Annotated in this window: 56 protein-coding genes and 1 tRNA gene (1 of these 57 running past the window's edge); 20 read left to right on the forward strand and 37 right to left on the reverse strand. The window is 51.6% G+C overall.

Annotated elements, in window-relative coordinates; translation table 11 throughout:
* Window positions 1-325 (forward strand): hypothetical protein (locus BMY16_RS15590; protein WP_411267783.1); only part of this gene is annotated, 325 nt, incomplete at its 5' end.
* Window positions 322-426, forward strand: a complete 105-nt coding sequence (locus tag BMY16_RS15595; protein ID WP_411267755.1) for a smalltalk protein — start codon at window positions 322-324, stop codon at window positions 424-426. The genes BMY16_RS15590 and BMY16_RS15595, both read left to right, overlap by 4 nt.
* Window positions 427-466: 40 nt before the next feature.
* On the opposite strand, the gene BMY16_RS13720 is transcribed toward BMY16_RS15595, so the two are convergent.
* The 9 genes from BMY16_RS13720 to ilvC all read right to left on the reverse strand — a co-directional run bounded on the left by BMY16_RS13720 (window position 467) and on the right by ilvC (window position 8,923).
* Complete coding sequence (locus BMY16_RS13720) at window positions 467-1,513, reverse strand: hypothetical protein (RefSeq protein WP_139207237.1); 1,047 nt, start codon at window positions 1,511-1,513, stop codon at window positions 467-469.
* A 108-nt stretch (window positions 1,514-1,621) separates the two neighbouring features.
* A complete protein-coding gene (locus BMY16_RS13725) occupies window positions 1,622-2,350 on the reverse strand; it encodes a hypothetical protein (protein ID WP_091843565.1) in 729 nt (242 codons plus the stop codon).
* A gap of 113 nt (window positions 2,351-2,463) precedes the next feature.
* Window positions 2,464-3,213 (reverse strand): hypothetical protein, encoded by a 750-nt coding sequence (locus BMY16_RS13730; RefSeq protein ID WP_091843568.1) that lies wholly within the window; start codon window positions 3,211-3,213, stop codon window positions 2,464-2,466.
* Entirely contained in the window at window positions 3,214-4,434 is a 1,221-nt protein-coding gene (locus BMY16_RS13735; RefSeq protein WP_091843571.1) for a beta-ketoacyl-[acyl-carrier-protein] synthase family protein, read from the reverse strand.
* Between the two features lie 50 nt (window positions 4,435-4,484).
* A complete protein-coding gene (fabG, locus tag BMY16_RS13740) occupies window positions 4,485-5,216 on the reverse strand; it encodes a flexirubin biosynthesis SDR family reductase FlxB (RefSeq protein WP_091843576.1) in 732 nt (243 codons plus the stop codon).
* 27 nt (window positions 5,217-5,243) lie between these two features.
* Entirely contained in the window at window positions 5,244-5,870 is a 627-nt protein-coding gene (locus tag BMY16_RS13745; RefSeq protein WP_091843579.1) for a UpxY family transcription antiterminator, read from the reverse strand.
* A gap of 26 nt (window positions 5,871-5,896) precedes the next feature.
* Window positions 5,897-7,348 carry an amidophosphoribosyltransferase gene (locus tag BMY16_RS13750; RefSeq protein WP_091843582.1) on the reverse strand — a complete coding sequence of 484 codons (1,452 nt, stop codon included), beginning with the start codon at window positions 7,346-7,348 and terminating at the stop codon, window positions 5,897-5,899.
* 3 nt (window positions 7,349-7,351) lie between these two features.
* A complete protein-coding gene (locus tag BMY16_RS13755) occupies window positions 7,352-7,816 on the reverse strand; it encodes a MaoC family dehydratase (protein ID WP_091843584.1) in 465 nt (154 codons plus the stop codon).
* A 57-nt stretch (window positions 7,817-7,873) separates the two neighbouring features.
* Entirely contained in the window at window positions 7,874-8,923 is a 1,050-nt protein-coding gene (gene ilvC / locus BMY16_RS13760; protein WP_091843587.1) for a ketol-acid reductoisomerase, read from the reverse strand.
* A 240-nt stretch (window positions 8,924-9,163) separates the two neighbouring features.
* Here ilvC and BMY16_RS13765 point away from each other — a divergent pair, with 240 nt between their 5' ends.
* From BMY16_RS13765 to BMY16_RS13780, 4 genes are read left to right on the forward strand one after another with little or no spacing between them, the layout of a single operon-like run.
* The gene (locus tag BMY16_RS13765; protein ID WP_091843590.1) at window positions 9,164-10,339 is read left to right on the forward strand and encodes a DUF4421 family protein; all 1,176 of its coding nucleotides are present in this window, start codon (window positions 9,164-9,166) and stop codon (window positions 10,337-10,339) included.
* A gap of 21 nt (window positions 10,340-10,360) precedes the next feature.
* Complete coding sequence (locus BMY16_RS13770) at window positions 10,361-11,071, forward strand: hypothetical protein (RefSeq protein ID WP_139207239.1); 711 nt, start codon at window positions 10,361-10,363, stop codon at window positions 11,069-11,071.
* Window positions 11,072-11,073: 2 nt separating this feature from the next.
* A complete protein-coding gene (locus BMY16_RS13775; RefSeq protein ID WP_091843596.1) occupies window positions 11,074-12,114 on the forward strand; it encodes a metallophosphoesterase family protein in 1,041 nt (346 codons plus the stop codon).
* 24 nt (window positions 12,115-12,138) lie between these two features.
* Window positions 12,139-12,867 (forward strand): DUF4468 domain-containing protein, encoded by a 729-nt coding sequence (locus tag BMY16_RS13780; protein ID WP_317614787.1) that lies wholly within the window; start codon window positions 12,139-12,141, stop codon window positions 12,865-12,867.
* Window positions 12,868-12,870: 3 nt separating this feature from the next.
* On the opposite strand, the gene rsxA is transcribed toward BMY16_RS13780, so the two are convergent.
* The 7 genes from rsxA to BMY16_RS13815 are packed head-to-tail and all read right to left on the reverse strand — an operon-like array spanning window position 12,871 to window position 18,446.
* Window positions 12,871-13,473, reverse strand: a complete 603-nt coding sequence (gene rsxA, locus BMY16_RS13785) for an electron transport complex subunit RsxA (RefSeq protein WP_091843598.1) — start codon at window positions 13,471-13,473, stop codon at window positions 12,871-12,873.
* A 36-nt stretch (window positions 13,474-13,509) separates the two neighbouring features.
* A complete protein-coding gene (rsxE, locus tag BMY16_RS13790) occupies window positions 13,510-14,094 on the reverse strand; it encodes an electron transport complex subunit RsxE (RefSeq protein WP_091843601.1) in 585 nt (194 codons plus the stop codon).
* A gap of 3 nt (window positions 14,095-14,097) precedes the next feature.
* Window positions 14,098-14,721, reverse strand: a complete 624-nt coding sequence (locus tag BMY16_RS13795) for an RnfABCDGE type electron transport complex subunit G (RefSeq protein WP_091843604.1) — start codon at window positions 14,719-14,721, stop codon at window positions 14,098-14,100.
* Complete coding sequence (locus BMY16_RS13800; RefSeq protein WP_091843607.1) at window positions 14,718-15,710, reverse strand: RnfABCDGE type electron transport complex subunit D; 993 nt, start codon at window positions 15,708-15,710, stop codon at window positions 14,718-14,720. The genes BMY16_RS13795 and BMY16_RS13800 overlap by 4 nt, the downstream gene beginning before the upstream one ends.
* A 23-nt stretch (window positions 15,711-15,733) precedes the next feature.
* Window positions 15,734-17,101, reverse strand: coding sequence for an electron transport complex subunit RsxC (gene rsxC / locus BMY16_RS13805; RefSeq protein ID WP_091843772.1), 1,368 nt, complete (start codon window positions 17,099-17,101; stop codon window positions 15,734-15,736).
* Between the two features lie 17 nt (window positions 17,102-17,118).
* A complete protein-coding gene (locus BMY16_RS13810; protein ID WP_091843609.1) occupies window positions 17,119-18,006 on the reverse strand; it encodes a Fe-S cluster domain-containing protein in 888 nt (295 codons plus the stop codon).
* A gap of 23 nt (window positions 18,007-18,029) precedes the next feature.
* A complete protein-coding gene (locus BMY16_RS13815; protein WP_091843612.1) occupies window positions 18,030-18,446 on the reverse strand; it encodes a SoxR reducing system RseC family protein in 417 nt (138 codons plus the stop codon).
* A 128-nt stretch (window positions 18,447-18,574) separates the two neighbouring features.
* Between BMY16_RS13815 and BMY16_RS13820 the strand changes: the two genes are divergently transcribed.
* A complete protein-coding gene (locus tag BMY16_RS13820; protein ID WP_091843614.1) occupies window positions 18,575-19,015 on the forward strand; it encodes a hypothetical protein in 441 nt (146 codons plus the stop codon).
* A 5-nt stretch (window positions 19,016-19,020) separates the two neighbouring features.
* Here the strand turns inward: BMY16_RS13820 and BMY16_RS13825 are convergent, their stop codons facing one another.
* The 7 genes from BMY16_RS13825 to BMY16_RS13855 form a co-directional block, all read right to left on the reverse strand.
* A complete protein-coding gene (locus tag BMY16_RS13825) occupies window positions 19,021-19,683 on the reverse strand; it encodes a hypothetical protein (RefSeq protein WP_139207240.1) in 663 nt (220 codons plus the stop codon).
* Window positions 19,684-19,688: 5 nt separating this feature from the next.
* On the reverse strand, window positions 19,689-21,173 hold the full coding sequence (locus BMY16_RS13830) for a glycoside hydrolase family 10-like protein (RefSeq protein ID WP_244513074.1): 1,485 nt from the start codon (window positions 21,171-21,173) through the stop codon (window positions 19,689-19,691).
* 67 nt (window positions 21,174-21,240) lie between these two features.
* Window positions 21,241-23,928 (reverse strand): methionine synthase, encoded by a 2,688-nt coding sequence (gene metH / locus BMY16_RS13835; RefSeq protein ID WP_411267784.1) that lies wholly within the window; start codon window positions 23,926-23,928, stop codon window positions 21,241-21,243.
* A 99-nt stretch (window positions 23,929-24,027) separates the two neighbouring features.
* Complete coding sequence (gene smpB, locus BMY16_RS13840; RefSeq protein WP_091843623.1) at window positions 24,028-24,507, reverse strand: SsrA-binding protein SmpB; 480 nt, start codon at window positions 24,505-24,507, stop codon at window positions 24,028-24,030.
* Window positions 24,508-24,601: 94 nt separating this feature from the next.
* On the reverse strand, window positions 24,602-25,111 hold the full coding sequence (locus tag BMY16_RS13845; RefSeq protein ID WP_091843626.1) for a DMP19 family protein: 510 nt from the start codon (window positions 25,109-25,111) through the stop codon (window positions 24,602-24,604).
* Window positions 25,112-25,115: 4 nt separating this feature from the next.
* Window positions 25,116-25,922: an MBL fold metallo-hydrolase gene (locus BMY16_RS13850; protein ID WP_091843628.1), complete on the reverse strand. Its 807-nt coding sequence runs from the start codon at window positions 25,920-25,922 to the stop codon at window positions 25,116-25,118.
* Window positions 25,923-25,993: 71 nt separating this feature from the next.
* A complete protein-coding gene (locus BMY16_RS13855; RefSeq protein ID WP_091843632.1) occupies window positions 25,994-28,264 on the reverse strand; it encodes a translocation and assembly module lipoprotein TamL in 2,271 nt (756 codons plus the stop codon).
* A 54-nt stretch (window positions 28,265-28,318) separates the two neighbouring features.
* Between BMY16_RS13855 and BMY16_RS13860 the strand changes: the two genes are divergently transcribed.
* Entirely contained in the window at window positions 28,319-29,068 is a 750-nt protein-coding gene (locus BMY16_RS13860; RefSeq protein WP_091843635.1) for a TrmH family RNA methyltransferase, read from the forward strand.
* Here the strand turns inward: BMY16_RS13860 and BMY16_RS15945 are convergent.
* The 3 genes from BMY16_RS15945 to BMY16_RS13875 form a co-directional block, all read right to left on the reverse strand.
* Window positions 29,065-29,352 (reverse strand): Rha family transcriptional regulator, encoded by a 288-nt coding sequence (locus tag BMY16_RS15945; RefSeq protein ID WP_262987333.1) that lies wholly within the window; start codon window positions 29,350-29,352, stop codon window positions 29,065-29,067. The genes BMY16_RS13860 and BMY16_RS15945 overlap by 4 nt on opposite strands.
* A gap of 9 nt (window positions 29,353-29,361) precedes the next feature.
* Window positions 29,362-29,490 (reverse strand): hypothetical protein, encoded by a 129-nt coding sequence (locus BMY16_RS15950; protein ID WP_262987334.1) that lies wholly within the window; start codon window positions 29,488-29,490, stop codon window positions 29,362-29,364.
* 309 nt (window positions 29,491-29,799) lie between these two features.
* Window positions 29,800-30,540, reverse strand: a complete 741-nt coding sequence (locus BMY16_RS13875) for a hypothetical protein (RefSeq protein ID WP_091843636.1) — start codon at window positions 30,538-30,540, stop codon at window positions 29,800-29,802.
* Window positions 30,541-31,546: 1,006 nt separating this feature from the next.
* Between BMY16_RS13875 and BMY16_RS15600 the strand changes: the two genes are divergently transcribed.
* The gene (locus tag BMY16_RS15600) at window positions 31,547-31,720 is read left to right on the forward strand and encodes a hypothetical protein (protein WP_170836122.1); all 174 of its coding nucleotides are present in this window, start codon (window positions 31,547-31,549) and stop codon (window positions 31,718-31,720) included.
* A gap of 23 nt (window positions 31,721-31,743) precedes the next feature.
* Here the strand turns inward: BMY16_RS15600 and BMY16_RS13880 are convergent, their stop codons facing one another.
* On the reverse strand, window positions 31,744-32,637 hold the full coding sequence (locus BMY16_RS13880; protein ID WP_091843638.1) for a helix-turn-helix transcriptional regulator: 894 nt from the start codon (window positions 32,635-32,637) through the stop codon (window positions 31,744-31,746).
* Window positions 32,638-33,045: 408 nt separating this feature from the next.
* On the opposite strand from BMY16_RS13880, the gene BMY16_RS13885 reads away from it, so the two are divergent.
* Both BMY16_RS13885 and BMY16_RS13890 read left to right on the forward strand, forming a co-directional pair.
* Entirely contained in the window at window positions 33,046-34,218 is a 1,173-nt protein-coding gene (locus BMY16_RS13885; RefSeq protein WP_091843641.1) for a glycosyltransferase family 87 protein, read from the forward strand.
* Window positions 34,184-35,119, forward strand: coding sequence for a glycosyltransferase family 2 protein (locus tag BMY16_RS13890; RefSeq protein ID WP_091843644.1), 936 nt, complete (start codon window positions 34,184-34,186; stop codon window positions 35,117-35,119). The genes BMY16_RS13885 and BMY16_RS13890 overlap by 35 nt, the downstream gene beginning before the upstream one ends.
* 11 nt (window positions 35,120-35,130) lie before the next feature.
* Here the strand turns inward: BMY16_RS13890 and BMY16_RS13895 are convergent, their stop codons facing one another.
* Both BMY16_RS13895 and BMY16_RS13900 read right to left on the reverse strand, forming a co-directional pair.
* Complete coding sequence (locus BMY16_RS13895) at window positions 35,131-36,030, reverse strand: glycoside hydrolase family 25 protein (protein ID WP_091843647.1); 900 nt, start codon at window positions 36,028-36,030, stop codon at window positions 35,131-35,133.
* 4 nt (window positions 36,031-36,034) lie between these two features.
* Window positions 36,035-37,672 carry a diphosphate--fructose-6-phosphate 1-phosphotransferase gene (locus BMY16_RS13900; protein ID WP_091843649.1) on the reverse strand — a complete coding sequence of 546 codons (1,638 nt, stop codon included), beginning with the start codon at window positions 37,670-37,672 and terminating at the stop codon, window positions 36,035-36,037.
* A 197-nt stretch (window positions 37,673-37,869) separates the two neighbouring features.
* On the opposite strand from BMY16_RS13900, the gene BMY16_RS13905 reads away from it, so the two are divergent.
* The 7 genes from BMY16_RS13905 (at window position 37,870) to BMY16_RS13935 (ending at window position 44,862) form a co-directional block, all read left to right on the forward strand.
* Window positions 37,870-38,136 carry a hypothetical protein gene (locus tag BMY16_RS13905; protein WP_091843780.1) on the forward strand — a complete coding sequence of 89 codons (267 nt, stop codon included), beginning with the start codon at window positions 37,870-37,872 and terminating at the stop codon, window positions 38,134-38,136.
* A gap of 13 nt (window positions 38,137-38,149) precedes the next feature.
* A complete protein-coding gene (locus tag BMY16_RS13910; protein ID WP_091843651.1) occupies window positions 38,150-38,704 on the forward strand; it encodes a 1-acyl-sn-glycerol-3-phosphate acyltransferase in 555 nt (184 codons plus the stop codon).
* Between the two features lie 2 nt (window positions 38,705-38,706).
* A complete protein-coding gene (locus BMY16_RS13915; protein WP_091843654.1) occupies window positions 38,707-41,643 on the forward strand; it encodes a golvesin C-terminal-like domain-containing protein in 2,937 nt (978 codons plus the stop codon).
* Between the two features lie 14 nt (window positions 41,644-41,657).
* Window positions 41,658-42,002 carry a hypothetical protein gene (locus tag BMY16_RS13920; protein WP_091843656.1) on the forward strand — a complete coding sequence of 115 codons (345 nt, stop codon included), beginning with the start codon at window positions 41,658-41,660 and terminating at the stop codon, window positions 42,000-42,002.
* 3 nt (window positions 42,003-42,005) lie between these two features.
* Complete coding sequence (locus BMY16_RS13925) at window positions 42,006-43,979, forward strand: YgiQ family radical SAM protein (RefSeq protein ID WP_091843658.1); 1,974 nt, start codon at window positions 42,006-42,008, stop codon at window positions 43,977-43,979.
* The gene (locus tag BMY16_RS13930) at window positions 43,903-44,715 is read left to right on the forward strand and encodes a hypothetical protein (protein ID WP_091843661.1); all 813 of its coding nucleotides are present in this window, start codon (window positions 43,903-43,905) and stop codon (window positions 44,713-44,715) included. Before BMY16_RS13925 ends, BMY16_RS13930 begins: the two co-directional genes overlap by 77 nt.
* Window positions 44,716-44,785: 70 nt before the next feature.
* Window positions 44,786-44,862, forward strand: a tRNA-Arg gene (locus BMY16_RS13935).
* Window positions 44,863-44,916: 54 nt separating this feature from the next.
* Here BMY16_RS13935 and BMY16_RS13940 read toward each other — a convergent pair.
* Genes BMY16_RS13940 through ilvD form a run of 4 tightly spaced genes read right to left on the reverse strand, consistent with a single transcriptional unit; the run spans window position 44,917 to window position 49,783 of the window.
* A complete protein-coding gene (locus BMY16_RS13940; protein ID WP_091843664.1) occupies window positions 44,917-45,657 on the reverse strand; it encodes an acyl-[acyl-carrier-protein] thioesterase in 741 nt (246 codons plus the stop codon).
* Window positions 45,650-46,189 (reverse strand): acetolactate synthase small subunit, encoded by a 540-nt coding sequence (gene ilvN / locus BMY16_RS13945; RefSeq protein ID WP_091843666.1) that lies wholly within the window; start codon window positions 46,187-46,189, stop codon window positions 45,650-45,652. Before ilvN ends, BMY16_RS13940 begins: the two co-directional genes overlap by 8 nt.
* A gap of 24 nt (window positions 46,190-46,213) precedes the next feature.
* Window positions 46,214-47,929, reverse strand: coding sequence for a biosynthetic-type acetolactate synthase large subunit (gene ilvB, locus BMY16_RS13950; protein WP_091843668.1), 1,716 nt, complete (start codon window positions 47,927-47,929; stop codon window positions 46,214-46,216).
* A gap of 48 nt (window positions 47,930-47,977) precedes the next feature.
* Entirely contained in the window at window positions 47,978-49,783 is a 1,806-nt protein-coding gene (ilvD, locus tag BMY16_RS13955; RefSeq protein WP_091843671.1) for a dihydroxy-acid dehydratase, read from the reverse strand.
* A gap of 124 nt (window positions 49,784-49,907) precedes the next feature.
* On the opposite strand from ilvD, the gene BMY16_RS13960 reads away from it, so the two are divergent.
* Together BMY16_RS13960 and BMY16_RS13965 are read left to right on the forward strand one after the other, a co-directional pair.
* The gene (locus BMY16_RS13960) at window positions 49,908-52,373 is read left to right on the forward strand and encodes a glycoside hydrolase family 2 TIM barrel-domain containing protein (protein WP_091843674.1); all 2,466 of its coding nucleotides are present in this window, start codon (window positions 49,908-49,910) and stop codon (window positions 52,371-52,373) included.
* A 147-nt stretch (window positions 52,374-52,520) separates the two neighbouring features.
* A complete protein-coding gene (locus tag BMY16_RS13965) occupies window positions 52,521-52,724 on the forward strand; it encodes an HU family DNA-binding protein (RefSeq protein ID WP_244513068.1) in 204 nt (67 codons plus the stop codon).
* Window positions 52,725-52,760: 36 nt separating this feature from the next.
* Here BMY16_RS13965 and BMY16_RS13970 read toward each other — a convergent pair whose 3' ends face one another.
* From BMY16_RS13970 to BMY16_RS13980, 4 genes are all read right to left on the reverse strand, one after another.
* On the reverse strand, window positions 52,761-55,112 hold the full coding sequence (locus BMY16_RS13970) for a C10 family peptidase (RefSeq protein ID WP_170836123.1): 2,352 nt from the start codon (window positions 55,110-55,112) through the stop codon (window positions 52,761-52,763).
* A 16-nt stretch (window positions 55,113-55,128) separates the two neighbouring features.
* Window positions 55,129-56,412, reverse strand: a complete 1,284-nt coding sequence (locus BMY16_RS15360; RefSeq protein WP_139207241.1) for a histidine-type phosphatase — start codon at window positions 56,410-56,412, stop codon at window positions 55,129-55,131.
* Between the two features lie 42 nt (window positions 56,413-56,454).
* The gene (cbiB, locus tag BMY16_RS13975) at window positions 56,455-57,372 is read right to left on the reverse strand and encodes an adenosylcobinamide-phosphate synthase CbiB (RefSeq protein ID WP_244513069.1); all 918 of its coding nucleotides are present in this window, start codon (window positions 57,370-57,372) and stop codon (window positions 56,455-56,457) included.
* A 76-nt stretch (window positions 57,373-57,448) separates the two neighbouring features.
* Window positions 57,449-57,671, reverse strand: partial view of a cobyric acid synthase gene (locus BMY16_RS13980; RefSeq protein ID WP_091843681.1) — the 3' portion only. Its footprint extends 1,343 nt past the window's final position; only the last 223 of its 1,566 coding nucleotides appear in the window; its start codon lies beyond the right edge, outside the window; its stop codon occupies window positions 57,449-57,451.

Here is a 57,671-nt window from a genome sequence, read left to right on the forward strand (position 1 = left end):
CCAGGGTCAGCCTGTGAAGCTGGATGGCTTCGGCACGTTCTCGCCCAGCATCGAGAGCGACGGCAAGAAGGCGCAGGACACGGTGGAGAAGTCGCTGGCAGTGGGAGTAGACAACCTGATTGCGGGTGTACACCTGCGCTTCGTCCCCGAGAACTCGAAGGGCGAGAAGCTCACCAGTCGCGCGCTGAAGGACGAGTGTACCTTTAAGGCCGCCTACGTGGTGGAGTCGAAGAAGAAGATCGTCGACGGCAAGGAGCGCACCTATCAGGAGAAGATTCCCATCGGCTCGTTCGCAGTAGCAACCCATCAGGAAGGAGGTGAATGATGACGAAGAAGGAGACGTTGAAGTGGACGCTGCAGATCATAGCGTCGGTCATCACGGCCGTACTCACGGCACTGGGAGCTACCTCGTGCATGGGTATGTAGACAAAGAGTAATCCCCGCCGATTGGCGGGGATTATTGCGTTTATTCGTAGGCTGAGAATTGCCACTGGGAGAGGTTCGGGAATGCAGCTGTCCAATTCGCCTTGCTGTCACCTGTATGGAATTGGCTTGTGGAAGCATTGGGGCAGTCCTCGAACATATTATCGCACTCATTGTCAGGAGCGCCCACTTTGACATTTGCCTTTACCCAAGCTTCTTTGAGGCTGGTGCAGTCTTCGAACATGCTATAGTAGCAACCTTTTTTCAGCTCTGTGGCTGGCAATCTGGGCGTCGTTTCCAATGATGTGCAATTATCGAACATAGATTGGTAGCAATTATTTTTCAGCTCTGTGGCAGGCAATGCCGGGGGCGTCACCAGTGCTGCGCAGCCGAAGAACATGGCATTATAGCAACTGTTTTCCAGCTTTGTGGCTGGCAATGCCGGGGGCGTCACCAGTGCTGCGCAGCCGAAGAACATGCTACGATAGCAATACTCTTTCAGCGTTGTGGCGGGCAATTCAAGCGTATAAGCAGCATTGGGATGGTTTTTAAGACAAGTGTTGTCTTTGAACAAATAGTAGAAAGTATTCGTACCCTTTGGCAACACTTTATTAGTAGCAAAACCGGTCTTATCGATCAGACTCATGATGTTGCCATAGACGTAGCAATCGGCTGTGCAAGAAATTGTATTATAAGAAGGCGGGTTGTTATTTCCATTATCTTTCCCGTATTGACTATTATCACCACGGAACATCACCTTGTCGCCTATATTGGCCAGAGTAACCTCTACGCCGCTGCCTCCGGTGTTTCCTGAAGTCCAAGTCGCACCGCCATCAGTACTGTATTCGATATCTTTTGCGACATTAGCTTTGTCGGCCTTAAACGTCACTTTGGCACCCGCCATAGCGGCCTCCAGCGTCAGCGGGGTTTTGAGCATGAGTGTGGGATCTGGCTCGGGCGTGGGCGTGGGTGTAACAGGATTAGGAGCAGGGCGGCTCCACTCGCCGAGGATTTCTTCACAAGAGGTAAATACCATCGACCCCGCCAGCATCGCAGCGGCCATCATCAAGGCTTGAATTGATTTCTTCATATTGGCTTACGGTTTTTATTTGTTTTTGAATTGAACCCCGAAAGTTTTTTGTCTAACTCTCGGGGTTCATTTTTTTATTGCTTCTGGCTTTTTGTTGAATGGGGGATTTTAGTCTGCAAGAGCAGGTGCTGCTAATTTTAGTTTATAAGGTAATTCATCGCTGACGGGGTCACTCACATTGGTATCAGTTGAGCCATCGTTATTTTTTAAGGTACCTGCATAAGTTCCCTGCGTGACAAGCACTTTAGTTTCTTTTGCTGTAAACTTACCTTCGACGCTACTAATAGCAGATCTATCAATGACATTTTGCCATGTCTCACCTTCACTATAATAAACATAACTAACTGGAGTAGTAGCGTCATCAGGATCAACTATTTGCGCCTTTTTGGGGCAAGCATTCGTGAGAGCTCCCTGAATTTCATTGACAGTGACCTTACCATCAAAAGTCAGATTCCAACCGAGATCATTAATAATATAGAAAGTGTTCTTTTCGGGATCGAAGAAAATCTGACCTAGAATATTACCATCAGGCATATAATTCAGAACAAGTAGACCATCTTTGTAATTCAAAGCATAATCATTAATATTAATACTACCATCAGCCTGAACCTGATATTTTTCACCAACCTTTTTGAAAGTTACGGAATAGTCGGTTCCACTGAAATTGAACTTAACGTTTAGGGTGCCACCTGTATCAAGAATCTGCTTGAACATAAAGGCTTGTACAGGAACGGGCTTTTTTTCCCAATGGCCGAGGATGTCATCACACGAGGTGAAGGAGAGCGGGAGAACCATCATGATGGCTGCGCCCAGAAGGTTTTTGATTTTAGTTTTCATTTGTTGTAATGTTTTGAACGTTATTAATATGGTTTATGTTGGCAGCAAAGATACGCATTATTCTGGAATCTTCCAAATTTTTAGCAAAAAAAAACAAAAATGGTGGATTGCAGTTAATCGTCGAAGAGTTTGACACCGAGGCGGAGGCCGATGTTCATATCGCGCGTGCGGAGGTTCTTGAAGATGTTGTAGTGGACAATGTCGAGGAAGAGCATGGCGGCATAGCAGCCGTCCTCGCCATAGGTGACACCAGCGGCGAAGGTGGAGCGGAAGCCATTGTTGACCATGTCGAGATCGAAGCCCTCGGGACCCGTATATTTGAAGTTCTTGATATACGACGTCTTGACGGAGAGAATAGGACTGACACCGCCATCGGGCAGATTGTCGACCAGGGGCGTGAGCTCAAACTCGGCCCCGATACGGATGTTCTGCAGCTCATGGCGCTTGTAGCCCGTATCTTCGGGGAACTCTATCTTGTATTGGTTCATGCCGTAGGTGGCATAGAGATAGGCCCCAAAGGGCGACGTAAGCTCGTGCCAGCCGAATTTGAGGCCCACCTCGAAGTCGTTGAAGAGGTCGAAGGCGGTGAGGCCATAGAAGGTGTTGCGCTTCACTCGGACATCCCCCTCAGGACTCTCCATCTTCAGGTCGTGGTAGTTGTAGACTGTAAAATGATAAGAGGTGACACCGTCCATCTTGTTGGCAATGAGGTTGTTGACGAACACCTCGCCAAGGCTGAGGACGGTGTTGGTGTAGAGGCTGGTGCTGCTGGCATGGAGCCCTATCACCCAGGGATTATACTGGGCGGAAGCTGAGAGCGAGCAACCCAGCACCACGGTGAGAAGCAGGCGTCGAACTCCCATTTACACTTTCTTGATGACAAGGGCGGAGTTGGTGCCACCGAAGCCAAAGGAGTTGCTGAGCACGGTGTTGACCTCAGTATCTACTGTCTTGGCTGCGAGGTTCAGGCCCTCGGAGTATTCGTCGGGGTTCTCGAAGTTGATGTTGGGAGCCACGAATCCATTCTGCATCATGATGATGGAGTAGACAGCCTCGCTGGCGCCAGCCATCCAGCACTCATGACCAGTCATCGACTTGGTGGAGCTGATGAGGGCACGCTGACCCTTGAACAGGCGGTTGAGGGCCATGGCCTCGTACATATCGCCCTGATGGGTAGAGGTGGCGTGGGCATTGACATAGTCGATATCCTTTGGCTCGACGCCGGCATCCTGCATGGCGCGCGTCATGGCCACGTAGCTGCCCTGGTCGCTGGGCTCAGAGATGCCTCCGCCATTGCTGGAGAAGCCATAGCCGCAGATCTCGGCGATGATCTTGGCACCACGCGCTACGGCATGGTCGTAGTCTTCGAGCACAAGGGCTGCAGCACCACCGCTGGGGATGAGTCCGTCGCGATCGCGATCGAAGGGGCGTGAGGCCTTCGTGGGCTCGTCCATACGGACGGAGAAGGCGTTGAGCGCATCGAACGACGACATGCTGTATTTGTTGACCTCCTGGGCACCACCGCAGAGGATCACATCCTGCAGACCCTGCTTGATGAGCAGATAACTCAGTCCGATGGAGTGAGAGCCGCTGGCGCAGGCAGAGCTGACGGAGAAGTTGACACCACGCAGGTGGAAGATGGTGTTCATGTTCATGTTGACCGTGGAGTTCATGCCCTGGAAGATGAGTCCTGAGCCAATCATCGCAGAGTCGTGGCGCTCGGCCATGATATGATCGGCCTCAACGACAGCCTTCGCTGAGGAGTCGTTGCCGAAGATGACGCCCACCTCGTTGTCGAGGAGATACTGGTCGTCGATGCCAGCCATCGCAAAAGCGTCCTTGCTGGCCATGAAGGCGTATTCAGCCTCTTCGGAGAGGCCCATGCGGGTACGACGGTCGAGGATGCCCTTGAGCACCGGGCGAGGCACGATGCCTGTGAGACCTGAGCGGAAACCATAGTCGAGACGCTCCTGATCGATGCCGATGCCCGACTTTCCGTTATAAAGTGATTCCTTAACTTCTTCAATACTTGTGCCGATACAAGACCAGATGCCCATACCAGTTACTACTACTCTTCTTTCCATTATTTCAATTTTCAATCTTCAATTTTCAATATTCAATCTTCAATTTTCAATTAGGTATATAGTCCTCCGTTAATAGATATGACTTCTCCTGTGATATACGACGCTGCATCGGAAAGCAGGAATTTTACCAGTGCAGCCACTTCTTCGGGCTTGCCGAAGCGCTTCATGGGAACGAGCTCCTTCAGCTCGTCCTGAGGCAGTTCCTTGGTCATGTCGGTGTCGATAAAGCCTGGGGCAACGGCATTGACGGTGACACTACGGGCAGCCACCTCGAGGGCGAGGGCTTTCGTGGCTCCGATGAGGGCTGCCTTCGCAGCACTGTAGTTGGTCTGCCCCTGCATGCCCTTCAGGCCTGAGAGCGAGGCCATGTTGACGATACGACCACCATGACGGCGCTGCATCATCTTGGGCAGCAGCTTACGGGTGACGTAGAAAAAGCCGTTGAGCGTGGTGTCGAGCACAGCATGCCAATCGGCATCGGGCATCATGAACATCATGTTGTCGCGACGGATGCCGGCATTATTCACTAAGTAGGCGATATAGTCGTCGGGGTGGGCATCCTGCCAACCGTCGAGGGCTGCCTCAGCCTGTTCCTTCTGACTGACATCGAAGCGCATCAGTTCGGCCAGGCCGCCCTGAGCCTCGATCAGTGACTTGACTTCGTTGGCGGCTGTCTCGTTCGACTGGTAATTGATGATGACGGGAATGCCCATCTCTGCAATTTCCAAACAGATGGCTTTGCCTAAGCCTCTGGATCCGCCTGTTACAAGAGCATACTTCATATTGTTACTTTTTACCTTTTTACTTTTTTACCTTTCTACCTTTTCTATAAATGCAGTTGGTATATAAGCCGTGGAGATGAGCCCGATCTTCGAGAGCGACAGCACCACACGCTGCTGACCTGAGACACGCGCTACCCTACCCTCTACGCCTCGGAACAATCCGTCGACGACTCGCACTGCATCACCACTCTTATAGTGGCACTGGGCAGGCTCGACAAAGAGCAGGTGCTCATTGTGGCTCCAAGTGGCACGGATAAAATTGTCCATCTCACGACGGGGAATCACCAGGGGCGGGTTCTTCTGCTCACTGTCGAGCTGGAAGTGATTATAATAATAGGTGAGAAAGGAGAGCTCGGGCGTAGTCTTGACATAGGCGTCGGCCTTCTCCTTGGTGGTGTAGACAAACAGCAGGTTGGGAATCAGCGTCTCCAACACCCGCTTGCGCTTGCCATGCACATATTTCTCCACATACCGCTTGGCGATATAACTATAGGTGCCATCGTCGACGAGATAGTCGAAGGCACGGTCTTCACGCCCGTAGGACGCACGGAAGACGAACCAGAGCTTCTCAGGGTCTGGGGTATAAGCTACCGTCACCCCGGTCTTGGAGCTAGCTGCTTCGGGGAATAATTCGGGAGCGTCGCCTTCCATCATTACCATAGTCTATTATCTCTCTCGCGCTAGAAATCAATCTTCAGCTGACGGTTGTCTTCATTGTCGTGCTCATGGCAGTAGCTGGAGCCATCGAAGCAGTGAGTGCAGACGTGGCATTTCTCCATGCCGATGGACTTGATGAGGTCCTCGAGCTTGGCAAACTTCAGCGTGGTGAGCCCCAGGCGCTTGGCAATCTCATCGACCATGCGCTTATATTCGGGAGAGTCGGTCTGGGCGTATTTCTCCAGATTCTTCTTGTCGTCGCCCTCGAAGTCCTTGATGATACGGCGCGTGATAAGCTCCATATCGCTCTTCGACGAGGTGAAGCCGATAAACGGGCAGCCGTAGACCAGTGGCGGACAAGAGATACGACAGTGAACCTCCTTGGCACCATACTCGAAGAAGGTGCGGACATTGTCCTTGAGCTGGGTGCCACGCACGATAGAGTCGTCGCAGAACACCACGCGCTGATCCTTCAACAGCGAGGGGTTGGGGATGAGCTTCATCTTGGCCACCAGCGCACGACGCTCCTGATTGCCAGGGGTGAACGAGCGGGGCCATGTGGGCGTGTATTTCAGTACGGCACGCTTGTAGGGCACCTTTTTACCTTCGGCATATCCCAAGGCCATTCCGACACCAGAGTCGGGCACGCCACAGACACAGTCGACTTCGGTATCATCCTTCTCACCCATCATCTTACCGTTGGTCTCACGCACATATTCCACGTTAATGCCATTATAGTCGGAGGCGGGGAAACCGTAGTAGACCCACAGGAACGAACAGATCTGCTCGCGCTTGAAGGGCTCCTGCAGCACTTCCATCTTGTCGGCAGTGAGATAGACAATCTCTCCAGGGCCGAGGTCTCTGACGCGGTGGAAGTCGAGGTTGGGGAAACTGGTGGTCTCGCTCGATACAGCGTAGGCCCCCTCTTTCTTTCCTATCACAATAGGTGTACGCCCCAGGAAGTCTCGGGCGGCGATGATACCATTCTCCGTCATGATGAGCATTGAGCACGAGCCTTCAATCTTACGATAGACGAGGTTGATGCCCTCGACGAAGGTGCGCCCCATGTTGATGAGCAGTGCCACGAGTTCCGTCTGGTTGATGGTGTTGGCAGAATACTCACTGAAGTGCATGCGGCGGTCGAGCAGTTCCTGGGCAATCTCGTCCATGTTGTTGATCTTCGCCACAGTGACCACGGTATAACGGCCTAAGTGGGAATTCACGAGAATGGGCTGAGGATCGGTATCACTGATGACGCCGATGCCCTGATTGCCAGAGAACGAGTCGAGCTCATCCTCGAACTTCGAGCGGAAATAGTCGCGCTCCAGGTTATGGATTTTACGGCTGAAGCCTTTTTCTTTGTCAAACATCACCATACCGGCACGCTTGGTGCCGAGGTGAGAGTTGTAGTCTGTGCCGTAGAACAGATCGTTCACACAGCTCTTCGTGCTGATGGTTCCAAAAAAGCCTCCCATGTGTTAGATAAAATAGTACAGGAACGATGCAATACCTTCAAGGGCAGGCTTGCGCTGTCCCTCAATCTCAATCTTAAATTCGATCTCAGCCTTGCAGATACCACGCAGGTTCTGAATGTTGTGCAGCTTCGTTACCAAGCGCACCTTTGAGCCAGTAATCACTGGCTGACCAAAACGCATCTTGTCCATGCCGTAGTTGACGAGCATCTTGATGTTGTTCACCTCGATGATCTGATCCCACAAATAGGGCAACAGCGACAGCGTCAGATAACCATGCGCGATGGTACTCTGATACTGGCTCTCTTTCTTGGCGCGCTCCACATCGACATGAATCCACTGGTGGTCGAGCGTGGCATCGGCAAAGAGGTTAATACGGTCTTGATCTACTTGCAGCCAGTCACTTGCACCGAGTTCCTCACCCAGATGGGCTGCGAATTCATCATACGAATTGATTACTAACTTTCCCATTATGATTGATAAAAATGAATTGCGGGGGTGCGCACACCCCCGCAATTTGACGGTTGATTATAATTCCTGATTCTCAGGGCGCAGCTTGCGTACGGTCTCGCCAGCGCGCCACATCTCCTGGTTGCGCATGGCCTCCAGCTCTTTCTCCAAGCCAGCACGGTAGTCGGGCTTTGAGTTGGCGTCGATGGTGATCTGAGCCTCGTTACCCGTCTGTACAGAGTAGTAGAGCCACTCCATCACAGGCTTGATGGCATCGTGGAAACGGGGAGCCCAGTCGAGGGCACCACGCTGAGCCGTGGTTGAGCAGTTGGCATACATCCAGTCCATACCCTTAGCACCGAAGAGCGGGCCAAGGCTCTGGGTGAGCTCCTCAACGGTCTCGTTGAAAGCCTCAGAGGGAGAGTGTCCATGCTCGCGGAGCACCTCATACTGTGCCAGCAGCAGACCCTGGATGGCACCCATCAGAGAACCGCGCTCACCAGTGAGGTCAGAGGTAGCCTCGCGCTGGAAGGTTGTCTCGAACAAATAGCCGGCACCAATACCGATACCGAAGGCAATCGTCTTATCCTTGGCCTTGCCTGTAGCATCCTGATAGATAGCGTAAGAGCAGTTCAGACCACGGCCTTCGCAGAACATGGTGCGAAGAGAAGTACCAGAACCCTTAGGAGCCACCATGATCACATCGACATCTGCAGGGGGAACCACACCTGTGCGGTCGCTCCAGTTGATGGCGAAACCATGAGAATAGTAAAGGGTCTTGCCCGGCTTCAGATATTTCTTGATGGTGGGCCACTGCTGGATCTGACCAGCGTCGGAGAGCAGCATGCAGAGGATGGTGCCCTTCTCGGCAGCCTCTTCAATAGAGAACAGCGTCTCGCCAGGTACCCAACCATCGGCAACGGCCTTGTCGTAGGTCTTACCGGGGCGCTGACCAACGATCACATTAAAACCATTGTCGCGCAGGTTGCAGGCCTGTCCAGGACCCTGTACACCATAACCGATGACGGCGATAACCTCATCCTTCAATACTTCACGTGCTTTCTCGAGTGAGAACTCCTTGCTGGTGACTACTGTCTCAACAACGCCACCAAAATTCATTTGTGCCATATGAGCTAAAAATTAAATGTTAGACATATCCCTTGCGTACTATGCCAGCCCTACCCGAGAACCGGACGTCTTGATGTTTACCACCGCCTTCTTTTAAGTGCGCTCCCACCCTACTCTGAGGATGCGACGAGGGGTTAACTTTAAAAAATCGGTGCAAAGGTACTACTTTTTTTGGAATTTATTTGGTATTTTTGTTTTTTTTCATAACTTTGCACTGAAATAACCAATATATAAGGTTGTATGGATAAGAAACTATTAGCTATTTTGGCTATCATCATAATGATGCCATGGAGGCTCCATGCAGAAACAGACAATTTCGGATCACAAGTGGTCTCGCTGGTTAAGAAAGCAGGGACTTTCCTCGATTCATTGTCGGTGAAGGGCTTGGACCGCAGATACATCGACGCCCCCAAGAAGCCATGGCAGGTAATCCTGAGAGGCAACATCAACCAGTCGGACTTGAAGCTGAGCACATCGACCAATGAGGCTGAAGAGGTGATGCCCTTTTTTGTGGGAGACTTGACCTGGGAGCCCCGCATCAAGACCAATCCGGCTACCTATCTCGGTTTCTGGGCAGGCTACAGGGGCTACGGCTTTGGCTACTCCTGGAATGTGGGAGGCGACAAGGGCCGCATCCTGACCTTCGGTGCTACGGGAGGCAGCTATGGTGTGAACCTGCGCATACACTGGTTTGACAATGACGAACCTGAGGTGTATATGAAAGGAACAGGTCTGGACGAGGTGACTGAGGACGGGGAAGCGATATTTGCGCCCATCGAATATAACGGTAAGGTAGAAATTGGCAGTCCCATCAAGACGAGGGCACTTTTCCTCGACGGCTATTACCTCTTTAATAAAAGATGTTCGTATGCAGCAGCTTACGACCAGAGCGTTTTCCAAAAGCGCTCATCGGGTTCGCTGATGGCTGGAGCGATGTATTTCCACTCTTCCACAGAGTATGACAACGACCTTAACGCCGACCTGATCATGCTGATGAGCGATATCGGCGTGTTCAAGACGGACCAGATCAGTGCGGGTGTGGGGTATATCTACAACTGGGTGCCTGTGAAGGGGCTGCTGATCAGTGCGATGGCCATACCCATGGTGACCTTCTACAATCACCACAAGATGCGGTATTTTAACTCGACCCTCAAGGAAGTCATGCAAAAAGAAGGTTGGGAGGATGCCATGGATATGGATGATGCCAACTATAAGATCTGGCTTACTGAAGAAGAAACCCATAATTCGAACATCAGGCTGAATGTCGACGCAAGACTGTCGATCACCTATGAGTGGAGCGAACGTCTGTTTTTCAATGCCTTCGGACAATTCAGCAATTTCAATTATAAGACCGACTATATGAAAGGACGGTTGAATGAATGGTATATTAACGCATCGTTAGGACTCAGGCTATAATCCAAAATTACAACAAACGATATGAAAAGATTAACACTTTTTACTGCTATGATGCTCTTTGTCGGCATCTGTCAGGCGCAAATCTCATTTACAGGCCTGCACAAATACGACGGGGAACACAAAAATGAAATCTCTGGTTATGTGATGGGAGGCCATAACGTGGTGGTTGGCGCTTTCGGCGGACTGGAGGCTTCGTACAAACGCCACTTCACCGACCGCTGGCATGCTGGTGCTGATGTCCAGGTTCAGTTTGGCAAACAGCTCTATTCTGCAGACGTGCAGGGTGGCTACCGTCTGCCTGTCAAGTGGATGGACTTCTATTTCGACGGCAAGCTGTTGTATAACCGTTACCAACGTTGGGGAGCCAACGAGGTCATTGCCAATCTCGCCGTCACGTGGGAGACTCCTTACATCTATCTGCGTGTAGGAGAGTCGTATATCCACTACAATATCCTGGACTTCGGCTATACGGAGCCGCTGACGCTGACCTTCGGCTTCGGCCTCAATATCCGTCCACGCACGAACCCCTGGAACATAGGACTCTTCTTCCGTAACTACGACGACTTCTATTATGAGAACTGGAATATCAACTGGGGTTTGAACTTCTATACACCATTAGTGAAGGACATACAGTTGTTTGGCGAGCTCAACATCCGCCCTGCAGGCAGTATGAGCCAGCTGGCCAGTAAATATGAGACATCAGGAAAGTTAGGAATTAAATACGTTTGGTAATTATGAAAAAGCTACAATATACACTGCTGGCAGTCGTTGCTGCCATCTTGTTCACATCATGCGAAAAAGTAAGTCCCATCGGCGTGCTCGTAGCAGGTACGGGTGTGGAGGACCGTGTGAAGATGTCGAACATTTATTTCAAGCAGCATAAGATGGAATATAAGGATCTGACTGCTCCTAAGGATGCTGATGAATACACCTTCCTTGTGGGATCTGACAGCCATGTGACTGACGACCCTGGGCGCATGGACGAGATGTTCTCAATCGGTATTGAGGGGAAAGACCTGCTCTATGCCCACCTGGGCGACATCGCAGATACGAAGGCCGAGTACTACATCAACCTCGACAACAGTATCCAGAGAGCTAAGGAGATGTATGCCAATAAGTTCTTCATAAAAGAGGAAGTCGAGGACGAAGGTATAAAGTACACTATGTATACGGACACCTTGAACAATCAGGTCTATTTTGACACAGAAGACGTTCCACTGCCTTTCTTCCCTGTGGTGGGTAACCACGACATCACCCACAATGGATGGGCACTTTGGTCAAGCCTGTTCCATTCATCATTCTACGATGTATATGTTCTGGCCGACATCACCTCGGATTATACACACATATACGATCACTTCATCTTCCTGGATACAGCCAGCGGAACACTTGGCAGGGAACAGGTGGAGTTGATTGAAGAAGGTGTACTCGACGATAAGTATAATGAGGAAATAGGCATGAAGACCCGCCACACGTTCATCTTCAGCCATACGAACATTTTCCGTCCACGTGCCGTGGAGTTCGCCTCGACGTTTGCCCGTGAGGAGATGTTCTTCCTGCTGGATAAGTTTGCTGAGTGGAATGCATCGATGGTATTCCTCGGACATGTCCATAAGTGGGATTATGAGAAAGTGAGCGGTGTGGAATACCTGACGCTCGACTCCATGTGCGAAGCGAACAACCCGAATCCGGGTGACTATCTGGTGCGTGTACATTGTAAGAAAGACGGCACCATCACTTGGGAGCGTGTACGCATGAACTATACCAAGAAATAGAAGTAATCATAAAGAATAAAGGTAATGAGAATCATGAAATGTTTCGTGCTGGCAGGACTGATGGTCCTGGGCACGAGTGCTCAGGCACAAGTAATGAAAAGTGCAGACTTGGAGAAATATGCCAAAGAGAAATATGGTGACAGGTGGCTGGATGCTGCCATGAACCTGGGCAGCACACTGACACTCGACAAGAATGAATCGCTGACATACCAGCAAGTGTTTGAGGCTCCTGGCAAAACCAAACAGCAGCTCTATGTGGCCATGAACTACTGGGCTACGGCCACCTTCCAGGATAAACAGGCCATCACACTGAACGACAAAGAGGCTGGTTGTATCATCATCTCATCGACGATTCGAAACATCGCCGAACACCAGGGTACCTTTAACAGTTATTCAATTAATATCACCCCGATTATCCGTATCGACATCAAGGATGGAAAGGTGCGCGTCACCTATACCGTACAGAACTATGACGTGCTGACTGATATCAGCGGCGGATGGCTCAGTACTACCGATGACAGCAAAAAGACCTATGGTGACTCAAAGCGCAAGCAGGACGATGTGACCAATGCCAACCTCTACGACGAGCAGTGGGAGATTGCCAAGCACTACCCCTTCGTGGCAAAAGATGCCCAGAAACGAACTTGCGCCAAGGCCCTCGTCATGACCCACGCCTACTCCAATGCCGTACTCGACAAGGTGGAGGAAGCCGTTAAGAACGGCATCGTGGGCAATGACGACGACGATTGGTGATCATTAGTCGAGGCCGAAGAGAAGCTTCAGACCTCCATCGACACCCGAAAATCCCATAAAGGCAAGGCTCAACAAGCCAGCAGAGAGCATGACAATTGCCATACCCTGCATGCCTTTGGGGATTTTTACTAATTCCAACTGCTCTCGCATACCTGCAAAGACCGTCAGGGCCAAGCCGAAGCCTATAGCAGTAGAGAAGGCATAGATGACAGACTGTAAGAGGTCATAGTCCTTCTGGATGCAGAGGATGGCCACACCAAGCACGGCGCAGTTGGTCGTAATCAATGGCAGGAAGATTCCTAAAGCCTGATAGAGTGCAGGCGACACCTTCTTCAACACAATCTCCACCATCTGCACCAGTGAGGCGATGACGAGGATGAAAGCGATAGTCTGCAGATACTGCAGGCCAAAGGCATCGAGCACATATTTCTGTACACACCAGGTGACGATGGTGGCCAGTGTCAGCACAAAGGCCACAGCAGCCGACATACCCAACGAGGTGTCTATCTTCTTCGATACGCCAAGAAACGGACAGATGCCGAGGAACTGTGACAACACGATGTTGTTCACGAAGATGGCGCTAATGAAAATCAGTATATATTCCATGTTATTTATTGAACATTGATCATTGAACATTGAACATTATGAGTTCCTCACTTTGTTCACGATGGCGATGAGGAAGCCGAGGGTGATAAAGGCACCCGGAGGCAGTACAAAGAGCAGGATATTGGTAGACTCTGGCAACAGGGTGAATCCGAAGATAGATCCAGACCCCAACAGTTCTCGGCAGATGCCCAGCAGCGTCAGTCCTAAGGTAAAGCCCAAGCCGATGCCAATACCATCGAACAGAGAAGCGACGGGGGAATTCTTGGCAGCGAAAGCCTCAGCACGACCCAGGATGATACAGTTTACCACAATCAGCGGAATAAACAGTCCCAAGGCTGCGTCGATATCAGGCAGGAAGGCCTTGATGACCAGCTGGAGCATCGTCACAAAGGCAGCAATCACGACGATAAACACAGGGATGCGCACCTTATCGGGGGTCACCGACTTCAGGCACGAGATAACCACATTGGTGCAGATGAGCACAGCCATCGTGGCAAGTCCCATCGACATACCGTTGATGGCAGAGGTGGTAGTGGCCAGCGTAGGACACATACCCAGCATCAGGACGAACGTGGGGTTCTCCTTGATGATACCGTTTTTAATAATCTGTATTGCGTTCATACGTTAATCCTCCTTTTCTTGTTTGGTGGCACCCGTCTGTGCATCGACGGGTGTTGCCTTGTAAGCATTATATGCATTATTCACTGCGAGAAGGAAAGCACGGCTGGTGATGGTCGAGGCCGTGATGGCATCCACCTGTCCACCGTCTTTCGATACAGTAAGGGGTTCAGCAGGCGACTTTCCGATGATGTCACCCTTCTCTCCCTTCTGGAACCATTTGTCGGCCTTGGCACCGAGGCCTGGTGTCTCGGCATGTGCCAACAAAGTATAACCCAAAACCTTACCTTCAGGATCGAACCCCACAAGTATTTTAAGATCACCACCGAAGCCCATTGTAGTAGACTCAACAGCGGCACCAAGATCTTTACCTTCCTTGTCTTTAGCTTGGTAAATAATATAAGTTAATTCTTTCCCGCTATAATTCTGCTTAACAGTATCTTTCTTTGAAACTATTAAATCGGGATTGCCTATTACAGCAATAATACCATCAGATATTTTCTTCTCGTCCTGAGCCTTGATAGGTCCCTCCGTCAGGTGGTTCACGTAAGCGAGGATAGCCCCCATGATGACTGCTACTCCTGTGAGTACCAGCACCATATTAGTTAAAGATGATTCTAATTTCTTCATTTTGCTACCTCCCCGAATCGTTTTGGTTTAACGTAATTGTTGATGAGCGGCGTAAACGCATTCATGATGAGAATGGCAAACGACATACCCTCCGGATAAGCACCCCAGTTACGGATGACCACCGTCAGGAAGCCAATGGCCACACCATAGATAATCTGTCCCTTAGGTGTCATTGGCGAGGTTACATAATCTGTCGCCATGAAGATGGCACCCAGCATCAGTCCACCGGAGAGGATCACTGAAATAGGATCGGCATAGGCTGGATTGGACAGATGCAGCAGGCCTGCAAAGACGAAGACAGTACCGATAATGCTGACGGGGATATGCCAGGTGATGATCTTCTTCCACAGCATATAGGCCAGACCTAACAGCAGGGCCAAGGCACAGATCTCACCCATTGCACCAGCACCATCGGGATGGTTTCCGAGGAAGAGACTCAGTGAATCAGGTAACTGATCAAGCACCGAAGCATCACCACTCTTAATGGCCCACTTCATGATAGAAAGCGGTGTGGCACCCGTCTCGGCATCGAGGTAACTCCCCCACTGCCCTACCTTCGGCCAAGTGGTCATCTGCGCAGGGAAGGCCACAAGCAAAGCAGCACGACCCACAAGTGCAGGATTAAAGAGGTTATTGCCCAGACCTCCAAACGTCATCTTAGCCACACCAATGGCGAAGAGTGCACCGATAAGGATTATCCATACGGGGAGGTTGGAGGGCAGGTTGAACGCCAGGAGCAGACCTGTGAGGATGGCAGAGCCATCGAGCACCGAGTTGCGCTCCTGCTTCAGGATATATTTACTGATAGCCCACTCAAAGAAGACGCAGGCTGCCACACTGGTTGCAGTAACGACGACCGAACCCAGTCCGAAGAAGTAGAACGACACAAGCAGGGCAGGCATCAGGGCGATGATCACACCGTACATGTTGCGCTCTACGGTATCGGTGCCGTGGGCGTGTGGCGATAATGAAACAATTAACTTTCCCATTTTATTTCATTGAACATTGAACATTACTTTTTTGCAGCCCTGCTGCGGATAATACCCATCACAGTGGATTTGCCCTGACGGATGTTGTCGAGCAAAGGACGGTGTGCAGGACAGGTGAACTGGCACGAACCACACTCGATACAGCTCACGATATCCTCGCGTTCCGCACGCTCCCAGTTCTTGACTTCCGAGAGTTTTGCGAGCAGGTAAGGCTCCAGACCCATCGGACAGACACCCACACACTTCGCACAACGGATGCAGGGTTGGGGTTCCTTGCGGCGGGCCTCGTCCTCAGAGATAATCGTCACCGAGTTAGTACCCTTACAGATAGGCACCTCAGTAGAAGTAAGCGCCTTACCCATCATCGGCCCACCTGCCAACAGCTTATGATCGCCCTCGGGCATTCCACCACAGGCATCAATCAGATTCTGCATCGGGGTTCCCATACGAACGAGGAAGTTGCCTGGATTGGCCAGACGCTTACCCGTCACCGTGGTATAACGCTCAAACAACGGCTTGTGCTTCATCACGGCCTCATACACAGCAAAGGCCGTACCCACATTCTGCACAATAGCACCCACATTGACAGGGATGGCAGGAGGAGCAGGCACCTGACGACGGATCACTGCATCGACCAACTGTTTCTCACCACCCTGCGGATAGCGCTGCTTCAGGGGCACCACCTCTACCTGATACTGAGTGCCATTAAACTTCTCGGCACATTTCTGCGTGAGCAGTTCGATAGCAGGCATCTTATTGGTCTCAATACCGATATAACCAGTCGTCACCTTCGCACCCATCATCAACAACTCCAAACCCACGAGGATCTCGTCGGCATGTTCCATCATCAGACGGAAATCGGCTGTGATATAGGGTTCACACTCTACGGCGTTGATAATCACACACTCGGCCTTGGCTGTTGGAGGAGGCGTCAGCTTGATAAAGGTGGGGAAACAGGCACCACCCATACCTACGACACCTGCGTCCTTGATACGGTTGACAATCTCTTCAGGCGTCAGCTCCGGATGATCTTTCACCAACTCCAGCTTATCGGAACGGTCAATGGTCTCTTCCCAAATATCGTCCTCCACGTTAATGATAATGGCAGGCTTGCGATAACCTGTTGCGTCGATGGCACTGTCAACCTTGAACACCGTACCACTGACTGATGAGAAAATGGGGGCAGAAACGAAACCTCCTGCCTCAGCAATCATCGTACCCACCTTCACCTTGTCACCTTTCTTCACAACAGGCTTGGCAGGCGCACCGATATGCTGACTCAGCGGGAAGATAGCCTGCTTGGGCAACTCGGCCACAACAGTTGCTACCTCGTGGGTCAACTTATTCTCCTCTGGGTGAATTCCACCTATTCTAAATGTCCTTATATTCATATTCGTCATCTCCTTTCTTATTTGATGGATGTACTGCTATCAGTATTTGGAGCCTCTTTGGGTTTCGGAGCAGGTGCAGGCGTTGGGAAGTTGACATCGAGGATAGCCTTTTTGGGACATGCGGTAACACACTTCCGACACAGACGGCACTTCTGGAAGTCGATGTAGGCAAGATTGTTCTCAACGGTAATAGCACCGAAGTTACATTCCTTCTCACACTTGCCACAACCGATACAGCTGACAGTACAAGCCTTCATGGCCACAGGACCTTTATCCTTGTTGACACATGATACATACACTCTCCTACCCTTCGGACCTTTCTTGCGTAGTTCAATGATGTTACGTGGACAAGCCTTCACACAGGCACCGCAAGAAGTACACTTCTCCTCGTCGACCTCGGCAATGCCCGTTTCAGGATTAACGTGGATGGCATCAAACTGACAAGCCTCCACACAGTCACCACAACCCAGGCACCCAAAACCGCAAGCTGTCTCTCCAGCGCCACATGCGTGCATCGCAGCACAGGTACGAAGACCTGCATACTCTGCAATCTTCGGACGATTCTCACATGTACCATTACATCTCACTACGGCCACCATCGGCTCAGAGTTGGCAATGGCCATGCCTAACAAGTCTGCCACCTTTCCCATGGTCTCAGCACCACCAACAGGACAAAAGAGTCCGTCGAGGCTTCCAGCATCGGCACCCTTCACGAGGGCATCTGCCATACCGCTACAACCAGGGAATCCACATCCACCGCAGTTGGCACCTGGCAACACCTCGCCCACCTGTGCAATACGGGGATCCTCATAGACAGCAAACTTCTTGGAGGCGGCAAACAGCACCACGGCTGCTATCAAGCCAATAGCACCCAAGACAATTACTGCAATCAAGATGAAATTCATAACGTATCTGTTTTAATTTGTAATTAGTTTCTTTCCAAAGAAAACGCCAGCTGTTGACGGATGCGGTCTTTACACAGCCAGAGGATGAAGTAGTACGGCACGAGTGAAGCCAGAGCCACGAGCGCAGCAATGCCCTCATTACCAGTCAGTTTCAAAGTCAAAATCAAGGAGAGGATCAAAAGAAGGAAAGGTATTCCAAAACCTAAGAGTAACGCATGGGCTGCTACTTCCTTTGAGGCTGATACCACCACCTCCTGACCTGCCTGATAAGTGGCAGCATCGTCGCAGAACACGTCCACAATCTTCACCTTCTTATCAGAGGCGTTGCAGTGACTGGCCACCTTACAGGCCGCACAAGCCGATGTCTGCAGGATACGCACTTTAACACACCCCTCACTTATCGATTCAACGATTCCTGAATGACTTATTTTAGTATGCACTCTGCAAAGGTACGAAGAAAATGAGAATTCTGTAGCAATAATTAATTTTTTTTTGAAAAAATAATCGTAATCGTTTGCAGTTACGAAGGTTTTTTAGTACTTTTGTGGCGGAAATAAATATAGGAATAATGAAAACCAGCGAACAGACCCTTCAGCAGATTGAGCGCGCCATCCGGAAGATAGCCGCCAAGTTCCCTCCTGAACAGGAGGCTAACACCATGACCGACATCCATTTCCGCGTATCGCAGGAAACGGGTGAAATCAGGGCCTACGATGATAATGACGTGGAACTGGATCGCTGTGTCGTGGAAGAATGGATAAACAATACTGACGAGAACTTCTACGAGCAGATTCCTTCCGTCTTCCGCAAGTGCATCGAGAAGATGAAGAACACCATAGAGAACATGTCAATCCTCAAGCCCTTCTCGCTCGTATTAGAGGACGACGACAAGGAGTCGGTGGCAGAGCTTTATCTCGTGGACGACGAAACCGTCATCATCGATCCCGACCTCATGGAAGGTCTCGACGACGACCTGAACAGTTTCCTCGAAGGTTTGCTGAAAGACTAAACTGATTATTCAACAATCTCACTCTTCTGTAAGACGAACTTACGGGCGGGGTCAAGATAATAGACCTCTTCCGTACGTGTCTTATTGGCCTGCTTAGAGAAATCTATCAGGTGGATTTCGTAGTCGCTGGTAATGGAGAAATACTGAACCAGTTCCTCTGTCTCAATACTGAATTCATCATTCTCATCCTCCAAGGCATACAGGCACAGCTTATCCACAGGCAGATACTCATCGTCGAGCGAATAAATATAGATGGAATAACGGTCCTTCTCATTGGTCTCATCAGCAGCCAACAGGATCATTCTCGCCCCCAAGCTTTCAGGCAGAGCCACAGCCTTTGGGTGATGCCCTTCGAAACTCAGGTACTTCACGATTTCATCTGGTACAGGCTTGAAGTCTGGAAGGTAACGCACATAGTCCTCCGTATAACTGACGGGCAATGGTTGGATTTCCAAACTGTCGAAGAACTGCTTCACAGGATTGTCGGAACTCTGAAGATTGATACCCTGAGCCTCGAGCTTCTCGCGGATCTCAATTGCCTTCACACTGTCGAGCTTATGTTGCAACTCCTCGGGCGACATACTATTCCTATTACCACAGGCAGAGAATAGAGAAGCAATAGCTATGAGCCACGCTCCCAACAGTAATCCTTGATTCCTCCTCATCATAACGCTTACAATTTTATTTTCTTTGCAACAGGTTTACTCTCGTTCTGCAAACGGTTCAGGGCCGTTACTACATAGACCGTCTTCTCCTTGCCATTCTCATAAGGCAGTTTGAAGAACGTCTGCTCGGTGATTGCACAGATCTTCGTAGGATCATTCAAATCCTGCTTCTCGCCCTGTGCGAAGCGATACACCACATATTTCGTAGCCTGGTCGCGCCAGTCCTTACTCTTTGGAGCCGTCCAGAAAAGCACATAACCATCACTCGTCCACACAGGCTTCACCTTACGTACCTTCTTTGGTGCTTTATCACTTATAAACTCCATTGAAGGCTGCAGCGCAGGATAACGCCAATAGTTCTTTCGGAGATTCGTACCATAGTTACCCACATTATCCACAGCAGCCTTGGCATACCACAACACCGTACCCTTCACATAGGGCAGCTGACGATGGAGTGCCATCTTCGCAGCCTGCTGGTGCTGATTGGGGGCTTTGGCATCAGCAAACTTCACCGTACGCTCCACATCCTCACCAATCACCAGTGGACGGGCACCAGCATACTGGTTCCACCACTTGATCAGTGTCTCGTAATCAGCAGCCTTATTACCTATCTCCCAATAAATCTGAGGCACGCAGTAGTCCAACCAGCCATTGTTCACCCACAACAGGATGTCGGCATAGAGGTCGTCATAATTCTGCGTACCATTGGTATTACTGCCAATCTCAGAACTGCGCTTGTTACGATAGATACCGAAGGGAGAGATTCCCACCTTTACCCAGGGCTTAGCCTCGTGGATGGTCTTATAGAACTGCTCCACAAACAGGTTTACATTATAGCGGCGCCAGTCCTTGATATCCTTGATACCATTTGAATTCTGACGGAACTGTTGGGCGTCGGGAATTGTCTGCCCTGCAGCAGGATAAGGATAGAAATAGTCGTCCATGTGAATACCATCCACATCGTAACGAGTCACGATGTCTTTAGCCACCTCACAGATATAGTCGCGGTTTTCTGGGATACCAGGATTCAGAATCAACAGATCGTCATACTCAAAACAGGTCTGTGGTGCACGCTTGGCGATATGACTGGAGGCCAAAGTTTTTGTGGTCTTCGTCCTGGCACGATAAGGATTGATCCAGGCATGCAGTTCCATCCCACGCTTATGGCATTCGTCAATCATCCACTGCAGGGGATCCCAATAGGGCGACGGAGCCTTCCCCTGGACACCTGTAAGGAAACGGCTCCACGGCTCCAACTTACTCTCGTAAAGGGCGTCGCACTCTGGACGTACTTGGAAGATAATCACATTCACACCATCTTTCTGCAACTCATCGAGCTGATAACTCAGTGTCTGCTGCATCTTCACTGTACCCAGACCCTGGAACTGTCCGTTCACACATTGTATCCATGCGCCACGCATCTCACGCTTCTGGCACACTGCTGGCAGAGCCAGCAGCACTGCCATAACCAACATTATAATCTTCTTTATCATCATCATTTTAATTTTCAATCTTCAATTTTCAATCTTCAATCTTCAATTTTCAATCTTCAATCTTCAATTAAAAAAGCTCCAACTTGTTTTTTCTCGCTTCTTCGAGTGAAGATAGCTTTTCCTGCTCCTGATGGTATTCCTCACGCAAATGCTGATATTTCTCAGCCAACTCATGCTCCACCTTCTGCTCATCGTTCATCAGACGGGCAGCAACGAGAGCATTCTGAGAGGCATCCTTCAACCACACCACGGGAGCAGAATATACTGGTGCTATCTTCAGTGCCACATGGAGTTCACTCGTCGTAGCACCACCAATCATGATGGGGATATTCATCCCTGCCCGCTGGAGTTCCTTAGCCACATTCACCATCTCCTCCAGACTCGGTGTTATCAGTCCACTCAGACCAATGATGTCCACCTCTTCCTCCTTTGCCTTACGTACAATCTGCTCGGCAGGCACCATCACACCCATGTCGATAATCTCATAATTGTTACAGGCCATCACCACACCTACAATATTCTTGCCGATGTCGTGTACATCGCCTTTCACCGTGGCCAACAGCACCTTTCCTGCACTCTTGCCACCAGCTGTTTTCTCTGCCTCGATATATGGTTGTAGAATCTCTACGGCCTGTTTCATCGTACGGGCAGTCTTTACCACCTGAGGCAGGAACATCTTGCCTTCGCCAAACAACTGCCCCACAGTGTTCATACCCGCCATCAGCGGACCTTCAATGATGTCTACCGCATGAGGATATACCTCCAAGGCCTCCTTCAAATCGGCTTCCAGATGATCGGCGATGCCTTTCACAAGAGCTTTCTCCAATCGTTCTTCCAAAGGCAGATCCGGGGGACAGGCTACAGTGGTCTTTACCGCATCAGGAGCCTTCCCCCCAGCTTCCCCCGCCTCCATCAATCTGTTGGCGAGTTCTATCAATGCCTCTGCTGCACCCTTCTTACGGTTAAGGATCACATCCTCAATCACATCAAGTTGATCTTGGGGGATATCGGCATAAGTCACCTTCGTTGCAGGATTCACAATACCAAAGTCCATTCCTTTCTGAATGGCGTGATAGAGGAACACGGCATGCATGGCCTCACGGATATAGTTGTTGCCACGGAACGAAAAACTCAGGTTACTCACACCACCACTGATATGAGCACCAGGCAGGTTTTCGTGAATCCATCCTGCCGCACGGATAAAATCAGCGGCATAGGCATCATGCTCTTCCATCCCCGTAGCCACAGCCAACACGTTGGGGTCGAAGATAATATCCAAGGGATTCATCCCCACTTTCTCCGTCAGCAGACGATAGGCCCTCTCGGCAATCGCTATACGACGCTCGTAGCTCGTGGCCTGGCCCTCTTCATCGAAACACATCACCACCACAGCAGCTCCATAGCGCTTTACGTCGCGAGCATGTTCCAGGAACTTCTCCTCACCCTCTTTCAACGAGATCGAGTTCACGATGCTTTTTCCCTGCACACACTTCAAGCCCGCACGAATCACCTCCCAGTCAGAGGAGTCGATCATCACAGGTACCTTAGCGATATCGGGCTCTGCAGCAATCATATTCAGGAAGTTCACCATCTCGGCCTTGGCATCAAGCAGGCCGTCATCCATATTGATATCAATCACGAGGGCACCATCACTCACCTGCTTACGGGCAATGCCGATGGCCTCATCGTAACTTTTTTCCTTTATCAGTCGCAGGAACTTGCGCGAGCCAGCCACGTTACAGCGCTCACCCACGTTCACGAACTGCACCTCGGGCGTTACCTCCAACAGCTCCAGACCAGAGAGCCACATATAACGGGGCTTTTCCACTGGCACATGCGGCTTCTTGTCTTCTACCAACGGCACATAGGCAGCAATGAATGTCTCATCCGTACCACAGCAGCCACCGATAATGTTTACCAATCCCTCATCTACGAGTTCGCCCATCTTCGGCGCCATCGTCTCTGCCGTCTCATCATAGAGACCCATCGAATTGGGCAATCCAGCATTAGGATAGGCACTAATATAATAAGGTGCGCGCTTAGCGAGTTCACGAAGGAAAGGTTTCATCTGCGTGGCACCAAACGAGCAGTTCAGTCCTACGGAGAAGATCTTATAAGTACTGATGCTGGCAAGAAAAGCGTCGAGCGTCTGACCACTCAGCGTACGACCTGCCAGATCGCTCACCGTCACGGAGATCATAATCGGCAGCTCCACCCCTCTTCTTGTCATCACACGAGTAGCGGCATCGATAGCCACCTTTGCGTTCAGCGTGTCGAAAATGGTTTCAATCAACAGGGCGTCCACCCCACCCGCTATCAAGGCATCAGCCTGTTCCTCGTAGGCTGCCAGAAGCTCGTCATACGTCAGGTCACGTTTCGCAGGATCACTCACATCGGGCGACATCGAACAAGTCTTGTTGGTGGGTCCCATCGAACCAGCCACGAATCGCGGTTTCTCTTCCGTAGAGAACTGATCCGCCACCTGTCGCGCAATCCCGGCCCCCTCAAAGGCCATCTCATATGCCTCAGCCTCCAGATGATAGTCGGCCTGCGAGATGCGCTGACTACTGAAAGTGTTGGTGGCAATGATATCTGCCCCTGCCTCCAGATACAGGCGGTGGATATCGGCAATCACATCGGGACGCGTCAGCGAGAGCACGTCGTTGTTACCCTTCATCTGACCCGTAAAATGCGCAAAACGGTCTCCCCGGAAGTCTTCTTCCGTAAGACCGTAAGTCTGTATCTTCGTACCCATCGCTCCATCGAGGATGAGTATCCGTTCCCTGATTATCTCGTTAAGTCCCTTCAATTTTCAATCTTCAATTTTCAATCTTCAATCTTCAATTTTCAATCTTCAATAATGTTTCATCACCCTGTCCATTTCCCTGCGGTCCTCCTTCTCTTTCAGGGTCTGACGCTTGTCATACTCCTTCTTACCCTTGCACAGGGCGATATCCATCTTTGCGCGGCCTTTGTTATCGATAAACACAAGTGTGGGCACAATGGTGTAACCCGTCTGTTTCGTGGCACTCTCCAAGGCGCGTATCTCCTTTTTCGTCAACAGCAGCTTGCGGTCGCGCTTCATCTCGTGGTTGTTGTATGTCCCGTAGAAATAGGGACTCACGCTCATGCCTTTCACCCACAGCTCTCCATTGATGACGGTACAATAGGTATCCACCAGACTGGCTTTACCCAAACGGATAGATTTGATCTCCGTACCCGTCAGCACAATACCTGCCGTGTAGGTCTCAATAAAGAAGTACTCAAATGAGGCCTTCTTGTTCTTGATTTGTATCGGGCTCTTTTTCCTGAGCTGTTCCTCTGTCTTATTCAATTTTCAATTTTCAATTTTGATGTTTCACATCGAGCTCGCTCACGTTCGACATAGCTTAAGCAAGCTTAGCTCTGTTCTCACTTAATCGCGACCTTCAATTTTCAATAATCTTCGCAAAGCGCTCCAGATGGTCATCAATATAGTGCGCGATATCCTCCGTCCACTCCTCCTCGTTCTCTATAAAGAGGTCGTCGAGGTCTTCAAACTCAGGATAACGCTCAAATAATGCCATAAACTCCTCGTCCGAGCAGTCCTTCTCGATCTCCTCGCGGTATTTCAGCCAGAGTGTGTGGGCATCGTAGATCATCTTCGACGGTCCGCGCATCTCCCACTGACGCAAGGCTTTGGCAAAGGGGTTCTTGAAGATAAACGGACCATAGCCGTTGTGTATCAACTGAACGAATCCACCATCCATCAGTTCCTCATGCAGTATCTCCCACGAGAGCAGCGTTATTTGGTCGCTGTTCAACTCTCCCATGTTCTCTGCCTTCAGTTCACCACCGATGGCCTCGTGGATGGCCTTCAGAAACACACCGATAAAGGCATCCATACCCTCCAGGGCTGCCTGCTGCAAATCCGCATCCTTTACAATCACCTCTTTCATTTCTCTAAATACTTAATTCGTACATGCCCGTCGGCATCGTCCTTCTCAGCACCTCCAACTCCATATCCTTGCCGGGAATGATGCCATAGCTGCGAAGAATCGACTCCACCGTCTTACGGGCCAACTCCGGATGGTTGTTCTCTTCACTCAGATGGCAGAGCCACACGTGCTTCAACCTTTCCGTCATATTCTCTGCCAATGCCCGGCCACAAGAATCATTCGACAGGTGACCGCTCTCACTCTGAATACGCTGTTTCAGATAGGCAGGATAAGGTCCGTTAGCCAGCATCTCCACATCGTGATTCGCCTCAATCACCAAATAGTCGGCGTGCGAGATGGCCTCCTTGATGTCGTCGGTGATGCAGCCCACATCGGTGATGATCACAAAGTTCACACCTTCCACATGGATCTCATAGCCCACATTCTCCGAAGCGTCGTGCGGCACCATAAAAGGGCGCACCAGAAACTCGCCTATCTGCACTTCCTCACCCACCGTCAGCATCATCTTCATATCATCGGCCACCTTCCGCGTAATGCAATAGTTATGGTCGATACCCGCATGAACCTTCGGTGTGGCATAGACGGGCAGCGTGTAGTCATGACTAAACGACCCCACCGACTTGATATGGTCGGCATGGTCGTGCGTAATCAGCACATGCTTCACATCACTAAGGCTAATGCCATAGTCCCTACAGTGTTTTTTAAGGGTGCGCAAGCCAATGCCAATATCTATCATCAGAGCGTCTGTGGCGGTACCGAGGTAGTAGCAGTTTCCACTGCTTCCGCTTCCAAACGATATAAATTTCAACATTTCAATTAAATTTTCGTGCAAAGGTACGAATAAGTGAGTAAAAAACCAAAAAAATTTGGATTAATTTTGTATTAGAACGGAAGACCTACAGCGAAGTGAAAAGCCAGATCACGACCAAAGTCGGGATGAATCAACGGATAGTGAGCTTCGTTCTCCGTCTCAAAGGCAGGGTTGATGGCCTTCATACCGAGATCAAAACGCAGGATGAAATAGTCGAAGTTCAGTCGCAATCCCAGTCCGTAGCTCACAGCCAAGTCGTTTATCAGACTATCCAGTGTCAATTGTCCGCCAGGCTGGTCCTTATAGTCCCTCAGGGTCCAGATATTACCCGCATCGGCAAAGAGTGCTCCGCTGAATTTCCAGAAGAGCTTCATCCTGTACTCCAAGTTCAGGTCGAGCTTCATGTCGCCCGTCTGGGTGATGAAGTTAATCTTACCATCCTTGTCCTTATAGCTTCCTGGACCCAGACTTCTCACGCTCCAGCCTCTCACACTGTTGGCACCACCCGAGAAGTAACGCTTCTCAAATGGCAGCACATCGCTGTTGCCGTAAGGATAGGCCACACCCAAACCGAAATGAAACACCAACTGGTCGTTCTTGCCACCCGCCAGCTGTCTGGTAAATTCGAAGTCGGCCTTCACATATTGTGCATAGGCAATGTCAAACACCTTGTATTGTCCCAGGGCATTCCTCTGTCCGCCAAACGATCGGGCACAGACATCCAAAAGGTTTCCGGCCGTTTCCAAGTGCGTCTTCAGCGCCATCTTACCCGTATTGAAACTATAGCCGAACCCCATGCGCATGATAAACAGGTTCTGATAGTTATAGCGCAGGATGGCATTCGAGTTCGTTGTATTGTCCAGATACTCTTTACGGAACGTTTCACTGATCCAAGGCATGAACACGTAGTTCAGGTCTATCAGGTCGAAGTTGTAACTGTGGTGACGGTTCTGGGGTCTCCACTGGTAGTGCCATCCTGCAGAAAGAACGCGGCGATGGAACTCCGGACGGTCTTGCGAGTCGTAGAGTAGCGTCAGTTCACTCGTGGCCGTAATCCTCCGCCTCACGTCGCGACTCAGGAAGGGGAAGATAAACCTCGGGAACGAGAGTCGGCTCTCTAAGCTATATTCGATATAGTCCTGATTGCTATAGCCCTCCAGCCCCTTAATGGCCTCATAGGCGCCACGCAGCTGAACACTGAAGGTCTCAGACCCTCGGAACAGATTACGGTTCTGATACGTCAACGAGGCTGCAGCACCAAAATCACCAGCCGTATTCGTGCCCTCTGGCTGGAAACTGATAGTCGAGGGCTTGTTCGTCTGAACCTGAATCATGGCGTCGAGCAACGTCGTATCAGGAACCTGTTCGAAACTGATGTTCGTGTACCTCACAGCCCCAAGCCTACCGAAGTGGTTGTAGGTATTCTGAAGGTCGCTGGCAGAATAGAGTCCACCCGCCTTCAGGAAAGTATTCTCTTCGAGCACCCGCTGGCGCAGATGGATCACTGAGTCGTCAGCCAAGCCACTGCCGTAGCTCACCTTCCGAATGCCATACTGGCTGTGCAGCGTATCGCGCAGCACTTCATCCCCCACCTGATACGGATGGAGCACCTGTGTCAGCGCCACATGGTGATGCGCTGCGTCCTTCTGCGCATGATAGGTCACATACTCCTTATGGAACCGGAAATAGCCGCGATCCTGAAGATACGACGAGATCTGGGAGCGCTCCGAGGCCATCGTCTCAGCATTAAACTGCATCCCCTCGTGCAACAGCGTCTTCCGGTCTTTCAGCAGCTCCGCAATCACGGAGTCGCGGATGTCCGTCGTATAGGTATTCACCGTATAGGGCTGCCCAGGTCTTAATAGGTAAATGGCGTCAATCTTCTTATGCTTCTTCTTGTCTACATGCAACTCCACCTCCGCATCGAGATACCCCTTGTTCTGCAGGGCCATCTGCAGGTCCTCACAGGTCTGGCGCGCCAAGAGGGTGTCATACACCACTGGCGCCTCACCCATCTGTCTCAGCGTACGATTGATCCACGAGCTGTCCTTGCCCGCCATCGCATACACGCCCAGAGGTATCTTCATCGACGAGAACCAACGCGCATTGCCCTTCTGGCGCACATAATTCTTCAACTGATACGTATTGATATCCTTGTATTTCCCGTCGGCAACCACCTTCACTTTGTCGAGCATCAGCTCATTGTCAGACAGGTCGCGCGTCGCAGAACAACTGGAAAAGAAGATGAAAGCAGTTAGGATGAGGAAAAAGGAGATAGAAGAACTCCTTCTAACTCCATATACAACTTTATTCTTCCTTCTTACTTCTTCTTTTTTCTCCATTTTGCTTGCAAAGGTAATCAATTTTTTGTATTTTTGCACACAAAATACAAAATAATGATTAGTAAGAACCAAATTAAATACGTTCGCCAACTCGAACAGAAGAAGTTCCGCAACCGAGAGGGGCTCTTTGTGGCCGAGGGCACTAAAGTCGTAGGCGACCTCCTGAAGCGTTACCAGCCACATGCCATCTTCGCCACCCCTGCCTGGATAGCCGAGAACTCTCACTTTTCAATTTTCAATCTTCAATCTTCAATAACATCAGTTACTGACGATGAACTCCGTCGCCTCAGCTTCCAGCAGCACCCCCAGCAAGTCCTCGCCCTCTTCCCTATCCCCAATATGGTTCCCTCTAAATTGGGCTCCCTCTCCATCGCCCTCGATGGTGTCCAAGATCCTGGCAACCTGGGCACCATCATCCGCATCGCCGACTGGTTTGGCATCTCCGACATCATCTGTTCCGAAGATACTGTCGATGCTTGGAACCCCAAAGTGGTACAAGCCACGATGGGCAGCATTGCGCGCGTGAACATTATATATACTAATCTTCCTTCCTTTCTCGACTCGCTGCCCACCGACTTTCCCGTCTACGGCACCCTGCTCGATGGTGAGAACATCTACACCCAGCAGCTTACAAAAGAGGGGCTCATCGTCATGGGCAACGAGGGCAATGGCATCTCCGAAGCCGTGCGTCAGCGCGTTAACCGTCGCCTGCTTATCCCCGATTTCCACGATGGTGAGACGGCCGACAGCCTCAACGTAGCCATCGCCACCGCCATCACCTGCTCCGAGTTCCGCCGCCGCTAAACTCTCACGTCTGTATAAACGCTGATGACATCTTCTTTAGTAAACACCTCTGGCAGACGATTGTAGCCATTGTTCGAGATTTTCTCTCGGATTTGCGAGAGCCGAAAATTCGTCCCTCGTTCAGATTCCCAGGCGGGCTCCATTTTTCGGATGGCCTCCATCACATGTTTGTGCATCTTACCAGTCAGCTCCGCAATCTCGATAGAAGTAATCAGACCTGCCTGATTTCTAAACCCCTCGAATTCGAGGGGGTTAAAATTCGGATTATATAGAGTTTCCCACAAACCGAGATACTAAATGGTGTTACGATTACGCATCCAATTGGCAATGACACCAGCAGGGTCAATTTCGTTTTTCTGTTTAGCGATATCTGTAATGCAGATGTAGTCAATACCGTTGACGGTCATTGTTCTGATACTCACATCCTTTACCGTTATTATACTCCTTTTAGCCATAGTTGTTGATTTTGGTAGTTTCTTATGATTATATAGTTTATGCCGTCTTTTCCAAATAGGCAGGTTCTTTTATACGCTCCGTATGGTATTGATGTAACATATAGAAAAGCATAGCCCCACCACACCTACAAAGGGTTCAATATAAATTATTTCTTCTTTCGCCATAATCTTCTTCTTGACATCTTATTGCAATATTCCCATAATGGCATAGAAGGCAATGCTGGATTTGGGAGTTTTTGACTCGTTATCTTTTTATCTGCATGCAAAGTATGCATCCTACATAGATTCCCATTTCTCAATTATTTTTTCTATTGTTTCTTTGTGCATCTTAAGATACTTGCCAGCATCCACCATGATTTCATCAACACCATCCCTCTCTAAGCTATTAACGGGCTCTTGTGGGGCATAGGGTATATCGTTCTTATCGAGGATTTCTTGCAATTCATTAATATAATCCTTTTGACTATCAATGATGCTCTTAAAACTTAGTCCTTTATATATTTTAAGAGGAAATGTGCTTATCATGCTCTCAAGAGCTGTAACATCAACGCTATTTGTCTTCTTTTTCAGTTCTATGTTCTCATTCTTCAATTGGTTTACTTGGGCGCGTAATTCTCGTATTACTTCACGTTCTTTACTTGGCTCGTAATCGCCAATAACCGAATTATCAGTATAACCGTTTTCTATAAGAATCTCTTTTAACCTTATAACCTCTGCTTCTAGATGCTTTGCATATTCGGCCAGCTTACCCCACTTCACCTTATCTTTCCTATAGGCATCGATGATATACTTCATCCTTACCTCGTAAGGGATTTCATCATCACTCAATATATCTTTGGATATCTGGTGCTTACTATCATCCTTTTTTTTCGGACTCCTTGCTTCTATTTCTTCTTGCAAGCGATTTACCTCTTCCCTCAGAATATCCAACTCCTCATCAGTCAGATCATTCACATCACCACCCGTATAGTACTTGAACTCAAACAAGCCACCTAATGCCTTACAATTCACTTTCATAAACCTCTTTTATATTAAATAGAATCTTTCACTAATCGGCAATTACAATTATGATTACACCTTATTTTAGTAATTTGGTTGCAAATATAGTATTAACATGTCCCAAATCGCAGGACACCCTCTATAATTTAACTTTCTTTAATAACCTATGGAAAAGTTCCAAAACTTTGCTGCCATTTTTACTATTAAATAACAACTTCCATCCCAATATGGTCACTCATCAGCTTATCCCATGGGAAAACACAGTCCACGCCCAAGTTCCAAGTTTCAAGTTTCAAATGGACTTTGAAAAATGGTTTTTTCGGGATTTGGGTATGAATCGGAGATTGGAGATGCACGAAAATGAAAGTTGTATTAAGTAGTATTATTAAATATTATAATTTATATTATATATAAATATATAATATAAATTATAATATTCTTAGAGAGGTTTTGGCGATTATTGAAATAGCGTTTTGAAACTTGAAACTTTGAAACTTTGCCAACCTTAAAACACAAATTTTCCTTACATTATTTACAGCCTCCATGCTTACTCCAAAGTTACCACCTATAAACCTGAATTTTGCCCGTCATAAAGTCGGAGTTTGCCCGTCACAAACCAAAGGTTTACTCGTCATAAAGTTCGAGCGTGCTTTAGGGCTCTCAAAACACGTTCTAAACCACGAAAACGGGGCACTCTATGGATGCCCCAGATGTTGGTAAATAATGTTGACTTCACTCGGAAGAAACGTTCGTCGGCGCTGCTTAGCGAAGCCCGATAGATCAGGATCTTCGAGCAACAGGGTCTTGAACTTGAGCCAGGCAGAGCGTGGCTGGATGTAGGGGAAAGTTCATATAAGTTCGTATAAGTATTTTCAGAAGATATTTTTGCTTGCATAGTCGCAAAATATTTCGTACCTTCGCAGTGTGATTCAGAAGAGACGATCGCAGTGCGCAGGCGGGAAGTTCGGAAGGTTGCAGAGAGAACACTAATCACTAATCACTAAACACTAAACACTAAAAAATTATGGCAAGTGAAGTAATTGCATTTCCGGTGAATCTCCGGAAGAACAAGAACCAGTACAACGCCGGTTACGGCCAGTACTATCCCGAGGCCGACACCAAGGAGCCTCTGAGTCTGAAGGGCTTTATCACGGCCGTACTCACAGCACTGGGAGCCACCTCGTGCATGGGTATGTAGACAAGTAGGATGCTGGGGAGGTATCAGTGATATCTCTTCAGCATCTCGTTTAAGAGATGCTCCACTTTCTGTCTGAGTTCCAATGGCTCGAGAACCTCGATGCCATCAGCATGCCGCAAGAGCTCGCCAATAAAGTCTGACGTAGGACGGATATCATAGGAAAAGTCAGTATAGTGTTCCGTTGAGGCCAGTTCGCGCTGCGAATGATGCAGTGGCAGGGTACGCAGATAGTTGGGCATCCATTTATGGGCTCTGACCACGACATGGGCCATGGGAGTCTCATCCGCCAGCACACCGAAGTATTCTGAGAAATAGGTTTGTGGCGAGAAGCCATCAGGCATCTCGAAAGTCTCACTGGTCATCTCGGCCATCGTCATACGGTCAAAGGCGTAGATGCGCATCTGATCCTCATCGTTTCGGGCCAGCAGATACCAACGTTGGTGAAATAGCTTCAAGGCATAAGGACAAACGGTTTTCACATAGCCCTCTTTACCGAACTTCCTGTAACCCAAGCGAATACGACGATCGGTCTTAATGGCCGTAATAATCGTTTCCAGATATTCCAACCCTGCTGGCACATTCTCCAGCACAAAGCGCTCCTTCACCGCAGCACTGTCAGCCAATACCCCATGAACGGTAAGTGTTGAGAAGAGCCACCGTTCGATGCTGTCGTCGTTTACCACCTCCGGATTGCAGATGTAGTACTTATACGACCTTGGCTCGCACTCAATGACGACACCAAACATGCTGAGGATTGCATCACGATGACGATTGAATGACGATCGACTCAACGGATTTCCGTCAGCCACTTCATCCTCCTGCCATTTCCGGCTGATTTCCTCGAGGGTGAGCTTACGGTAAGCCTTGAGCGTATTGATGATCCAGATGTACTGATGGAATATCTGAGCTGGTTTCATAATCCTGTTTCAATTATAACACACTTTCGCTGTTGCAAAGATAATGAATAATCAAGAAGCAGCCAAATATTTGGCAGAAAATTACCCTTTACCTCTTATTATTCGACACGTTCACATAACCTCTCAGCATCTCGCCAAGCGAGACAACCATCATAACCAATAAAAATAATTCTGCCATCATTGTAAGTTTTTAGTTCGACATTCGAGTTATCGGCTACAAAAATAGAACGAGGGTTGTACCAAAAGTCGGGACACCTTCTTGAGATTTAAAAGATTTTAAGATTTTGCCCCAAAAGTTTACAAAAATTAAATTTGTTGCATTGAATTTATAAAAATGTTGCGAGGTTTATATATTATATCAGAAAATAGTCGTATATTTGCAGAAGAATTAAAGGAATTACAAACATTATGATGAAGAAACTAAAAGAATGGCTCTCTGATTTCCGTGTGATTTTCGCTGGATGGCTGATCATGGCGCTGATACCCTGGCTCAGCAGATGGCTGCGTGATGCGTTTGATCTGGACTACTCCATCTTCTACCATTCTTTCTGGCACGCATGGCAGCAGATGCCGCTCTATATCATCTATCCCGAGGACGGCAATTATTTCCTCTACGGGCCACTGTTCACGGTATTGATGGCGCCTCTTGCCGTGTTGCCCTACCAGATGGGGCGACTGTTGTGGATGCTGATCATTACGGTAGTGCCTTTCTGGAGCATCCGGAAGACATGCTTCACGAGATACCAACAGGTATTCATCTTGTGGTTTGTGGCGGCAGAGGCCTATCTCTGTACGCTCGACTCTGAGAGCAACAGCCTGATACTGGCCATCCTCATCTTCTCGTTCTATCTGATCGACAAGGAAGAGGACCGATGGGCGGCCCTACTGATAGCCTTGGGTACGACGACAAAGCTGTTTGGCATCGTGGGCCTGGCCTTCCTCCCCTTCTCACGCCACAAGCTGAAGCTGATAGGCTGGACCGCTGCATGGACAGCGATACTGCTGGTGCTGCCAATGCTAGTGTTTGGCGTGGACTACATCTCTCAGCAGTATCTGGCGTGGTACGACGTGCTGGTGCACAAGAACGAGCTGAACCAGTTTGCTGCAGGGCAAAACGTGTCGCTTCTGGGCATCGTGAGGAAAGTATCGCAGTGTGCCACCTACAGCGATTTGTGGCTGATGATTCCAGGAATGGTGCTCTTTGCACTGCCCTACCTGAGATTCAAGCAATACCAGCATATGGCCTTCCGACAGACCATCCTGGCCTCGGTACTGATGTTCATCATCCTCTTCGCCACCAGTTCGGAGAACTACGGCTATATCATCGCAATGACAGGTGTGGCCATCTGGTATACGGCAGCCCCGTGGAAACGCAGCAAGTGGGACGTGGCGCTGATGGTGCTGGCGTTTATCCTCACCTCGATGTCGTCATCAGACCTTTTCTATAAGCCACTCTGGCGCGAGGTCATCAAGCCCTACTCGCTCAAGGCCCTGCCAGTGACTATTATCTGGCTTAAACTGACATACGAACTCTGTAAGCGTGATTATGAAGACTGTAACGATACTCATCCCGTGCTATAACGAAGAGGCCTCTCTGCCACGACTGGAGGCGGCCCTCAAGGAACTGATGCAAAAGCAGGACGGCTATCTCTGGGAGATATTGCTGGTAAACGACGGCAGCAAGGACCATACGCTGGAGAAGATTAAGGAGATGAACCTGGGCGACCAGCGTTTTGGCTACGTATCCCTGTCGCGCAATTTCGGAAAGGAGGCAGCCATGCTGGCAGGCTTCGACCATGCCCATGGCGACTGCGTAGTGATCATGGATGCCGACCTTCAGCATCCGCCCTCAGCCATCCCCGCCATGCTGAAGGAATGGGAAGCAGGCTATGAGGACGTCTATGCCCGTCGCACCGATCGTGGTCAGGAGCCTTGGCTAAGGAAACAGCTGACGATGGTCTACTACGGTCTGCTGCAGAGAATGTCGGACATAGACATCCTGCAGAACGTAGGCGATTTCCGACTGCTGGACCGAAAATGCATCGATGCCCTCAAGGAGCTCAGGGAGACGCAGCGTTACACGAAGGGCATGTACTGTTGGATCGGATTCCGCAAGAAGGAGATTCTCTTTGAACAGGGTGACAGACTTGAGGGGCAGTCGTCGTTTAACTTCTGGCGATTGCTGAGGTTATCGATAGAGGGCATCACGTCGTATACCACCTCGCCCCTGCGTATTGCCACCATTCTGGGACTGATCTGCTCACTATGTGCGTTCTGCTATATGGTGTATATCCTGTTCAACACGGTATTCTTCGGAGAGATAGTACGCGGTTATCCTACCATCATGGTGGTCATGCTCTTTCTTGGTGGCGCACAACTGCTTTCGCTGGGTGTCATCGGAGAATACCTGGGCCGCATCTTCCACGAGAGTAAGCATAGACCCGTCTATATCGTATCGGAAGAGAAAAGCGCCTCGAACTGAAGCGCTTTTTTCTATTCACTATAGGCTTTCTCTCCAATGGTCTCCTGCGAGCCTATGGTCATCTGCCGGAGGTCGTAGTAGGAGCCGTTGTAAATATTAAAGTCTACACTGCCCTTGATACCTGGCAGACGTCCCACATCGGTGTGCTGCCAGAACTTCCAAGGCCCCTGGTACTCAAGGGAGTCAACGTAGTAATGGGCTATCCAATAGGGATACTGGTTGAAGATGGTATCGTTGAGATAGCGCGTCTTAAATTTAAAATAGGTGTAGATGATGGGCTTTATACGATAATGGTTCTCCACGATGCTAAGCCATTCGAGTACGGACAGTTTGAACTGTTCGTCAGTCTGGTTCTTGGGTTTATGCTCCACATCGAGCACAGGAGGCAGGTCACCATTCTCAAGCTTCACGGTCTTGATGAAATGCCAGGCCTGCTGTTCTGCAGGCGTGTGGACGCTGTAGAAGTGGTAGGCCCCACGTGTAAAGCCGTTCTCACGGGCTTGATAGAAATTGTCACGGAAGTTCTCATCTGTCTGGGTAGCGCCCTCAGTGGCTTTGATCATCACAAAGCGGATGGGGCAATCGTTGATGGAGCCATTGTCCTTGAGCTCTTCCCAGTCGATGCGTCCCTGATGGTGGGATATGTCAATACCGTGGATCTCATAACCTTCGGGATAGCTCACGTCACCATACAAGGCACGCCAGCGGAAGCCGAAGGGTCCGACGAAGAAATAATAGAAGAACCATACATAGCCCGCAACCACCATACCAGCACCGAGCCACCAGCCCCAAGAAGGAACCTTTCGTAAAAGCCGAATCACGACTCCGGGACGCTTCCTGCGCCCGGGGCCGTGATACGTATGAGTGGTTCCGATGCCCTTACGGGTAACGGTTCTTCGCTTCTTTGCCATTTAATTATTTTGCCTGCTCAAGAGCAAGGGTCTTGGTGGGCTGATCGCAAACCTCCGTGGGACCCCAGTACTGGATAGGACCAGGATATACGTAGGCTGTTTCGCGAGCCCAGCGATCGCGCTCCTTGGCGAATGCCTTGAAGGGGGCTCCGTCGAGCTCAACAAGGGCCTTGCGGATTACGGGCTTCATCTCACCAGCACGACGCTCCATGTTCATCATCATGGTGATGGGCACACCACCGGCGATCCACTGCTCAGCAGGAGCTGTGGTGTTCTTCACGATGGCCATGTAACCAGTCTTACCGTTGGCGATGAGCTGGGCGGCAGAAGTACCGAGAGCGTAGCAGTAGTCGGCATCGAAGTTTGAAGGAGCAGCGCAACGGCCCTCATAGCCGAAGAAGTGGTGCAGAGCTGAGAACTTGCCAGCGTACTTACCTTCCTTCTTCATCTTCTCGAGCTTCTGGGCTACCATAGTGCTGAGCAGCTTCTCGGTCTCGATGAGTGATACCTGTACGTTTCCGTGTGGGTCGCGGTCGAGAGCCAGCTGGCGGGCAACACCTGTAGGCAGGCTGTTGAATACAGCTAGGTTGGCATCGGTGAGGTGAGCCTTAACGAAGTCGATTGACTCGTGACGATCGAGGTTCTTAGCCTCGGGCATAGCGAGCACGTCGTTGAGCTGAGCAATGAGCTTCTTGATGGCGGGGATGAACTCGATGACACCCTCAGGGATGATAACGGTACCGAAGTTGTTGCCATCGGCAGCACGCTGGGCTACGGCGTTGGCAATGTAAGTTACGATATCGTCGAGGCTCATACCCTTCTGCTCGATTTCCTCAGACACGAGGCAGATGTTAGGCTGAGTCTGCAGGGCGCACTCCAGAGCGATGTGAGAAGCTGAGCGACCCATCACCTTGATGAAGTGCCAGTACTTACGGGCTGAGTTACAGTCGCGCTCGATGTTACCAATCAGCTCTGAGTAGGTCTTACAAGCGGTATCGAAACCAAAAGAGGTCTCAATCTGAGAATTCTTCAAGTCGCCGTCGATGGTCTTCGGGCAGCCAATCACCTGTACACCATAGTTCTTTGCTGCATAATACTCAGCGAGAACGCAAGCGTTGGTGTTAGAGTCGTCACCACCGATAATCACGATAGCCTTGATGTCGAGCTCGCGGATGATCTCCAGACCTTTCTCAAACTGGTCTACCTTCTCGAGCTTTGTACGGCCAGAACCAATCATGTCGAAACCACCTGTGTTACGATACTCGTCGATGATCTCCTTGGTGAGCTCCATATAATTATGGTCTACGAGACCACCAGGGCCGAGGATGAAACCGTAGAGACGGTTCTCGGGGTTGAGCTTCTTGATCTGGTCGAAAAGACCTGTGATAACGTTGTGACCACCAGGAGCCTGACCACCGCTAAGGATAATACCCACATTCATCTTCTTCGTGTTGGCCTCGGTAGCGGGCTCAAACTCTACGATAGGCATACCATAGGTATTGGGGAAGAGTTTCTTGATTTCCTCCTGATCGCCTACACTCTGAGTGGGCTGACCTTCCTTAACCTTCACAGCACCCTGAAGCGCCTTGGGGAGCTTCGGCTGATAAGCGGCTCTGGCGAGCTGCAATGCACTTTTTTCCATATTCTTCTGTTATTAAATGATGATAATAATTCGTTTCTGACGTGCAAAATTAGGTTATTTTTGTTAGAAATACGAAAGAAAAGGGGGTAAAATCGACTTTTTAATATTTTTTGGGAAGGAAACACTTGTTATCTCAGATTTTTTTCATATCTTTGCTTACTGAATATAACAAAATGGACCAAAAAAGGAGGATTTTTATGACAAACAAAAGAACACTGAAGAAAGGAATCAACGTGATTTGTGAGACACTGTATGCTGAGTGTGTAGCCGTATCGCTGTATGGTACTGAAGAGAGTAAGAAGAATGTAGAGGACCTTATTCATGCCATCATGAAAATGCAGAACCATTACCTGAGCAGAGTGTCGTACCCCGAGCCAGGCATCAAGCCCAAGACCTACTACAAGGACCTGAGGGAGAAGTTTGGAAAACAGGTCACGGAGATCCTTGATCAGATAAATTCTTAGGAGTAAGAGAATAATGTGGAAGAAATTTTGTAACTGGTTATTATACAAGCGATTGGGGTGGAGCGTTGACGTGACGGAGGCCCACCCCGACAAGTTTATCATCTGTTTAGCTCCCCATACGAGCAACTGGGACTTTGCTTTAGGACAGATCTATAGCGGTGCTATAGGTATGAAGATCAATTTCCTGATGAAGAAGGAGTGGTTTTTCTGGCCATTGGGACCAATCTTCAAAAGTCTGGGCGGCATTCCTGTGTTCCGTCAGAAAAAGAGCAGCATGACCGATGCGATGGCCGAGGCTGCGAAACAGGCAGAGACCTTCAGGCTGTGTATCACTCCTGAGGGCACCCGCTCCAAGACGGAGGATTGGAAGAAAGGTTTCTATTTCATCGCCTTGAAAGCAGGACTGCCCATCCTGCTTTATGGTGTAGACTACGAGCAGCGGCTCATCCGTTGTACGAAGACCATCATCCCCTCAGGTGACCTGGACAAAGACATGCGCGATATCAAACTCTATTTCAAGGACTTCAAAGGCAAGAAGCCCGAACAATTCACTATCGGAAACGTATAACCATGAAAAAGATTCTCACCATAGCCCTTTCCCTGCTGCTGACACTCCCTGCAGACATGGCGCTGGCAGCCAGAAAGAGGGTTGTGAAACCCATCGACCCACAAAAAGAACTAAAAGACAAGCTGAATCGTTATTTCAACGGCTATCGTGTGAGTTCACAGGTACTGCGTAATCGCAGTAAGCTGGCTGAACTGCAGATCAACGACTCACTGCGCACCATCGAGGTGAGTGCCGATACCCATTTTGGCGAGCAGGTGTTTACGCCTGAAAGCGTCAGTACCATCTACGACGCCGTGAGGGCCCTGATGCCCGACAGCGTGGCAGACTATCAGCTGACCATCAAGACAGGTGGCTGGTCGCTGGAGCAGTTGGTACCCAATCGTCTGAAACCTGCTGAGGATAAGACCCGTTCGTGGGGCGACATCAACTATAAAGGAAAACCTTGGGTGAGCAAAGCCTCGCTACCCTTCGAGATAGAACATGGTCTGCAGAACCGTCATCTCTGCGTGTGGGCCAGTCACGGCCGTTATTTCCACATCAAGGACAGCACCTGGAAATGGCAGCGCCCTCCCCTCTTCGGTACCCGTGAGGACCTCTTTACACAGACCATCGTCACCCCCTACCTCATCCCTATGCTCGAAAGGGCGGGTGCCATTGTGTTCACACCCCGTGAGCGCGATTGGCAAAGAAACGAGGTGATTGTAGATAACGACACGCCAGAGAGCGGTTATATGGAGACCAGGGGCAACCATCGCTGGAACCACTGTGACTCGACAGGATTCGGACTGCACCCAGGGGTCTACGTAGACCTTGAGAACCCCTTCGAACAGGGAACATCGCGACAGACATCGACCGTTGACGGCCCCCATCATCAGAGTACCGTCGTCTGGAAACCCAACATCCCCGAGGCTGGACGCTATGCGGTCTATGTGAGTTATCAGACTTTAGAGAAGAGCATCGACGACGCCCACTATACTGTCTGGCACCAGGGTGTGCCTACGGAATTCCACGTCAACCAGCAGATGGGAGCCAAGACATGGGTCTACTTAGGTTCCTTCGACTTCGATGCAGGACAGAGCGAGCGCAACTGCGTGACGCTCTCGAACGTGAGCAAGCACCATCATGGCGTGGTTACAGCCGATGCCGTACGCTTCGGTGGCGGTATGGGTAACATCCGCAGAGGCTACACCACCAGCGGTCTGCCGCGTTGTTTGGAGGGCTCGCGCTACTATGCCCAATGGGCGGGCATGCCCTACGAGGTGTACAGCACGAAGAATGGTGAGGATGACTATGGCGACGACATCAATGCTCGCAGTTATATGGCCAACTTCCTCGCTGGCGGTTCAGTATATATACCTGACACCACCGGACTTAAAGTACCCCTGGAATTGTCGCTGGCCGTTCATAGCGATGCAGGTTTTACCCGTGACGGACGATCACACACGGGTACATTATCTATATGTACCACTTATCTCAACGACAGCATCTTCCGTACTGGGCGTTCACGACTCGCCTCGCGCGACTTTGCCGACGAGCTGCTGACCTCGGTATCTTCAGACATGGCACGCCTTTACGGCAGCTGGCCTACGCGTGAGATCTATGACCGCAATTATTCTGAGAGCCGTTGTCCAGGTGTGCCCAGCGCCATCCTTGAGACGATGTCGCACCAGAATTTCTGGGATATGCGCTACGGACAAGACCCTAACTTCCGCTTCGACTTTGCACGCAGTGTCTACAAGGCCATCCTGCGCTATGTGAGTAGGATGCACCACACGAAATACGTGGTGACGCCACTGGCTCCCAACCGTCTGCGCGTAGAACTCACAGGCAAGGGCAGCGCAAAACTCAGCTGGCACCCTGTAAAAGATCCCGACGAGGCGACAGCAGAGCCCACGGGCTATATCGTCTATACAGCCATTGGCAAGAATGGATTCGACAATGGCCAGTATGTCAAGGGCAAGAACACGAGCATCACCATCGACCTCGAGCCCCAACAGCTCTACTCGTTCTACGTGACGGCAGTCAACGAGGGTGGCGAGAGCTTCCCCTCTGAGACAGTCTCTGCCTACGACGTGCCTGGCTCACAGAAATCAGTACTGATCGTGAACGGCTTCCACCGTCTGGCTTCGCCTGCTGTCAGGAACAATGCAGCCGAACAAGGTTTCGATATGGAGATGGACCCTGGCGTCACCTATGGTCGTACAGCAGGATGGCTGGGATATCAGACCAGCTTCGACAAGACCCAGATGGGCAGGGAGACGCGTACAGGACTTGGTTATACCAACGACTCACTGATGGGACAGTTTATTGCGGGCAACGACTTCAACTATATCCGCACACATGCGGAGGCCATCGCCTCGGCACAGCGTCTCAGCATCTCCAGCTGCTCGGCAGAGTGTCTGAACACCAACGAGGTTCGTCCTACGGAATATCAGATGATGGACCTCATCCTCGGACTCGAGAAGAACGACGGATGGTCGCTGCGCCAGTATCAGGCCTTCCCACCCATGCTGCGCCAACACCTGCAGCTGTTTACAAAGCGTGGAGGTGCCCTGCTTGTCAGCGGCTCCTATATCGGCTCCGACATGGCTGCACCTGCTGAGCGTCGCTACTTGGAGGATATTCTGAAGGTATCCTACGAGGGCATTAACTGCGACAGTCTGCAGCGCGACAGCATCCAGGGCCTTGGTACAACCTTCGATTTCTACCGCCATCTGAACGAGACCCACTACGCAGCCACACATCCGGAGATTCTCCAACCCGTGGCACCTGCCTTTACGGCTATGGCCTATGCCGACAGCTACAGCGCCTGTGTGGCCTATGACGGCAAGGACTATAAGGCCATGACCATCGGGTTCCCCTTCGAGTGTATCAAGGACGAACAGAAACGTCTCTCACTCATGCGAGGCATTCTCAGATTCTTATTACCAACCCAATAAAAAATTTAAGCCAAATGAAAATCCAAACTAATTCTTCAGGGACAAGAAACATCGAGGTAACAGAACTGCATCTGGCAACCATCGAGAAGTATCAACTCTTCCGCGACCTCATCGACAGCAACGGCTATGTAGATGAGCAGGTGCTCGACAAGCTGAAGCTGAACATCCGCTCGCTACTCTCTGGCGACGCTGGCAAGGACAAGGCACTGCTCGACCTCTGCCTCGACGTCATCTACCATCCAAACATGAAGGCCTTCGGGCTGCAGCAGCTGGTGCTGCTCTACATCAACTGGAAGAACCAGTCCAACGACAATCTGGGCATGACCGTACGCTCCTTCCAGGGAACACCATTTAATTGAAGATTGAAAGAATATAGGCTGACGGACTTTCTGCCAACGACGAAAAAGGAGTTGGAGCTACGGGGATGGGATGAGGTGGACATCATCTTGTTCTCGGGCGATGCTTATGTAGATCACCCTTCTTTCGGTGCAGCCGTTATCGGGCGAACGCTTGAGGCTGCAGGCTTCCGTGTGGCTATCGTACCTCAGCCAGACTGGCATGGGGATTATCGTGACTTCAAGAAGTTAGGGCGCCCACGTCTCTTCTTCGGCATTGCCCCTGGATGCATGGACTCGATGGTGAACAAATACACCGCCAACCGTCGTCTGCGCTCGGAGGATGCCTATAGTCCTGACGGGCGTCATGACATGCGGCCTGAATACCCTACCATCGTCTATTCGAAAATCCTGAAGGAGCTCTTCCCCGATGTGCCTGTGGTCTTAGGCGGTATAGAGGCCTCGCTGCGACGCATCACCCACTACGACTATTGGCAGGACGAACTCAAGAAATGTATCCTTTGTGATGCAGGTGCCGACCTGCTCATCTATGGCATGGGCGAGAAGACCATTGTGGAACTGGCCAGAAGGCTCGCTGCCGGTGTTGCCATTGGCGACATCTGCGACATCCCGCAGACGGTCTATCTCTCGAGGAAAGAGAACATCCCCGGGGGTATACGCGAAGACGACCTCGTGCTCCACTCGCATGAAGAATGCCTGAAAGACAAACGAGCCCAGGCAGAGAACTTCCGACATATTGAGGAACAGTCGAACATGATGCATGCCCAGCGCTTGCTGCAGGGTGTGGATGGCCGTTTTGCGGTCATCAATCCTCCCTACCCTCCTATGACGACAGAAGAACTCGATGCCAGCTTCGATCTGCCCTACACACGTCAGCCCCACCCCAAATACAAAGGCAAGCGTATACCTGCCTACGACATGATCAAGTTCTCCGTCAACATCCATCGCGGCTGTTTTGGAGGCTGTGCCTTCTGCACCATCTCCGCCCATCAGGGCAAGTTCATCTCCTGCCGTTCTAAGGAGAGCATCCTCAAGGAGGTGAAGCAGGTCATGGAGATGCCCGATTTCAAAGGCTATCTCTCCGACCTCGGTGGTCCTTCGGCGAATATGTACGGCATGGGGGGCAGGAACAAGAACGCCTGCGAGAAATGCCGTCGCCCCAGTTGCATTCATCCGCAGATTTGTCCGAATCTCAATACCGACCACTCAAAACTGCTCGACGTCTACCACGCCGTAGATGCCCTGCCTGGTATCAAGCGCAGTTTCATAGGCAGTGGTGTGCGCTACGACTTGTTGCTGTATCGCAGCAAGGACGAGGCTTCGAATCGTGCTGCCCAAGAGTACACCCGTGAACTCATCACGCGCCATGTGTCAGGACGTCTGAAGGTGGCACCCGAGCACACCAGCGAGCGTGTGCTCTACCTGATGCGCAAGCCATCGTTCCAGCAGTTCTATGAATTCAAGCGCATCTTCGACCGCATCAACCGCGAGGAAAACCTCCGGGAGCAGATCATCCCCTACTTCATCTCCTCCCACCCTGGCTGTCATGAGGAGGATATGGCTGAGCTGGCCGTTATCACCAAGGGCCTCGATTTCCACCTCGAACAGGTGCAGGACTTTACGCCTACGCCCATGACCAATGCCACGGAGACCTGGTATACGGGCTACGATCCCTACACCCTCGAGCCCATATTCTCTGCCAAGACTCAGCGCGAAAAGCTCGCCCAGCGCCAGTATTTCTTCTGGTATAAGCCCGAGGAACGCAGGAACATCGAACAGAGTCTGCGACGTATCGGGCGCCCTGATTTAATTTCGAGACTTTATAGCGGCATGGCGCCACAAACAGGCGGCTACAAGCCTGCTGGAGGCCCTAAACCGAAATCATATAATCCAAACTTTAGAAATGAAAATAATCGAGCAAAGCGTCATTCCGAAGAGTCCCAAGAAGAAAAGCGAGGACGGAATCGTCGTCACAAATGACTTCATCGCTGTCATCGACGGCTCTACATCGAAGACGCCGCGCCGCCATTGTCCGCTGACGAGCAATGGGCGTTATGCCATGCTGCTCATCAGCCGTTATATCCGTAAGATGCCTGCCAACATCTCGTGCCGTCAGTTCTGCCTGAATGCCACGAAAGTCATCCGTAGCCACTATCGCTGGCGCTTCCCCGTCAGTCGTATGCAGGAGCACCCAGAAGAGCGCCTCTGTGCCTCCGTCATCCTTTACAGTCGACTGCGCAGGGAGATATGGCTCGTGGGCGATTGCCACGGCCTGATTGGTGGCGAATACGTGGATAATCCCAAGCCCTACGAGCAGCCCCTGGCCGAGATGCGCGCCAAGAAGGTGCGCGAACTCCTCGCTGAAGGCATGACGCAGCAAGCACTGTTACAGCCCCACGACCCAGCCCGTGAAGTGATGATTCCCACGATGCTCGAGGTGATGCACAACCAGAACGTCACCTATGCCGTGATTGACGGTTTTCCCATCCCCGAGGATAAAGTGCCCGTCATCGCCCTCGACTTCCGTCCCTGGGAGATTGTCCTTGCCAGCGATGGTTATCCGCATCTGGCCCCTACCCTTGCAGAGACTGAGGCCTGGCTCGATGAGCAGCGTCGCAACGACCCACTGAATATTGGCGAATTTAAGGCCACAAAAGCCTTCGTAGAGGGCAATAACTCCTTCGACGACCGCTCTTACATAAGATTTATTGTCTGAAATTTGGAAGTTTCCAAATTTTTATTTACCTTTGCAGCCGATTTCCCTTAAGGAGGTCACCTATAAGGTCGGTCTGGTAGCTCAGCTGGATAGAGCAACTGCCTTCTAAGCAGTAGGTCTCGGGTTCGAATCCCGACCGGATCACCAAGAAATAATCCCTGCCGTTTGGCAGGGATTTTCTTTTTTCTGGCAGAAGTTTTCTTATTTGAAGATTACTTTGCTTCTGCAACACTCCACGTCGCCATCCTTGCAGATGCGGATGCAATATTCGTTGTCGCCCGTCTGCTCACGATAGAAGCTGAGCGAGTCGCCTTGATGGGCCTCAGCCACGTAGGCAATCTCGAAGCGCTTGATCTGATGCTGGCGATACCAGTCGAGATCCCAGAGGTCGAGCACATGCTCGATATACTTTACGGAGTTGATGTGACCATTGATATCCACATCGTTATAATAGGTCTCGATGCTACGCACCAGCTTCGCCTCGTCACCCATTTTTACGCGTCCGCCTTTGTCTATCGGACACTCCTTATCGTCGACAATCCAGTTGTTGATGGCCCCGTTGTCGATGGCATAGATATCCGTAGGCTGGCGGCTCTCCGTGTCGATCATCGCCCAGATGGAGCGCCCATAGCCATACACCTTTCCCTCAGCATCCACCACACGGAAATTACGCGAGGTAAAATAGCGCATGGCACTCTCCACCCACGTCTCCACGTTAAACTTGGTGTACATCCTGGGCATCTCGTCCATCTCGATAGCCAGACGCGAGAGCACCCAAGAGCGCTGGATGGTCATCAGATAGTTCATACCGAAGCCACGAGCCGAAGAATGGAAATCAGCCGCATTCAGCATGTGGTTGCCCAGATGTCCCATAAAGAGCCGCTGCGAGAAGTCGCAGTGGAAAGGCTCTGCCATAAACTCATATATTCCTACCTTATCCATTTTCACGCTCCTCTAAGAATGCACTTACCTGCTCCTGCATGCCACGGGTGACGGCGATACGGCCGCTACGGGTGTACTGCAACACACAACCAAAAGTATCGAGGGCACGGAACAACGAGATGATATCCTCCGTCACACCATGCATCATCACGATGGTATAGGTGGGGTTCACCTCGATGATGCTGGCCTGGAATCGGCGGATGGTTCGCGAGATCTCAGGATTCTCGAGCACCATCGGCGTGGCAAGCTTGTAAAGCCCCGACTCACGGATAAACAACTGATCGTCCGTGAAATAGTTGGCCTTCACCACATCGATACGCTTCTCTATCTGGCGGGTAATCTTGATAATCTGGTCTTCGTCGCTCCAGGCGGTGATGGTGTACTTATGCACCCCCGGAATGCTCGAGGCACTCACGTTCAGGCTCTCGATATTTACCTGACGACGTGTAAACACAGCCGTCACCTGATTCAAGATACCAGCCACGTTCTCGGAATATACTAACAAGGTATATAATTTCTTCTTCGCTTCCATTCTTACTGTTTTACCTTTTTACCTTTACACATTTACCTCCAGCATCATATCATCCACACTCATGCCCGGAGGTGTCATCGGCAGCACATCGTCGTTCTCCATAATGGCACACTCCAGGATATACGGACCTTCCGTGGCGAGCATCTTTTCGACGGCTGCCTTCAAGTCCTTACGATCCACCACAGCAGCATAAGGAATGCCATAGCCCTGGGCTATCAGCTCGTAGTTGGGGTTGAGCATCTTCGTAAACGACTTGCGGCGCTTCCAGAACATATCCTGCCACTGGCGCACGTTGCCCAGATAGTGGTTGTTCATCAACACCATCTTCACAGGACACTGCTGTTCCATGATGGTGCCGAGTTCCTCGATACACATCTGGAAACCACCGTCGCCCGAGAAGCTCACCACCGTTCGCCCTGGGGCGCCAAAGGTGGCTCCGATGGCTGCAGGCATACCATAGCCCATCGTTCCCAATCCACCACTGGTACAGATGCTGCGCTTCTTGGGATACTTGAAGTAACGCGTTGCAAATAGCTGGTTTTGACCAACATCCGTCACCAATACGGCATCACCCTGTGTTGCCTCAGCCACAGCGTTCACCACCTCACCCATCAGCAGCGGACCCTCCTTGGGGTGGATGGCAGGCTCTATCACCTTCTTCCACTCTTTCTCCTGCAAGGGCTTGAACGAGTCGCGCCACTCCTGATGGTTTGCCTTATTCACCAATTCCGTGAGGGCGGGCAACGACTCCTTACAGTCGGCAATCACCGCCACAGTCGTCTTCACGTTCTTGTCTATCTCACTATGGTCGATATCCAGATGGATCACCTTCGCCTGCTTGGCATAGGTCTTCAGATTACCCGTCACGCGATCCGAGAAGCGCATACCGATGGCAATCAGCACGTCGCACTCCTGCTCTTTCAGGTTGGGTGCGTAGTTTCCGTGCATACCCAGCATACCCACATTCAGCGGATGTGTACTGGGCAGTGCCGAAAGCCCCAGCATCGTACGTCCGGCAGGGATATCGGCCTTCTCGAGGAAGCGCACCAGCTCCTGCTGGGCATTACCCAATTCCACACCCTGTCCTACCAGCGCCATGGGTTTCTTCGCGCTGTTGATCAGTTCTGCGGCCTCGCGCACAGCGTTCATGTCGAGTTTGGGATAAGGCACATACGAACGGATGAAGTTACACTTCATGGGCTCCCAGTCGATTTCCTCAGTCTGGGCGTTCTTGGCAAAGTCGAGCACCACAGGACCAGGACGGCCTGTGCGGGCGATATAGAACGCACGGCTCACGGCCCACGCCACATCCTCGGCATGACGTATCTGATAACTCCACTTTGATATAGGCTGCGACACACCTACGAGGTCCACCTCCTGAAAGGCATCGGTACCAAGGGCACTGATGGGCACCTGACCAGCTATCACCACGATGGGCGTAGAGTCGAGCATGGCATCGGCAATGCCCGTCAACGTATTGGTGACTCCCGGGCCACTGGTCACCAAGGCTACGCCTACCTCACCACTCACGCGGGCATAGCCCTCGGCAGCGTGGGTAGCACCCTGTTCGTGTCTCACCAGGATATGGTCGAAACACTTCTTCTCTCCTCGCGTATAATCGTAAAGCGCATCGTAAACGGGCATGATGCTGCCACCGGGGTAACCGAAGATGGTCTTCACGCCCTCCGCCTGCAGCGCCCTCATCAGCGCCTTCGATCCTGTAATTCTATCCCTTAACATCAATTCTCAATCTTCAATCTTCAATTTTCAATCTTCAATCTTCAATTATCAATCTTCAATGATTCTCACTCCTCCCTTATCGGCACTGCTCACGCTCTGGGCGTATGCGCGCAAAGCCTTAGACACCACGCGGTTACGCTTCAGCGGCTGCTGTGGGCGCTCTGCCAGTTCCTCGTCAGAGAGCTTCACGCAGATCGAACGGCTGGGGATGTCGATCACGATGATGTCACCATCCTTGATCTTTCCGATGTTACCGCCATTGGCAGCCTCGGGCGAGATATGTCCGATGCTCAGGCCACTGGTACCACCCGAGAATCGTCCGTCCGTAATCAGGGCGCACTCCTTACCCAAGTGCATACTCTTGATATAAGAGGTGGGATACAGCATCTCCTGCATACCAGGACCGCCCTTCGGCCCCTCGTGGGTGATCACCACGCAGTCGCCACTCTTCACCTTACCACCGAGGATGCCCTCACAGGCGTCTTCCTGCGAATCGAACACCACGGCAGGACCCTCGAAGTGCCACAGGCTCTCATCCACGCCAGCGGTCTTCACCACACAGCCGTCCTGAGCAATGTTTCCGAAGAGCACAGCCAGTCCGCCGTCCTTCGTATAGGCATGCTGCAGGTCGCGAATACATCCATTGGCGCGGTCGGTATCGAGTGTACCCCACTCCTCGCTCTGCGAACCCATCTTCGTCGAGAAGCGGTTGCCGGGAGCCGTCTGATAGATACGGTTGGCCTCTGCATCCACAGGGCCGTCCACGATACTGTATTTCTTCATGGCCTCAGCCAGCGTCATGCCGTCCACACGGGGGGCGGAGCCGTCGATAAGGCCACCCTTGTTCAGTTCATTCAGGATGCCCAAGATACCACCTGCACGTCCGCACTCCTGTACAGAATACTTCTGCGTGTTAGGAGCCAACTTACACAGGCAGGGCACACGACGCGAGAGCTCGTCGATATCCTTCATCGTGAAGTCGGTGCCAGCCTCCTGGGCCACAGCCAGCAGATGGAGCACGGTGTTCGTCGATCCACCCATGGCGATATCCAGCGCCATCGCGTTCATAAAGGCCTTGCGGGTGGCGATGCTGCGAGGCAGCACGCTCTCGTCGCCGTCTTCGTAATATGCAAAGGCGTTCTTCACCACCTGACGGGCAGCAGCCTTAAACAGCTCCACGCGGTTGGTATGCGTAGCCAGGATCGTTCCGTTGCCAGGCAGACTCAAGCCGATAGCCTCCGTAAGCGAGTTCATCGAGTTGGCCGTAAACATACCCGAGCAGCTTCCACAGCCAGGGCAGGCACATCCCTCTATCTCCTTCATCTCCTCATCAGTCACCGAGGGGTCGGCACCCTTCACCATGGCCGTAATCAGGTCGGCATTCTCACCGCGCCACTTACCAGCCTCCATGGGGCCTCCCGAACAGAACACCGTGGGGATGTTCAGTCGCATCGAAGCCATCAGCATACCCGGCGTCACCTTGTCGCAGTTCGAGATGCAGATCATGGCGTCGGCCTTATGGGCGTTCACCATATACTCCACGCTGTCGGCGATGATGTCGCGCGAAGGCAGTGAATAGAGCATACCGTCGTGGCCCATGGCGATGCCGTCGTCGATGGCAATGGTATTAAACTCTGCCGCATAGCAGCCCATCTTCTCTATCTCCTCACGCACAATCTGACCGATCTCGTGCAGGTGGGTATGACCAGGCACAAACTGCGTAAACGAGTTCACGATGGCAATGATTGGCTTACCAAACTGCTCATGCTTCATACCGGTAGCCACCCACAGGGCACGGGCTCCGGCCATTCGTCTGCCTTCCGTGCAGACCGCACTTCTCAACTGATGTTTCATATAATAATGTGTATTATTTGCAAATTTAGCTGCAAAAATACATTAAATCTGTCAAATAGCCAACTATTTCAGAGAAATTTCGTATATTTGCAGCGAAATTATTGACCACTTATAACAAATTGCAATGAAAACAAGTCTACTAACGCTGTTCCTGATGGCTGTCAGCACAGCCGTTCCGGCACAGCAGCGCTATGCCACCACCCTCTCCGACGGATGGAGTTTCTCACAAGACAAGCAAGCCTGGCAACAGGTCTGCGTACCCCACGACTGGGCCATCAGCGGACCCTTCGACAAGAAATGGGACCTCCAGCGCGTCGCCATCGAGCAAAACGGCGAGACTGAGGCCACCGAGAAGAGCGGGCGCTCAGGTGCCCTGCCCTGGATTGGCGAGGGCCACTACAAGCGCACCATCACCATCCCTGCAGGCTGCACCCATGCCGAACTCCTCTTCGATGGCGCCATGGCCGAGCCCACCGTCAGCCTCAATGGTCAGAAGGCAGGCTACTGGGCCTATGGCTACAATGCCTTCCGCGTGGATATCACCCCCTACATGAAGGCTGGCGACAATCTGCTCGAGGTCGATCTGCAGAATGTCGAAGAGAGCTCGCGCTGGTATCCCGGAGCGGGCATCTACCGCCCTGTCACCCTCATCACCACTGGCGATGACTGGATCGACCTCTGGAAGACCTTCATCCGCACCACCCACCTCAGTGCCGACGAGGCCACGGTGGAAGTCACCGTAGGCAGTGGCAGCCCGCTCAACGCCCGTCTGGGCTTCGAAGTAGAACTGCGCGATGCCAAGGGCCGTCTCGTGGGACATGAGCACGCCTCGGACATCAGCGACTCAGGAGAGTCCAACCTCACCTTCACCGTCGCCAATCCCCATCCATGGACACCCGAGACACCTTATCTATACACAGCCCGCATCCGATACATGCAGAATGGTCAGTTGCTCGACGAGGTGACGCAGAAGTTCGGCATCCGCACCGTCAAAGTGTCGCGCGAAGGCGGCTTCCAGCTCAATGGCGCCACCCGTAAGATCAAGGGTGTATGCCTGCATCACGACCTCGGCCCCTTAGGTGCCGCCGTCAACAAAGCCGCCCTCATCCGCCAGATCAAGACCATGAAGGATATGGGCTGCGACGCCATCCGCACCTCCCACAACATGCCCTCGCAGATGCAGATGGACCTCTGCGACTCCCTAGGCATGATGGTCATGGCCGAGAGCTTCGACATGTGGGTCTATCCCAAGTGCAAAAACGGCTACGCCCGCTTCTTCCACGACTGGGCTGATAAGGATATCACCAACCTCATCCTCGCCAACCGCAACCACCCCTCGATCGTCATGTGGTCGATAGGCAACGAGATTCCTGAACAGGGCAGCGAACAAGGCCTCGAAATATCCAGACGGTTGCAGTCGCTCTGCCACCAGCTCGACCCCACGCGCCCCGTCACCCAGGGCCTCGACCATGCCGAAGCCTCTATCAAAAGCGGCGTGGCCACCACCATGGACGTGCCTGGCTTCAACTACCGCGTCCACAAATACCAGAACAGCATCACCCAGCTGCCGCAGGGTTTCCTGCTCGGCTCCGAGACCGCCTCGACGGTCAGCTCGCGTGGCGTCTATAAATTCCCCGTCGCTGTGACCGACAACTCACAATATGCCTCGTGGGCACCCACCTACGACCCCAACGCCATCAAGCAGGCCGACGGCCAATGCAGCAGCTACGATGTGGAATACTGCTCGTGGTCTAACCTGCCCGACGACGACTGGGTGTGGCAGGACGACCAGCCATGGGTCATTGGTGAATTTGTGTGGACGGGCTACGACTACCTCGGCGAGCCCACGCCCTACGATGAATACTGGCCTTCGCGCAGCAGCTACTTCGGCATCTGCGACCTCGCCGGACTGCCCAAAGACCGCTACTACCTCTACCGCTCCCACTGGAACAAAGAGGCTCACACCATTCACCTCCTGCCCCACTGGAGCTGGGGACTCACGAAGAAAGACAAGGGCCATCGCATCGGCAAGGTGACGCCCGTCTTCTGCTACACCGACTATCCCGAGGCCGAGCTCTTCGTCAACGGCAAGAGCCAGGGCCGCATCAAGAAGAATCCCGCTGAGCGCCTCGACCGCTATCGTCTGCGCTGGAACAACGTCAGATACCAGCCTGGCGAACTCAAGGTCGTGGTCTTCGACGATCAGGGTCGCGAGGCCGGTTCCGAGGTCATCCGCACCGCTGGCGCCCCTGCCAAACTGCAGCTCGACGTCTGGACAGCCGATGCCCACCTGAAGGCTACTGGCGACGACATGGCCTTCGTCACCGTCTCTCTGACGGATGCCGATGGTACGCTCATCCCTCAGGCCGACGACCAGCTCACGTTTGAAGTCTCAGGTGCAGGCACCTTCCAGGCCGTCTGCAATGGCGATGCCACGAGCCTCGAACCGTTCACCGAGCCCACGATGAAGCTCTTCAACGGCCAGCTCGTCGCCATCGTCCGCAGCGCCGCCCAGACAGGTACCCTCACGCTGAAGGTCACCTCGCCCCGCCGAGGCCTCACCCAAACCGTCGACATCCCCGTGCAGTAAGCGTACACGCCCCTTTGTCATCTCGACAGCCCCCTTGTCATCTCGAGCGCCCCTCTTTGTCATCTCGACTAAGCGCAGCGCATGGAGAGATCTCATGAGATATCTCGACTACGCTCGATATGACAGGGAATGTTTAATGTTTAAAGTATGAGTCAGAAGTTTATTAAGTCAAAGAACAACAACCAGTACAATGCAGCCTACGGGCAGTATTTCGCCACGGCAGTGTACAACAGTCATTTCGTGGGAACCGACGAGTTGGCGGAGTTCATCCAGCGTCAGGCCAGTGTGAAGAAGAGTGACATCACGGCCGTACTCACGGCACTGGGAGCCACCTCGTGCATGGGTATGTAGACAAGCAGAAGCGGAAGCCGAGTGGCTTCCGCTTCTTTATTTCACAACTCGTTTCTGGCCGTGGATGATGTAGATGCCCTTGGGCAGCGATTTCAGTTCTGAAGATTTGCCTACGCGCACACCGTTGAGATTGTAGACATCGGCATCTTCCTCGTCGAGTTCAACAGGCGCAATGCCCGAGCCACCTGTTATATTGAAGATGGTGTCGGAGTTCAGACCGTTCAGTTTCTTATTTTCACCACGTTCTATGGCATAGACGATGATGCCATAGTATTCATCGACATTCAGGTCATTGAATTGGAAGGCGATATCCATGGATTGTCCGACGGCGAGCTTGACATTTACGGTCTGAGAATTGACGCTATGATAGGTGCCTTTCGCCTCTGTGTTGTTATAGAGGAGGATACGCAGAGCGTCGTTGTAGGTCTCCGTACCGTTGTTAGTCAGCGACACCTTACCGGAGAGCCGTTGGCCAGCAACCTTCCTGACGCGCCCATTGGGCTCGCCTGCACCGTCGACCATCACCTTGTCGATGGAGATCTCCACATCCGCCATACTCATCTCAGCCACTTCGACGGAGAAAGAGTAGAGCTGCGTGTCGCAGTTTTCCGAGCTGCCGCTCACCACGAAGTTGAACGTACCGCTGCGCTGGGGCGTGTATTCGAGCGTGACTTCGCCCGTAGCTCCGGGATCGAGGTTCGTACCACCTCCCGCCAGTAGCTGGTAGCTGTCGACGCCCGCCTCGATACTGGCATTACCCCAAACGAATACTGGCGCATTGAACGACTCGTTTTTGTCGGTGAGATTGATGGTGATCGCCATGGGCTTTCCCACCCGAGGCTCTTCGCTCACCGTTACAGAGTGGATGTCGAAGTTGAAGGGCCCTTTTGCCGATACATTGCCTTGGGTGGTGGTGGTCATCGTGGTGCCGCTGATGTCGACTTCCACATACGCAGCAAAGGCTTTCTGTCCCCAAGTCCATGCCGTAGTGCCCGACTCCCTACTAAGGATGCGAATCTGGTATTTCCCATCGCTCAGCCCCGAGCCGAAGGCCACTGGTCTACCCATGCTGATACCTTTATTGAATGGGAGGGCATCGGTTTTATACACGTAATTGACCGCATCTTTCAGCGGAGCCTGTTCCAGAATTTCCACCAGCTTACGATCCTGATAGAGTGCTATGGCATAGTCGTATTCGCGGTCTACTTCAGGATACGACGTGTTGAAGAAGCTGAAGCTTACCGTGATGGCCGGGAAGTCGGCGGATGTCGAGGTGCGCGTGTAAGAGCCTTTGTCGTCTTTGATGGAGACCCGCTCCACACTGAAGCGTGTTGTTTTCTCCAACGGCTCAGCAGCGGGCTGTATGCCAATGACCGCATACTGAACGTAAGAGTACCCGCTCGAGCCCGCATTGCCACCAGTGTACTGGTATGTAGGATTGAGCGCTGAGAGCAGGAAGTAGTCATCGCTACTGCCGCCCCAGCCCCAGTTGACGTGGTAGTAGCCCGCGCCACCCTTGACCTCATAGCCGTCGATGACAAATTCATGGCCTACCTCACCCCTACCCGACGACACCGAGTTGCCGGAGTAGAGCACAGGGCGCTTGGCAGCCACTTCGCTATAGATCAGCGCATCCCACGATCGGGCGGTATAGACATAACGGGGCACGAATTCTGTGGTCTCCGCATACCCGAAATCATAGCGCAGCGCTTCACTGACCAGATGACTCTTGGCACTCGAGCTCTCTTTACCATACTTCATAAACACCTTCTCACCGCAGTCGGCCATCAGTTTGGCCACCGCATCGGCAGCAGCACCCGTATCGGTATCCGAGTACGAGGTCTTCATTTGACTCCAATTGTAGCTGGCGGGCCACTGGTAGTAGTGCATCACCTGGGCCATCGCCGTAGCCACACAGCCCGTAGGACAGCCTTCCGGACAGAGGTTGTTGAAGGGCGCCCGCTGATTCCACTTGGCCTTGACGAGGGGTGCCACATCGGAGTGGGTAGGCACATCAGCGCGGGTAAAGGCTTTCGTGGCGATGCCCACATGATAAGCTTCGAGCAGGGCCTGCAGGGCAGGCGGAGCCGTCTGGCTGTCGTAGGGGGTGCCACGGCCATAAGCCAGCACGGCAGGCAGATCGTCGTCGGCGCTCATCACGACGTAGCCCGAGGGGCTGTTGAATACGAAGATGCCCGCATCCTCACCATCGGCCACCTCTGTGACGGCACGGGTGAGCTCTATGGCCTCGCCACGCGTGGTGGCAGCTCCCTGCTGGCGCAGGAAATCCATTGCGGCACGCTTGGCAGCCTGCTCGCTGACGGGCGCAGCAAGGGTCGTCACCAAGCCAACGATCCAGACGAACGTGGTAATCAGAATTCTTTTCATACGCATCATGTTTTTTTTAATAGGAGGCATCGACGATGGCATCGTATTCGGCCATGGCCTCAGCCATACGGGCATCGAGGTCGGCAAGGCGGTAGAGACCGTCTTCGTTGGCCGTGAGACCATCGACGGTGATGGATTTGACCATGGGCGTCTCGTCGAATGAGAGCAGGCTACGCTGCTGCAACTGATCGACAGACTGATAGACCAGATTGACGGCGACATAGTCGTCGGTGCCGTCGCTCCATTTCTCGAAGACGAGCTTCGAACCGATGGGGGTATGCAACTCGAGGGCGTGCTCGGTTTCAGGGAACACGAAACCCAGGGCGGCGCCTATGCTGGCCAGATTGGAGTCGTGGCCACAGAGGAACATGATTTTGCGGTCAGGGTGCTGCAGCTCTTCGCGGATACGGCTCACCAGCGGATAGGCGAGGTTGACAGCAGCTGAGTGGGTGGTGAAGAGCAGAGCATCGTAGACCTCTTTCACAGCACAGATATCTCGCCATTGCTGGATCGTGAGTTCATGACCAAAGGCAGTCATGCTCTCCGACTCGTAACATTGCAGTACGAAGGCGTCGGCCACACTGTTGGCAAGGGTATAACCGCCCTTCATCTTGGGCTCATCACCCTTTTCGAGCTGGAACTGGGTATCGTCGAACCAGAAGTGGGTGGTGTCGCCCTGAAGCGCCGCAGGGGAGTTGGCCATGTCGAGCACTTCTTCCATGAGCTTCAGCGTGGGCTGTACGCGCTCCATCCAAGCCTTCCATCCACCATTCAGGTTGTTCATCTCGGCAACGACCTTCATACGGTAGATATCGTTCATCTTAGTGAACTGGGGCGTGAAGACGGGATCCATCTTGTCTTCCTCAAACTTATGGGTGATCTCCACATTGGCAAAGGGCAGGAAACCCACAGAGAAGTATTTGGCGGTGGCAAACGTACGCTGGCGGGAGTTGGCGTAGAAGAGCACCTCGTCGCCCTCAGGACGATAGTTATCGGGCAACAGCCCTTCGTTGACTACCCACTTGCGGAAGAACTGGCCCATCTCCGTTTCGAGCACACCTCCGCGCAGAGACAACTGACTGCTCGACGACGTCCACTGGAACCACTCGTGGGGCGTGACGCGCTTGTAGGCCGCACCTCCGGATGACAACGGGGAACGGATGTTATGACGACTCATCACCACCACCTCTTTGAGTTTATACTTCGCACGGAAGTCGTCCGAACGCTGGATCTGTGCCTGAACATCGATGCCCCAGAGGGTCAGGATGGCAGCCATCACACTGAGAAAAACATGCTTCATAAGCCCAATAGATTTTACTTGATGGGGCAAAGATAGTGTTTTTCAGGCAAAAAACCAAGGAATTATGGAAATAATTATCACCATGAGGATTTCGGCCACGCGATTGACTCGGATGGCGATGCGCATGTCGTCTGTGGTGAGCGGACGGTCGTTGGAACCTATATAGGGCTTGGGGAAGAGCTGGCCGAAGTAATAATGAGGGCCTCCGAAACGACAGTCGAGGATGCCTGCGAGGGCGGCTTCGGGATAGCCACTGTTGGGCGAGGCGTGGTTGTGTCCGTATTTAAGGACGAATTTGAAAATTGAGAATTGACAATTGATAATTGCATGTGGCAGTATCATCAGGAAGGCCGTGAGACGGGCAGGGATATAGTTGGCCACATCGTCGATATGGGCAGCCCAGCAGCCGAAGTCGCAATAGCGCTCCGTACGGTAGCCTATCATCGAGTCGAGCGTGTTGACCATCTTATAGGCCAGCATACCAGGGGTGCCGAGGAGGGCAAACCAGAACAGCGGGGCAATGACACCATCGCTGAGGTTTTCGGCCAATGTCTCGAGGGCTGCGGTGCGCACTTCCTGGGCAGAGAGTTCGGAGGTGTCACGACCCACGATGCGGGCTACCTGTGCCCTACCCTCTTCCAACGAACGATCGAGGGCGAGGAAGACGGCACGCACTTCGCGGATGAGCGTGGTGCCTGCGAGGCAGTAGAAGACGATGATGGCGTCGAAGAGAAGTAAGATGTATGATGTGAGATGTGAGATGTAATGGCGGAGGGCGAACGTGAGGGCGAAGACGGCGATGATGAGGGTGACGGCCATGAGGGCTCCTTTGAGGCGACGATGGGAACCACGATTGAGGCGGTGCTCGCCAAAGGCAATGATCTTACCAAACCACACCACAGGGTGCGGCAGGCGCTGGGGATCGCCCACCAAGAGGTCGAGCAACCAACCGATTAGCATTGAGCATTGAGGATTGAACATTGAAGATTGAAAATTGAAAATTAAAGCTTAATGCTTAAAGCTCAAAGCTTAAAGCTTAAAGCAACAAGATCTGATAGATTTTTTCAAGGTCGACGTGATGGCGCACATGATCAGCAAGGCGGTTGTATTGTTCTTCCTTGAACGCCTCGTAATTGAAGGTGCTCGCATCCAGACCAATCTTCTCGGCATAGGGACGAAGCAGGAAGTCGACAAAGGGAGCATTGTCGAGGATGCCATGGACGTAGGTGCCCATGCACTTGTAGCCAACGATATAACCA

This window comes from Prevotella sp. ne3005, assembly GCF_900110085.1.
Lineage (GTDB): Bacteria > Bacteroidota > Bacteroidia > Bacteroidales > Bacteroidaceae > Prevotella.

Excerpts from the sequence above, each read along its gene's own strand:
- BMY16_RS13730 (WP_091843568.1), bottom strand. The coding sequence starts at position 3,213 with ATGGGAGTTCGACGCCTGCTTCTCACCGTGGTGCTGGGTTGCTCGCTC.
- rsxA (WP_091843598.1), bottom strand. The coding sequence starts at position 13,473 with ATGGAATATATACTGATTTTCATTAGCGCCATCTTCGTGAACAACATC.
- BMY16_RS13745 (WP_091843579.1), bottom strand. The coding sequence starts at position 5,870 with ATGATGGAAGGCGACGCTCCCGAATTATTCCCCGAAGCAGCTAGCTCC.
- BMY16_RS13845 (WP_091843626.1), bottom strand. The coding sequence starts at position 25,111 with ATGAAAGAGGTGATTGTAAAGGATGCGGATTTGCAGCAGGCAGCCCTG.
- BMY16_RS13810 (WP_091843609.1), bottom strand. The coding sequence starts at position 18,006 with ATGAATTTCATCTTGATTGCAGTAATTGTCTTGGGTGCTATTGGCTTG.
- ilvD (WP_091843671.1), bottom strand. The coding sequence starts at position 49,783 with ATGAAACATCAGTTGAGAAGTGCGGTCTGCACGGAAGGCAGACGAATG.
- BMY16_RS13930 (WP_091843661.1), top strand. The coding sequence starts at position 43,903 with ATGAAAATAATCGAGCAAAGCGTCATTCCGAAGAGTCCCAAGAAGAAA.
- BMY16_RS13775 (WP_091843596.1), top strand. The coding sequence starts at position 11,074 with ATGAAAAAGCTACAATATACACTGCTGGCAGTCGTTGCTGCCATCTTG.
- BMY16_RS13920 (WP_091843656.1), top strand. The coding sequence starts at position 41,658 with ATGAAAATCCAAACTAATTCTTCAGGGACAAGAAACATCGAGGTAACA.
- cbiB (WP_244513069.1), bottom strand. The coding sequence starts at position 57,372 with ATGCTAATCGGTTGGTTGCTCGACCTCTTGGTGGGCGATCCCCAGCGC.
- BMY16_RS13780 (WP_317614787.1), top strand. The coding sequence starts at position 12,139 with ATGAGAATCATGAAATGTTTCGTGCTGGCAGGACTGATGGTCCTGGGC.
- BMY16_RS13830 (WP_244513074.1), bottom strand. The coding sequence starts at position 21,173 with ATGATAAAGAAGATTATAATGTTGGTTATGGCAGTGCTGCTGGCTCTG.
- BMY16_RS13965 (WP_244513068.1), top strand. The coding sequence starts at position 52,521 with ATGAGTCAGAAGTTTATTAAGTCAAAGAACAACAACCAGTACAATGCA.
- BMY16_RS15360 (WP_139207241.1), bottom strand. The coding sequence starts at position 56,412 with ATGAAGCATGTTTTTCTCAGTGTGATGGCTGCCATCCTGACCCTCTGG.
- metH (WP_411267784.1), bottom strand. The coding sequence starts at position 23,928 with ATGGGTACGAAGATACAGACTTACGGTCTTACGGAAGAAGACTTCCGG.
- BMY16_RS15595 (WP_411267755.1), top strand. The coding sequence starts at position 322 with ATGATGACGAAGAAGGAGACGTTGAAGTGGACGCTGCAGATCATAGCG.
- BMY16_RS13820 (WP_091843614.1), top strand. The coding sequence starts at position 18,575 with ATGAAAACCAGCGAACAGACCCTTCAGCAGATTGAGCGCGCCATCCGG.
- BMY16_RS13795 (WP_091843604.1), bottom strand. The coding sequence starts at position 14,721 with ATGAAGAAATTAGAATCATCTTTAACTAATATGGTGCTGGTACTCACA.
- BMY16_RS13915 (WP_091843654.1), top strand. The coding sequence starts at position 38,707 with ATGAAAAAGATTCTCACCATAGCCCTTTCCCTGCTGCTGACACTCCCT.
- BMY16_RS13825 (WP_139207240.1), bottom strand. The coding sequence starts at position 19,683 with ATGATGAGGAGGAATCAAGGATTACTGTTGGGAGCGTGGCTCATAGCT.
- BMY16_RS13850 (WP_091843628.1), bottom strand. The coding sequence starts at position 25,922 with ATGTTGAAATTTATATCGTTTGGAAGCGGAAGCAGTGGAAACTGCTAC.
- fabG (WP_091843576.1), bottom strand. The coding sequence starts at position 5,216 with ATGAAGTATGCTCTTGTAACAGGCGGATCCAGAGGCTTAGGCAAAGCC.
- BMY16_RS13855 (WP_091843632.1), bottom strand. The coding sequence starts at position 28,264 with ATGGAGAAAAAAGAAGAAGTAAGAAGGAAGAATAAAGTTGTATATGGA.
- BMY16_RS13900 (WP_091843649.1), bottom strand. The coding sequence starts at position 37,672 with ATGGAAAAAAGTGCATTGCAGCTCGCCAGAGCCGCTTATCAGCCGAAG.
- BMY16_RS15600 (WP_170836122.1), top strand. The coding sequence starts at position 31,547 with ATGGCAAGTGAAGTAATTGCATTTCCGGTGAATCTCCGGAAGAACAAG.
- BMY16_RS13765 (WP_091843590.1), top strand. The coding sequence starts at position 9,164 with ATGGATAAGAAACTATTAGCTATTTTGGCTATCATCATAATGATGCCA.
- BMY16_RS13910 (WP_091843651.1), top strand. The coding sequence starts at position 38,150 with ATGTGGAAGAAATTTTGTAACTGGTTATTATACAAGCGATTGGGGTGG.
- BMY16_RS13970 (WP_170836123.1), bottom strand. The coding sequence starts at position 55,112 with ATGAAAAGAATTCTGATTACCACGTTCGTCTGGATCGTTGGCTTGGTG.
- ilvB (WP_091843668.1), bottom strand. The coding sequence starts at position 47,929 with ATGTTAAGGGATAGAATTACAGGATCGAAGGCGCTGATGAGGGCGCTG.
- BMY16_RS13735 (WP_091843571.1), bottom strand. The coding sequence starts at position 4,434 with ATGGAAAGAAGAGTAGTAGTAACTGGTATGGGCATCTGGTCTTGTATC.
- BMY16_RS13770 (WP_139207239.1), top strand. The coding sequence starts at position 10,361 with ATGAAAAGATTAACACTTTTTACTGCTATGATGCTCTTTGTCGGCATC.
- BMY16_RS13895 (WP_091843647.1), bottom strand. The coding sequence starts at position 36,030 with ATGGCAAAGAAGCGAAGAACCGTTACCCGTAAGGGCATCGGAACCACT.
- BMY16_RS13800 (WP_091843607.1), bottom strand. The coding sequence starts at position 15,710 with ATGGGAAAGTTAATTGTTTCATTATCGCCACACGCCCACGGCACCGAT.
- ilvC (WP_091843587.1), bottom strand. The coding sequence starts at position 8,923 with ATGGCACAAATGAATTTTGGTGGCGTTGTTGAGACAGTAGTCACCAGC.
- BMY16_RS13725 (WP_091843565.1), bottom strand. The coding sequence starts at position 2,350 with ATGAAAACTAAAATCAAAAACCTTCTGGGCGCAGCCATCATGATGGTT.
- ilvN (WP_091843666.1), bottom strand. The coding sequence starts at position 46,189 with ATGGAAGCGAAGAAGAAATTATATACCTTGTTAGTATATTCCGAGAAC.
- BMY16_RS13750 (WP_091843582.1), bottom strand. The coding sequence starts at position 7,348 with ATGGGAGGCTTTTTTGGAACCATCAGCACGAAGAGCTGTGTGAACGAT.
- BMY16_RS13885 (WP_091843641.1), top strand. The coding sequence starts at position 33,046 with ATGATGAAGAAACTAAAAGAATGGCTCTCTGATTTCCGTGTGATTTTC.
- BMY16_RS13940 (WP_091843664.1), bottom strand. The coding sequence starts at position 45,657 with ATGGATAAGGTAGGAATATATGAGTTTATGGCAGAGCCTTTCCACTGC.
- BMY16_RS13880 (WP_091843638.1), bottom strand. The coding sequence starts at position 32,637 with ATGAAACCAGCTCAGATATTCCATCAGTACATCTGGATCATCAATACG.
- BMY16_RS13905 (WP_091843780.1), top strand. The coding sequence starts at position 37,870 with ATGACAAACAAAAGAACACTGAAGAAAGGAATCAACGTGATTTGTGAG.
- BMY16_RS13960 (WP_091843674.1), top strand. The coding sequence starts at position 49,908 with ATGAAAACAAGTCTACTAACGCTGTTCCTGATGGCTGTCAGCACAGCC.
- rsxE (WP_091843601.1), bottom strand. The coding sequence starts at position 14,094 with ATGAACGCAATACAGATTATTAAAAACGGTATCATCAAGGAGAACCCC.
- BMY16_RS13875 (WP_091843636.1), bottom strand. The coding sequence starts at position 30,540 with ATGAAAGTGAATTGTAAGGCATTAGGTGGCTTGTTTGAGTTCAAGTAC.
- rsxC (WP_091843772.1), bottom strand. The coding sequence starts at position 17,101 with ATGAATATAAGGACATTTAGAATAGGTGGAATTCACCCAGAGGAGAAT.
- BMY16_RS13755 (WP_091843584.1), bottom strand. The coding sequence starts at position 7,816 with ATGGGAAAGTTAGTAATCAATTCGTATGATGAATTCGCAGCCCATCTG.
- BMY16_RS13720 (WP_139207237.1), bottom strand. The coding sequence starts at position 1,513 with ATGAAGAAATCAATTCAAGCCTTGATGATGGCCGCTGCGATGCTGGCG.
- BMY16_RS13860 (WP_091843635.1), top strand. The coding sequence starts at position 28,319 with ATGATTAGTAAGAACCAAATTAAATACGTTCGCCAACTCGAACAGAAG.
- BMY16_RS13890 (WP_091843644.1), top strand. The coding sequence starts at position 34,184 with ATGAAGACTGTAACGATACTCATCCCGTGCTATAACGAAGAGGCCTCT.